Origin of the sequence: Streptomyces sp. NPDC032198 (assembly GCF_040636975.1) — a bacterium.
GTDB lineage: Bacteria > Actinomycetota > Actinomycetes > Streptomycetales > Streptomycetaceae > Streptomyces.
Genome location: NZ_JBEZVL010000009.1, coordinates 227,590 through 283,526, shown reverse-complemented (window position 1 = coordinate 283,526; position 55,937 = coordinate 227,590). Strand labels below are relative to the sequence as shown.

Below are 55,937 nucleotides of genomic sequence, written 5' to 3'. Positions count from 1 at the left end.
ACCCGGTCCTCCAGCGGCTGCTGCCCGACGCGTATGGCGGTCCCGGCAGCGAGAAGGCGGATGAGGACGAACTGCGCGCGTACTCCTCGGAGTTCAGGCGCTTCACAGAGAACGACCTGCGGGCCAAGAAGCGCGACGACGCCCTCGTGGTGATCCGCAGCCTGGACGCCATGACGTCGACGGGCGAGGGCGGCGCCGTCCTCAAGCTGTCCGCCGAAGAGTCGCGGCACTGGCTCGGCGCGCTCAACGACCTCCGCCTCGCGATCGGCGCCCGCCTCGAGGTGACCGACGAGGAGGACACGGACCTCCTCTATCAGCTGCCGGACTCCGACCCGCGCAAGCCGATGGTGATGGCCTATCTCTGGCTCGGTGGTCTGCAGGAGACGCTGGTCGGCACCCTCATCGGTTAGAAGTCACACCAAAACCGGCCGGGCCGCCCGCGAAGTCGTTGTATGTAGCAGCGGTTACCTCCCGTTCGCTCATCGGACGCTCAAATCCGGATAACGATCGTGTCACTCCGATGCCCATTTTTGATGCGGCAAGGGACTTTTGTCCGGTTCTTCTCGTGGTGTGGGCCACACGCCGCCCCTTCGATCACTGTTGCGGCCGTGATAAATCTTCACGACCACTCGGTGACGCCACCCATGTCACCGATGGCGCTCGGGCCGGCAGACCGCCGGTAGCACTCCATCCATATCCGGGGGGATCAGGACCTGATCCGTGGCCATACGCAGACTGCGGGCACGGATCGGCGTGGAGAAAGGCGTCACCATGACCTCAGTGCAGGTCGAAGAGCACCACGACGGCAATGAGGCCGACGGAGCGGGCGGTTCGTCCGGTTCGTCAGGCGAGGGTTATCAGCGCGGGCTCGGTGCCCGGCAGATCCAGATGATCGCGATCGGCGGTGCCATCGGCACCGGCCTGTTCCTCGGCGCGGGCAAGGCCATTCACAAGGCAGGCCCCAGCCTCATCCTGGCGTACGCCATCGCCGGCCTCGTCATCTTCTTCATCATGCGGGCCCTGGGCGAGCTGCTCATGTACCGCGCCGTGTCGGGCTCCTTCTCGGAGTACGCGCGTGAATTCGTCGGCCCGTTCTTCGGGTACGTGACCGGCTGGACGTACTGGCTCTTCTGGGTCGTCACCGGCATCACGGAAGTCACGGCGGCCGCCCAGTACATGCAGTACTGGACACATGACTCCATCCCTCAATGGGGATACGCGCTGATCTTCACGGTCATCCTGTACGGCGCCAACCTGATCTCGGTGAAGCTCTTCGGTGAGCTCGAGTTCTGGTTCTCGATGGTCAAGGTCACCGCGATCATCGGCATGATTCTCATCTGCGCCGGCATCCTCACCATCGGCTTCTCCGACGCCGGTGACACCGCGTCGGTGACCCACCTGTGGGACCAGGGCGGCTTCTTCCCGAACGGCATCGGCTCCACGCTGATGACGCTCCAGATCGTCATGTTCGCCTTCCTCGCCGTCGAGCTCGTCGGCGTCACCGCGGGCGAGTCCAAGGACCCGAAGACCGTCCTGCCCAAGGCCATCAACACCGTGCCGTGGCGCATCGCCGTCTTCTACGTCGGCGCGCTCATCATGATCCTCTCGGTCGTGCCGTGGACGGAGTTCGTGCCGGGCGTCTCGCCGTTCGTCGCCGCCTTCGACAAGATGGGCCTCGGCGTCGGCGCCGCGATCGTCAACTTCGTCGTCCTGACGGCCGCGCTCTCCTCCTGCAACTCCGGTATGTACTCCACCGGCCGCATGCTGCGTGACCTGGCGATCAACGGCCAGGGCCCGAAGTTCTTCACCAAGCTCACGAAGAACGGCCTGCCGCTGGTCGGCACCACCTTCTCCGCCGCACTGATGCTGGTCGGCGTCTGGATCAACTACCAGTGGCCGGGCGAGGCGTTCAACTACGTCGTCTCCTTCGCGACCATCTCCGGCATGTGGGCCTGGATCATGATCCTGGTCTGCCAGATCAAGTACCGCCGCAAGGCCGACCGCGGCGAGCTGCCGCAGTCCACCTTCCGGGCGCCGGGCGCCCCGTACACGAGCTGGTTCGCGCTCGCCTTCATCGCGATGGTCATCGTGATGATGGGCATCGACAAGGACGCGCGGATCTCCCTCTACGCGGCTCCCGTCTGGGCGCTCATCCTGGGCGTCGGCTACCTGATCATGCAGCGCCGGGCCCCGCAGGCGCCCAGCGGTGAGACCGCGCCGCAGGACGCGGTGAAGTAGTGCCGTAAGGCTGCATCCCAGCATGTGGGCCGGTCCGTACCACTCTTCGGTACGGATCGGCCCTTCTGCTTATCCTGGCTGCCATGCTGACCCTCACCCAGGCCCTCCACGACCAGATCGTCGCGCACGCGCGCCAGGACCACCCCGACGAGGCCTGCGGTGTGGTCGCGGGCCCGGAGGGCACCGGCCGCCCCGAGCGCTTCATCCCGATGCTGAACGCGGCCCGCTCGCCCACGTTCTACGAGTTCGACTCGGGCGACCTCCTCAAGCTCTACCGCGAGATGGACGACCGCGACGAGGAGCCGGTGATCGTCTACCACTCGCACACGGCGACCGAGGCCTACCCCTCGCGCACCGACATCACGTACGCCAACGAACCGGGCGCCCACTACGTCCTGGTCTCCACGGCCGACACCGACGACGCGGGCGAGTTCCAGTTCCGCTCCTACCGGATCGTGGACGGCGAGGTCACCGAAGAAGAGGTGAAGGTCGTCCAGGCATACTGAGCTTCACCTTTGAGGCGGCAGGACCCAGGAAGCCGGTGCGAATCCGGCACGGTCCCGCCACTGTGACCCCACCCTTCGCGGGCGGGGCAGTCAGGAACTGACCTGCCGCCTTCTTCTCCCACGACGCAGGGGACGCGGAAATCCCCTGGAGGAGGCAGCTCAGCCATGTCCCGCCCCATACGCCTGCTCGCGGCCGCAGCCCTGCTCGTCCCGCTCACCGCCTGCTCGTCCGCCGCCGACTCCGGCACGGAAACCGAAGCGGGCAAGCCCGCCGCGAAAGCCGCCGGATTCCCGTACACGGTCACCAACTGCGGCGTGAAGACGACGTACGAAGCACCCCCGAAGCGCGCCGTGACGATGAACCAGCACGCGACGGAAGTGATGCTGGAACTGGGCCTGAAGGACCGCATCGCGGGCACCGCCTACCTGGACGACAAGGTCCTGCCGAAGTACGCGAAGGCCTACGCCGACACCCCGGTCCTCGCCAAGGAATACCCCTCCTACGAGAAGCTCCTGGCCGCCGGCCCCGACTTCGTCTACGGCGGCTACGCGAGCGCCTTCCTGGCGGGCGAGGGCCGCAGTCGCGGGGCCCTGGCCAAGTCCGGCATCGAGAGCCGCCTCAACGTCGAGGGCTGCGCGAAGAAGCCCGTGACCATGGACGACGTCTACCGCGAGGTGCGGGAGGTCGGCTCCACCTTCGGGGTGCGGGCGCGGGCCGACACGTGGGTGGGCCAGGCGCGGCGCGACCTGAAGGACGCCGCCAAGGAGACGAAGGGCCGCGAGCCCGTCCCCGTCTTCGTCTACGACAGCGGCGACAAGACCGCGTTCACGGCGGGCGGCCGCGGCATCGGCAACGACATCATCGAGCGGGCGGGCGGCCGCAACGTCTTCGCCGACCTCGACAAGTCCTTCGGCGACGCCTCCTGGGAAACGGTGGTCGACCGCGACCCCGAGGTGATCGTGATCCTCGACTACGGCGGCACGACCGTGGCCCAGAAGAAGAAGCGCCTCCTGGACGACCCGGTCCTCGCGGACGTCCCCGCCATCAAGCACAAGCGCTTCGCGGTACTGCCGCTGTCGGACGCGGTGGTGGGGGTGAGGGCACCGGGGGCGGTGGCGAAGCTGGCGGACCAGCTGTGAAGGGGCTTTCGCGGAGCCGCTCCCAGCCCGTCCGGCGTTCGAGGACGAACTCGGCGGAGCCGGTGATGTACGGCACCGTCGTCGCCGGGCTTCTGCTCGCCCTCTTGGCCGCGACGGTGGCCGGCCTGGCCCTCGGCTCCGTCCGGATCCCCGCGTCAGAGGTCCTGACGATCCTGACCGGCCGCGCGGAACCCTCCCCGTTCCGCACCATCGTCCTGGACGTAAGACTCCCCAGGGTCCTGCTCGGCGCAGCCGTGGGCGCGGGGCTCGCCGTCATCGGCACCGTCCTCCAGGCCCTGGTGCGCAACCCCCTCGCGGACCCCTTCCTCCTCGGCGTCTCCTCCGGTGCCTCGGCCGGAGCGGTGGCCGTCATCGTCCTCGGCAGCGTCTTCGGCCTGGGCGCGGGCCTCGCCACCACCGTCACCCTCCCCGCCGCGGCCTTCGCCGGCGCACTGCTCTCGCTGCTCGTCGTCTACACCCTGGCAAGATCCGGCGGCGGCGGATTCGCCACCGGCCGCCTGATCCTGGCCGGAGTGGCCGTCTCGTACATCCTCTCCGCGCTGACCAGCCTCATCCTGATCACGGCCGACAGCGCCGACCACCTCAAGGAAGTCCTGTACTGGACCCTCGGCGGCCTCGGCAGCGCCCGCTGGGACATGCTCGCCCTGCCCGGCATCGCGCTCATCGCGGGCACGGCCCTGCTCGTCGCCCTCGCCCGCCCCCTGGACCTGCTCCTGGTGGGGGAGGAGGGCGCCACCGTCCTCGGCCTCGACACGGCCCGCTTCCGCGCCGCCGTCTTCGTCCTCGCCTCGCTCCTGACCGGCGTACTCGTCGCGTACAGCGGGGCCATCGGCTTCGTGGGCCTGCTGATGCCGCACGCGGCCCGGATGCTCGTCGGCGCCGCCCACCGGACGCTCCTGCCGGTGGTGGCCCTGATGGGCGCGGTGTTCCTGGTGGCCGCCGACCTCGCCGCCCGCACGGTCGCGGCGCCGCAGGACATCCCGGTGGGCGTGCTCACCGCGCTGACCGGCGGCCCGTTCTTCCTCTGGATGCTGCGCAGGAACCGTACGGAGGCCACCGCATGAGCGACCCGGCAGTCCTGAGCACCGACGCGCTCTCCTACCGCGTGGGCGACAAGACCCTCGTCGACGACGTCACCCTGCACGCCGCCCGAGGCGAGACCATCGGCCTCGTCGGCCCCAACGGCAGCGGCAAGACCACCCTCCTGCGCTGCGTCTACGGCACCCTCACGCCCACCGGCGGCCGCGTGCTCCTGGACGGCGACGACCTCGCCGCCCGCTCGGCCAAGGACCGCGCCCGCCGCATCGCCACCGTCCCGCAGGACGGACACACCGGCTTCGAGCTCACCGTCCGGCAGATCGTCGCCATGGGCCGCTCCCCGCACAAACGCTTCTGGGAGGCGGACACCGCGCACGACGCCGCCCTGGTCGGCGAGGCCCTTGACCGGGTCGGCGCGGCGGACCTCGCGCACCGCGCCTTCGCCGGGCTCTCCGGCGGCGAGCGCCAGCGCGCGCTGGTCGCCAGGGCGCTGGTGCAGCAGCCCGCGGTCCTCGTCCTCGACGAGCCGACCAACCACCTGGACATCCGCTACCAGCTGGAGATCCTCTCCCTGGTCCGTGACCTCGGCACGCTCGGCACGACGAATCTCCTCGCCCTGCACGACCTCAATCTGGCGGCGTACTACTGCGACCGTCTGTACGTCCTCGACGCCGGCCGCCTCGTCGCGTCCGGAGCGCCGAAGGAGGTCCTGACCAGCGAGCTCCTCGCGCAGGTGTACGGCGTGACGGCGGAGGTGGCGGTGCATCCGGCCACGGGCGCTCCGACGGTCACCTACCTGCCCCCAGCTGGGCCGCGTCCCCCGTCATCCACGTGATGGACGCAATCTGTCCACCATGCGAGATCACATTCCAGAACCCGGACCGGGAATCGATACGATGACCGCATGGTTCCCCACGACGTGAGCGACAAGATGCCGGGCATGCTGCTCGTTGCGCGTCTGCACGTCGATTTGTGCAGGCTCTCCAGCGCGATCTGTTCGCGCTGACAGCCGCCGCCGTACGGCCGTGAGCCGCGGCGCCACCTCCGCGTAACGCCTGACGCCTACGCACCCGAACTGACGCATCCGCACCACCGGGCCGCCGCGCGCCCACCCACGTGACTTCCCCCGACAGGAGCCCAAGCCATGGCCATCGAGGTCCGCATCCCGACCATCCTCCGCACCTACACCGACGGCGCCAAGGCCGTCGAGGGCAGCGGGGACAACCTCGCCGAGCTCTTCACCGACCTCGACTCGCGGCATGCGGGCATCGCCGAGCGACTCATCGACCCGGCGAACGGCGACAAGCTGCGCCGCTTCGTGAACGTGTACCTGAACGACGAGGACGTCCGCTTCCTGGACGGCATCTCCACCAAGCTCACGGACGGCGACAGCGTCACGATCCTCCCGGCCGTGGCCGGCGGCATGGTCTGATCCCGGATGCCTCGCTACGACTCCCCGCTGGCGGCCGTGGGCAACACGCCCCTCGTCCGCCTGCCGCGCCTGTCCCCGTCCGAGGACGTCCGCATCTGGGCGAAGCTGGAGGACCGGAACCCCACCGGCTCCATCAAGGACCGCCCGGCGCTGCACATGGTCGAACAGGCGGAGAAGGACGGCCGGTTGACGCCCGGCTGCACCATCCTGGAGCCGACGTCCGGCAACACGGGCATCTCGCTCGCCATGGCGGCCAAGCTCAAGGGCTACCGCATCGTGTGCGTCATGCCGGAGAACACCTCGCAGGAGCGGCGTGAGCTCCTCGCCATGTGGGGCGCGGAGATCATTCCGTCCCCGGCGGCCGGCGGCTCGAACACGGCGGTACGCGTCGCCAAGGAGCTGGCGGCGGAGCACCCGGACTGGGTGATGCTCTACCAGTACGGGAACCCGGACAACGCGGGCGCGCACTACGCGACGACCGGCCCCGAGATCCTCGCGGACCTCCCCTCCATCACCCACTTCGTGGCGGGCCTCGGCACGACGGGCACGCTCATGGGCGTGGGCCGTTTCCTGCGCGAGGAGAAGCCGGACATCAAGATCGTCGCCGCGGAGCCGCGCTACGACGACCTCGTGTACGGCCTGCGGAACCTCGACGAGGGCTTCGTCCCCGAGCTGTACGACGCCTCCGTCCTGACCACCCGCTTCTCGGTCGGCTCGGCGGACGCGGTGACGCGCACCCGGGAGCTCCTCCAGCAGGAGGGCATCTTCGCGGGCGTCTCCACCGGCGCCGCGCTGCACGCCGCGATCGGCGTCGGCAAGAAGGCGCTGGCGGCGGGGGAGTCCGCGGACATCGCGTTCGTGGTGGCCGACGGTGGCTGGAAGTACCTGTCGACCGGCGTCTACACGGCGACGACGACCGAAGCGGCCATCGAGACACTGCAGGGCCAGCTCTGGGCTTAGGCGCCCGGCGGAGCGGGTTCATCACCGGCTCCGCCGCGTTCGTCCTCAAACGCCGGACGGGCTGAGATTCTTCGGCCTGCCCGGCGTTTTCGCGCCCTGCCCCGCCGCGGAGTCGGGCGACGCCCGGTTCGACGGCACCGCATGTCACCTGCCCCGCCGAGTTCGTCCTCCCGCCGACCGGGCTGAAAATCCCCTGCCGGGCGGCCGGAGATCCGCCGCCGGACGGGCTGGAGGTCCGTTCCGCTACCCCGCCAAGTACCTGACCTGATCCCACAGCGCCGGATCCGCGATCCCCGCCTGTCTGCGGAACTCCCACACCGGCACGTCCCGCAGCTCGTCCGTCTCCAGGAAGCTCGCGCGGCCCCGCGCGTCCCCCACGGAACCCGGCGGCAGCGGAATCACCCCGGGGCGCTCGTCGTGGTACTTGCTGGTGATCTTCGCGACGACCGCGCTCCCGCCCCGCACCGACAGCACGAGACAGGGCCGGTCCTTGCCGCCGGGGCCGTCCTCGTACGGCACCCGCGCCCACCAGATCTCCGCCGGTTTCGGCGCGGGCGGACGGCGCCGCGGGCCCCGCGGACGGCTCGGCGGACGGGTGGTCCGGCCGCGCGGACCGCGGTGGCCGCGACCCCAGCCGTCCACCACCGCGGCGACCACGGCGAGCACCACCACGGCCGCCAGCGCGAGCCACCACGACGTATCCATACCGCAGACGGTACCGGCGCGCACCCCGCCCCGCGCGCCCCCCGAACCGGTGACAGAGCAGGTGAGTTCTCCCACAACGGCCCACGACGGAGGAGCGACCGGACCTTTTGCGCCTTACGCTCGACGCACCGCAGAACTCCTCGAAGAGCCTCTCGCAGGCCTTCGCGAGCCCCCGCAAAAGCCCCCGCACAACCCCCGTTTCGCCCCCGGAGGTTTCCGCTCCATGAAGCTCACCGTCGTCGGCTGCTCGGGGTCGTTTCCGTCCGCGGACTCGGCCTGTTCGAGCTACCTCGTAGAGGCCGACGGCTTCCGGCTGCTTCTCGACATGGGCAACGGTGCCCTCGGCGAGCTGCAGCGCCATGTCGGTCTGTACGACCTGGACGCGATCTTCCTCAGCCATCTCCACGCCGACCACTGCATCGACATGTGCGCCTATTTCGTGGCGCGCTACTACCGGCACGAAGGCGGCCGCTGCGCCCCCATCCCGGTCTACGGACCCGAGGGCACCGAACAGCGCCTCACCACCGCGTACGCCGACACCCCCTCCGCCTCCTCGATGAGCGAGGTCTTCGACTTCCACACCGTGAAGCCCGCCTCCTTCGACATCGGCCCCTTCTCGGTCCGTACGGAGAAGGTGCACCACCCCGTCGAGGCGTACGGCATCCGCGTCGAGCATGGGGGCAGGTCCCTCACGTACTCGGGAGACACGGGTGTCTGCGGCGTGCTCGACGAACTGGCCGCCGACACCGACCTGTTCCTCTGCGAGGCGGCCTTCACGCACGGCAAGGAGAACATCCCCGACCTGCACCTCAACGGCCGTGAGGCGGGGGAGTCCGCCCGGCGCGCGAACGCCTCGCGCCTCGTCCTCACCCACATCCCGCCGTGGACGGACCCCCAGGTGAACCTGGCGGACGCGCGCGCGGTCTACGACGGACCGGTCGAGCTCGCGGCCCCCGGCCGCAGCTACGAGATCTAGCGAGCCGCCGACCTGGGGACCCCCTGACCTAGCGCCTGCTCCCGCGGCCGCCCAGCGCCATCCTGTTCCAGGTGTGGCGGCGGCCGCGGACCGCGACCGAGTACGCGTACATGACCTCCGGATCGCACATGCCCGGCAGGTAGGAGTCCCCGAAGTGGTGGGCGTCGACGCCCACTTCCTTCGCGTTCAGGGCGAGCTGCGGCACGACGTTCGCGTGGCTGCCCTCCTGGCTGGTTCCGATCGCCCCCATCACCACCGCCCCCGCGTCCTGCACCGCGGCCACCGCCTCGGCGGCCAGCTCCTTGGTGACACCGGGCAGCGTCCCCGGCAGCGGCATCACGACACCGTCGGCGCCCGCGTCCACGAGCGAGGTGAGCCGCGCCGCCGTGACCCGCTCCGGATGCCCGGCGTGATGCATCTTGCCGCTCCACAGCGCGACGTCGTCCCCGAGGCCCCGCCTCAGCTCCTCGGTCACCCGCGCGAGCCCCTCGTACGAACCGCCCGTCCCCGGATTCGCCGTCAGGCACAGCATCGCCGCACCCATGTCGATCAGCCGTCTGGCGTACTCGGGCTTGGCACGGCGGATCTCGGGGACGTCACCGGGCTCCAGATTGATGCCGACGGGCCGCCCGATGAAGGCGGCGAGCCCGGCGATGGAGTCGAACGTGCCGAGCCCCGGCAGGTCGAGCCGCTCGCCGTCCCAGGCCCGCTCGATCAGATTCAGCACGACGATGTCGGCGCCGAAGGCCGCGACGAGCTCGGCGTTGTGCACACCGGGCATGCCGGGCACGGGAACGAGGGCGGCCCGGTCGGCGAACACCTCGCCGACCATGGTGCGGCCCTCGGCGGCGGCCACGGACGCGGTGAGGGCGCGACCGCGCAGGGCGGAGAGCTGGTCGCGGTCGAGGTCGAGGATGCGGGGGGTGCTCATACCTCGACCGTAAGCCGCAGACCATGACAAAGCCCCGCACCGTTGGTCGCAACGGTGCGGGGCTTACGTCCCGAAGTGGGGCGGGAGGCTACTTGGCCTCGGCCTTCTGGAGCTCGGCGAGCTCCTCGTCGGACTCGCGGCCCGGCGTCGGGATGTTCCACTTGAGGATCGCGAAGCGGAAGATCGCGTAGTAGACCACCGCGAAGCAGAGGCCGACCAGGACGAGCATCCAGGGCTTGGTCGCGATGCCCAGGTTGAGGAAGAAGTCGATCGCACCGGCCGAGAAGCCGAAGCCGTCCTTCATGCCGAGCGCCCAGGTCAGGGCCATGGAGACACCGGTAAGGACCGCGTGGATCGCGTACAGCACCGGGGCGATGAACATGAACGTGAACTCGATCGGCTCGGTCACGCCGGTGACGAACGCGGTGAGCGCGAGGGAGAACATCATGCCGCCGACGACCTTGCGGCGCTCGGGGCGTGCGCAGTGGACGATCGCGAGGCAGGCCGCCGGGAGGGCGAACATCATGATCGGGAAGAAGCCGGTCATGAACTGTCCCGCGGACGGGTCGCCCTGGAGGAAGCGGGCGATGTCGCCGCTCTTGCCCTCGTACGAACCGGCCTGGAACCACGGGAAGGAGTTCAGCAGGTGGTGCATGCCGACGGGGATCAGCGCACGGTTGACGACACCGAAGATGCCCGCGCCGACGGCGCCCGACCCGACGAGCCACTCACCGAAGTTGTGCAGACCCGTGCCGAGGACCGGCCAGATGTAGCCGAAGATGATGCCGATGAACAGACCCGCGAAGGCGGAGAGGATCGGGACCAGACGGCGGCCACCGAAGAAGCCCGCCCAGTCGGGCAGCTTCGTCCGGTAGAACTTCTGGTACAGCAGGGCCACGACTATGCCCATGACCACACCGCCGAGGACCTTGGCGTCCACGGGGGCGTCCACCATGACGACCTTGCCGTCGACGGCGGTGGCGACCTTCGGCAGGTTCTTGTCCGTGAAGGTGCCGAGCACCTTCTGGAAGACCAGGTAGCCGGTGACGGCCGCGAGAGCGGTCGAGCCGTCCGACTTCTTGGCGAAGCCGATCGCGATGCCGACGGCGAACAGCAGCGCCATGTTGTCGATGATCGCGCTGCCGCCGGCCGCCATGAACGTGGCGATCTTGGTGATGAACGCGGGGAAGGACTCGCGGCCGAGCATGTCGGGCTGGCCGAGGCGGATGAGCAGGGCGCCTGCGGGCAGCACGGCGACCGGCAGCATGAGGCTGCGGCCGATGCGCTGCATGACAGCCATCGCGCCTGCGCCCTTCTTCTTGTCGGCCGCGGGGGCGGCACTGGCCGTGGACACAACTTCCTCCAGTGGGCAAGGCGCCGCCTAGGACATGGAAGATGGGGACGGCGGCGTCTCCGGGGGCCGCGGCGGACGGCCGCGTGGTCTACACCAATTAGTGGTGTAGACCTGTTGTAGCACGGTGAAGGTGACGTAAGGAACCCACGAGATTTGTGGGGTCCGCCATAACGTGAAATTAACGTCGAAAGACCCCTGGACCACAGGGTCCAAGGGTCTTCCGGCTGTGACCTGCGCGAGCCCGCGACGCGAGCCCTGCCAGCGGCTAAGCCTTCGTCTGCTCCGCGTCCAGCGCTTCCGCTTCCTCCTCGGGCTCACGCCCCGGCGTAGGCAGGTTGAACTTGCGGATCACGAAGCTGAACAAGACGTAATACACCACCGCGAACGCGAGCCCGATGGGAATGATCAGCCAGGGTTTGGTCGCCAGACTCCAGTTGATGACGTAGTCGATCAAGCCCGCCGAGAAGCTGAAGCCGTCCTTCACCCCCAGCGCCCACGTCACCGCCATCGAGACACCGGTGAGCACCGCGTGGATCGCGTACAGCAGCGGCGCGATGAAGAGGAACGAGTACTCGATCGGCTCCGTGATGCCCGTGACGAACGACGTCAGACCGACCGAGAGCATCATCCCGCCGACCACCTTGCGACGCTCCGGGCGGGCCGCGTGCGTGATCGCCAGGGCCGCCGCGGGCAGCGCGAACATCATGATCGGGAAGAAGCCCGAAGTGAACTGACCGGCCGTCGGGTCGCCCGCCAGGAACCGGTTGATGTCACCGTGCACGATCGTGCCGTCCGGCTTCGTGAAGTCGCCGAACTGGAACCAGACGAACGTGTTCAGGAACTGATGCAGACCGATCGTCAGCAGCGCACGGTTGGCCACGCCGAAGATTCCGGAGCCCAACCACCCAAGGTCCACCAGCCACTTGGAGAAGCTGGTCAGACCGTCACCGATCGGCGGCCAGATCCACACGCAGACACCCGCGAAGACCAGACCGACGAAGGCCATGATGATCGGCACGAGACGGCGGCCGTTGAAGAAGCCCAGCCAGTCGACCAGCTTCACGCGGTGGTAGCGCTGCCAGAACCACGCGGCCAGCAGACCCATCACGATGCCGCCGAAGACCCCCGGATTCTGGTACGGGGCCTGCGCGACCGTCCCGTCCTCCGCCACGCAGACGCCGCCCCACATCCCCGCGCCGCCGAAGGTGGTGTCGGCGGGGCAGTCGTCGGGGAACGCGCGAAGCACCGCGTAGTAGACGAGGAAACCCGCGACCGCGGCGAGCGCCGTGGAGCCGTCCGACTTCTTGGCCATGCCGATCGCGACACCGATGCAGAACAGCAGCGGCAGACCGAGGGTGGAGTCCAGGAGGGAACCGCCCGCCGCCGCGAAGACCTTGGCGACGTTGTCCCAGCCGAGGCCGTCGGCACCGAAGACGTCCGGCTGGCCGAGGCGGTTGAGGATGCCCGCCGCGGGAAGCACGGCGATGGGCAGCTGGAGGCTGCGGCCCATCTTCTGCAGGCCCTGGAACAGGCCGTTCCACCACTTCTTCTGCGGTACCGCCGCTGCGTTGGAACTCATGGGCGTCCCCTCCGGAACAAGCCAGGTTTGGCGGTCGTTGAAAACTGGTGTAGACCAGTTGCGGAACGAGTGCGGTGCCGTCCCCGCAGGAGTGGCACCTTGATCGTCATCATTGGGTACGACTGCCGTAACCGCCCGCGAAGATGCTCCAACCGTGCGTTACCGTGACAAAGCGGACCTACGGTGTGGTGAGGCCGCGTCCTTTAAGAACAGGGAGAAACACCATGGCCACCAAGGCTGAGAAGATCGTCGCCGGGCTCGGCGGCATCGACAACATCGAAGAGGTCGAGGGCTGCATCACCCGCCTCCGCACCGAGGTCAAGGACCCGAGCCTCGTCGACGACGCCGCACTCAAGGCCGCCGGCGCCCACGGCGTCGTCAAGATGGGCACCGCGATCCAGGTCGTCATCGGCACCGACGCCGACCCCATCGCCGCCGACATCGAAGACCTGATGTAAGCAGCAACATCAGCAGCACCAGCAGCTTCAGCGGCTGAACGCACCACAGAGGCCCCGCCCAGAACCTGGACGGGGCCTCACGCGTGCCAGAGAGATGAGGCCAGGACGGAGCCCAGGGCCCGCACCCCCCACACCCGCCCGAACGCTAGGCTCCACGCATGTCCTCACAGCCCCGCATCGACGGCCGCACCCCCGAACAACTCCGCCCCATCACCATCGAGCGCGGCTGGAGCAAGCACGCCGAAGGCTCCGTCCTCATCTCCTTCGGCGACACCAAAGTCTTCTGCACCGCCTCCGTCACCGAAGGCGTCCCCCGCTGGCGCAAAGGCAGCGGCGAAGGCTGGGTCACCGCCGAATACTCCATGCTCCCCCGCTCCACCAACACCCGCGGCGACCGCGAATCCGTACGCGGCAAGATCGGCGGCCGCACCCACGAGATCAGCCGCCTCATCGGCCGCTCCCTGCGCGCCGTCATCGACTACAAGGCACTCGGCGAGAACACCATCGTCCTCGACTGCGACGTCCTCCAGGCCGACGGCGGCACCCGCACCGCAGCCATCACCGGCGCCTACGTCGCACTCGCCGACGCCGTCGCCTGGGCCCAGGGCAAGAAGCTCATCAAGGCCGGCCGCAAGCCCCTCACCGACACCGTCTCCGCCGTCTCCGTCGGCATCGTCGGCGGCGTCCCCCTCCTCGACCTCCGCTACGAGGAAGACGTCAAGGCCGACACCGACATGAACGTCGTCTGCACCGGCGACGGCCGCTTCGTCGAGGTCCAGGGCACCGCCGAGGCCGAGCCCTTCGACCGCAAGGAACTGAACGCCCTCCTCGACCTCGCCGTCGGCGGCTGCGAAGACCTCGCCGCATTCCAGCGCAAGGCACTCGAAGCAACCAACTAGACCGCCCCACAAGCAACCATCGGGCCCTCCACGGGCGTTCTTACGAATACGGGCGCACGGGCAAAGCCGCGCGCCCGTAACAGCACTCGGGGAGGGACCCACGCATGGCCGCGCGCCACCGCCGTATCGCCACCGCCATCACCTCAGTTCTGATCGCCGTGCCGGCGGGCATCGGCCTCGTCGGCTGCGACGCCGTCAACAAGGCGCTCGACTGCGTCCAGACCGCCGACGCCATAGCCGACAGCGTCACCGACCTCCAACAAGCCGTCGAAAAAGCCGGCGACGACCCCACACAGGCCGACAAGGCACTCGACGACATCGACAAGAACATCGACGAAATCGGCGACAAGACCGACGACGCCGACGTCAACAAAGCCGTCGACCACCTCGACAAGGCCGTCGGAAACGTCCGCACCTCCATCGACAACGGAGACGCGACACCCGACCTCAGCCCCATCGTCGACGCCGCAGGCGAACTCACCAAGGTCTGCACGCCGTAACGGGCCCCAGGCTTGGATACTGGTGGGCATGACCCGCCTCATCCTCGCCACCCGCAACAACGGCAAGATCACGGAACTCAAGGCGATCCTCGCCGACGCAGGCCTCACCCACGAGCTCGTCGGCGCGGACGCCTACCCCGAGATCCCCGACGTCAGGGAAACCGGCGTCACCTTCGCCGAGAACGCCCTCCTCAAGGCCCACGCCCTCGCCCAGGCCACCGGCCTCCCCGCGGTCGCCGACGACTCCGGCCTCTGCGTCGACGTCCTCGGCGGCGCCCCCGGCATCTTCTCCGCCCGCTGGGCAGGCCGCCACGGAGACGACGCCGCGAACCTCGCCCTCCTCCTGGCCCAACTCGGCGACATCGACGCCGACACCCACCGAGGCGCCCACTTCGCCTGCGCCGCGGCCCTCGCCCTCCCGAACGGCAGGGAGAGGGTGGTCGAAGGCCAGCTACGGGGCGTACTCCGCCACACCCCGTCCGGCTCGGGCGGCTTCGGCTACGACCCGATCCTCCAGCCGGAGGGCGAGACGCGCACGTGCGCGGAACTGACCGCGGCCGAGAAGAACGCGATCAGCCACCGGGGGAAGGCGTTCCGGGCGCTTGTGCCGGCGGTTCGGGAGTTGTTGGGCTGAGGGTGCGGACGACGAAGGCCCGGCTCGCGGGGTACGCGAGCCGGGCCTTCTGTGGCGGTGCGCCCGGTCGGATTCGAACCGACAACAGCTGGTTCCTAGGACCAGTCTCTCTGCCAATTGGAGTACAGGCGCGCGCTCCACTTCCCACTTTACTGGGCGAAGCAGCCTCCTGGTGAGGAGGCTGGCACTATGCGGGCCGGGGCCGGCCGCCTCGGCACCAGGTACTGGTGATCGCATGGCAGTTGGGGCACAGCAACCGCAGGTTCTCGCGCCGGTCATCACTCCAGTCGCCGTTGATGTGGTCGATCTCCAGCGTCATCGGTCGGCCGCCCCATTCGGGTCCGACTCCACACCTGGTGCACACCTCGGGCACACCGATGGCGCGTAGCGCGCGGCGTAGCCGTGGGGTCTTTGTCCGTTGCTTGCCATCGTGCTGAACCAGTACGCTCTCGGGCCGCATCGCATTCCAACTTGGTTTTTCCCGCTGGTGTGCCTGCCCGAGGAAGTGTGTGATCGAGAGACGATCTTCGACGATCCATTGCCGCAGGTTTGCTCGCTGGTTGCCATTGCTCGGGCGATTCAACCGGCGTAGCACTTCTGCGAGGCTAATCGAGTCGGCGACCGCGATACGCAACTCGTCCGTCGAGGGCCGGGCGAGCCTGCCGTAAGGGCGGAAGTGCGAGATGTCGATGCCGAAGTGTACGAATCGCTTCCCGAGGTACCGACGGAGTTGTGCGTACGGCCGGGTGCCGAAGAAGGCGATCACCTCGTCCATGTCCGAGCACATTTCGGCGGCCTCGGCCAGCCGCTCGCTGGTGTAGTTGGCTCGCTCGCTCATACGGAGCCGCCCCTGTCGTACCTTCGGCTGCGACCTCGGTAATTGTCGGTTGCGGAATGGCAGTTCGGACAGAGCAGCCGCAGATTCTCCTGCCGGTTGTTACGCCAGTTACCGTCGATGTGGTCCACTTCGAGTGGTAGCGGCTCGCCGAGCCATACCGCTTCGTTTCCGCAGAGGGCGCACTTCTCGGCGACACCGATTTCGCGCATTGCCCGCTTTAGCCGACTGCTGGGGGTGCGCGTGGGGTGTGGCGATGTGTTTTCGACAAGGATCCCTGCGGCGGTCTTGCGGCGTTGATTGTTCCTCTGCCGCTCCGTACGGGCCACCGGTGTGAAGTGCGAGGTGTCGATGCCGTAAGCCCGGATACGCCGACTGATATTGGTGTGGTGGCCGCCCACCACAGCGAGCCCGAGGTGACGTAGGACTCCGTTGACGCTTGTCGACGCGGCGACCGCCGGTTCAAGGGCCTCCCTTGTCCACTTGGCTCCCTCGCGCTCGAAGTGGGACGTATCCACTCCCAGCTTCTTCATTCGCCCAAGCGCGTATGGGCGAGCCCAACCCTTCGGATCCACCCCCAACTTCCCCAGCGCCTCGGACAGCGTCCGTGACGACCTCGCCGCCTCCTCCAGACGCTCCTTGCTGAACTGACTCACCGGCATGATTCCCCTCCGCCCGGCCGCCCGTTGCAGCCTCGTACGGGCTAACGAACCGACAATCGGACCGTTACGTCCGGAATGCGGAACGGCCCGCCTCACTTAAAGCGGGGCGGGCCGTTCCGTACGGAGAGGGTCAGAGCTTCAGAAGCGCGGGGTCGGGGCCGCTGCCTCCACCATTTCTGCTGCTTCTCGCTTCGTCTCCACCGACGGAGGTGAACCCTCCAGCGGCTTCTGGGCGGTTTCCTTCATGCAGGCCACCGCGATGACACCCACCAGCGCCGCCGCCATCGAGTAGTACGCCGGGACCATGTCCGTCCCCGTGACGCTGATGAGGGACGTGATGACCAAGGGGGCCGTGCCGCCGAAGAGTGACGCGGAGATGTTGTAGCCCACCGAGAGGGAGCCGTAGCGGACCGAGGTGGGGAACAGGGCCGGGAGCGTCGCCGACATCGTGCCGAGGAGGCAGACCAGGGAGAGGCCCAGGAGGAGCATGCCGCCGGAGACGGCGATCAGGCTGCCCTGCTTGATGAGCAGGAACGCCGGGATCGAGACGACGAGGAAGCCGACCATGCCCGCCATCAGGAGCGGCTTGCGGCCGAATCGGTCGGAGAGCTTGCCGATCTGGGTGATGATCAGCATCAGGACGATCATGGTGCCGATGAGGATCAGCAGGCCGTGCGAGTCGTCGTAGCCGAGCTCGTCCGAGAGGTACGTCGGCATGTACGACAGGAGCATGTAGTCGGTGATGTTGTACGCGCCGACGAGGGCGATGCAGAGGATCAGCGTGGCCCAGTGGTTGCGGAAGATCTTCGCGAGGTCGCCCTTGGCGGTGGTCTCGACGGTGGAGGCGCCCTCGGACGCCGAGTGGAAGGTGGCGTCCTCCATCTTCTGGAACGCGGGCGTCTCGTCGAGCTTGAGCCGCAGGTAGAGGCCGACCAGGCCGAGCGGTCCCGCGACGAGGAACGGGAGGCGCCAGCCCCACGATTCCATGGCGTCCGAGCCGAGGGCGCTGTTGAGGATGAGGACGAGGCCCGCGGCGCCGGTGTAGCCGGCGAGGGTGCCCATCTCCAGGAAGCTGCCGAAGTAGCCGCGGCGCTTGTCGGGGGCGTACTCGGCGATGAAGGTGGACGCGCCGCCGTATTCGCCGCCGGTGGAGAAGCCCTGTACGAGGCGGAAGAAGATCAGCAGGACCGGGGCCCAGAAGCCGATGGTGGCGTAGGACGGGATGAGGCCGATGGCGAGGGTGCCGATGGCCATCATGATCATCGTCAGTGCGAGGACCTTCTTGCGGCCGATCTTGTCGCCCATGGGGCCGAACACCATGCCGCCGATGGGGCGGACGAGGAAGGAGACGGCGAAGGTGGCGAACGAGGAGATCAGCTGGACTGTCTCGTTCCCGGAAGGGAAGAAGACGTGGCCGATGGTGACGGCGAGGTAGCTGTAGATGCCGAAGTCGAACCATTCCATGGCGTTGCCGAGCGAGGCGGCCTTGACCGCTCGTTTGACCGCCGCCTCGTCCGTGACCGTGATGTCGGTGCGGCGCAGTGGGGGGTCCTTGCGGCGTTTGACGGCGCGGAAGAGGGTGCGGTGTCGCCGCACAGCATCAAGATCGGCCTCTGCCTCGTCGTGGGCCGCCATGGGTAGTCCTTCCGTTCTGCGAACAATCCTCCTGGGATCATTTGCTCGATCCGCGCCGACGCAAACGAAAGCCCCCTTCGAGGGGGCTTTCGTCACAGTTGGGGAAGGGGCGGGGGTCCCGCCGGGCGGTCAGATGCCGAGATCCTTGATGATCTTGGCTACGTGGCCGGTCGCCTTGACGTTGTAGAACGCGTGCTCGACCTTGCCGTCCTCGTCGACGACGATCGTGGAGCGGATGACGCCGGTCACGGTCTTGCCGTACAGCTTCTTCTCGCCGAAGGCGCCGTACGCCTCCAGGGTCTCCTTGGAGGGGTCGCCGACCAGCGTGACCTTGAGGTTCTCCTGCTCGCGGAACTTCGCCAGCTTCTCCGGCTTGTCGGGGGACACGCCGATGACGTCGTAGCCCGCGGTCGCGAGCACGTCGAGGTTGTCCGTGAAGTCGCAGGCCTGCTTGGTGCAGCCGGGGGTCAGGGCGGCCGGGTAGAAGTAGACGATGACCTTGCGGCCCTTGTGGGCGGCCAGGGAGACCTCGTTGCCGTCCGCGTCCGGCAGGGTGAAGGCCGGGGCCGTGTCGCCGGGGGTGAGTCGCTCGCTCATCTTTCGGTCTCCTCGCACAGGATTGCTCGTCAGCAGGATGCTCGTCATCAGCAGGATGCTCGTAAAACGTGTGGTGACGGAGTCGAGCGTAATAGGGGTGCCGTGGGGTGCGGTGGGCGTGGAGCTGACAGACTGTCGGCGAGACGTACAGAAGGAACAGACAGCCGGACACGACCACGGAGGCAGCGCGGTGTCGGACACGTCGGATATCAGGACCCCGGCGCAGATCGAGGCGGACATCAAGCGCCGTCGCGTGACGCTCGCCGAGACGCTCGACGAGATCGGGGTGCGGGTGCACCCGAAGACGATCGTCGGTGACGCGAAGGCCAAGGTCGTCGCCGGCGTGGACAACTCCCTCGGGCGGGCGTACGTCGGTGCGAACCGCATCGTGTCCGATGTGCGGGCCCAGCTGGTGCACGAGGACGGTGCGCCGCGTCTGGAGCGCATCGTGCCGGTGGCGCTGGTGGTCGTGGGTCTCGTGGGGATGCTCGCGGTGGGTTCGCGGCGCCGCAAGGACTGACCGCCGCGAGGCTGGGACTGACCCGGCATCGTCCGGGCGGGCCGTCGGCAGGTAGGTTCGGGGCGTGAGCGCCAAAAGCCAGGGACACAGCACCCATGACGACAAGCTGCCGATCCGGATGCTGCACGACCGTGTGCTCGTGCGGCAGGACTCCGCCGAGGGCGAGCGCAGGTCGGGCGGCGGCATTCTGATCCCCGCGACCGCGACCGCGGCCGTCGGCAGGCGTCTGGCCTGGGCCGAGGTCGTCGCCGTCGGGCAGAACGTGCGGGCGGTGGAGCCGGGTGACCGGGTGCTGTACGACCCGGAGGACCGGGCCGAGGTCGAGGTGCGGGGTGTGGCGTACGTGCTCATGCGTGAGCGCGATCTGCATGCCGTGGCCGCCGACCGGTTCGAGGGTTCCGAGGATTCGACGGGGCTGTATCTGTAGGGATCTGCAGGCATCTGTAGGGTGCGCAGGCATCACGAAGGGGGCTGGTGACCATCGTCACCAGCCCCCTTTGCGCGTTCTTTGCTACCTTTCTAGGACCCCGACGAGACGCGCCGTACCGGGTTTCCGCAAAGACGACGCACCCCCATTGAAGTGACGCGATCTTGCGTTTCTACGTGTCGGAGGTGCCGTCGTGGCCTGGGTTCTGTTGATCGTCGCCGGTCTGCTCGAAGTGGGCTGGTCGATCGGGATGAAGTTCACCGAGGGGTTCACCCGGCTGTGGCCGAGCGTGTTCACCGGCCTCGGGATCGTCGCGAGCATGATGCTGCTCTCGCATGCCGCCAAGACGCTGCCGATCGGTACGGCGTACGGCGTGTGGGTCGGTATCGGTGCTGCCGGTGCGGCGGTGGTCGGGATGATGGTGCTCGGTGAGCCCGCCACCGCCGCCCGGATCTTCTTCGTCGTCCTGCTGCTGGTCGCCGTCGTGGGCCTGAAGGCGACCTCGGGGCACTAGGGCCCTAGTAGTACGACGCCGGGTTGCCCTCGCCCTTCCTTCTGGCCGCCGAGCCTTCCGTGAGGCCGCCCAGGGCTCCTGGGTCCTCGGTCGTGCCGCCGTCGGCGGTGGAGCCGTCGGTCTGGCCGCCCTGGGTGGCGCCCGGGTCGGCGGTGGTGCCTCCGTCGGCCGTTGTTCCGCCGTCGGCGGTGGCACCGCCGTCCGTGGTCGGGCCCTGCGTCTGCCCTTGGTCCTGCCCCTGCGTCTGGCCCTGGTCCTGGCCCTGGGTCTGTCCGGCGTCCTGGCCCTGCGTCTGGCCCTGGTCCTGCCCCTCGGTCTGCCCGGCGTCCTGGCCCTGGGTGTCGTCGCCGCCGGTGACCGCGCCGCCGGTGGCCGGGTCCTGCTCGGTACCCGAGGGGTCCGGGGCCTGGGGTACGTCGGCGCCGTCCTCCAGCTCCAGGTCGAAGTCCCGTACGGGCTCGCCCTGGAGGGCGTCCTTGGTGAACTGGGCCCAGATCTGCGCGGGGTAGGCGCCGCCGTTGATGCGGGGCTGGCCGAGCGCCCCGTACAGCGGGGTGTGTGCGCCGGTGTCCGGGTTCTGGCCCATCACGGAGACCACGGTGGCGAGTTCGGGGGTGTAGCCCGCGAACCAGGCCGCCTTGTCCTCCTCCGCGGTGCCGGTCTTGCCGGCCGCGGGGCGGCCCGCGGCCTGGGCGGCCGTGCCGGTGCCGCCGTCGACGACGCTCTGCAGGATGGACGTGGTGGTGTCGGCGGCCTCGCGGCTGACGGCCTGCGCGGTCTTCTGCTCCGGCAGTTCGACCTCCTGGCCGTCCTTGGTGACCTTCTCGACCATCGTGTACGTGGGGTGCTTGCCGTGGTTGGCGAGCGTCGCGTACGCCTCCGTCATGTCCAGGACGGAGGCCGTGGACGGGCCGAGCGCGATGGACGGGGACGCGGTCAGGTCGGGGGTGTTCGCGGGGACTCCGAGGGCGACCGCCGTGTCCTTGACCTTGTCGGAGCCGACGTCGACGGCCATCTGCGCGTAGACCGAGTTGACGGACTTGTCGGTGGCGGTGCTGACGGTGATGTTGCCGTAGTCGACGTCGTCCTCGTTCTCGGGGGCGTACGTCCCGCCGTCCCAGCCTTGCACCGGGCGCTTGTTGGTGCCGTCGTAGATGGTGTTCGGGGTGATGGTGCGGCCGTCCTGGGTGACCGAGCCGTTCTCCACGGCCGAGGTGAAGACGAACGGCTTGAAGGTGGAGCCGACTTGGTAGTCGCGGCGCGTGGCGTTGTTGACGTACTGCTTGGTGTAGTCGATGCCGCCGTACATGGCGACGACCTTGCCGCTCTCCGGGTCGATCGAGGCGCCGCCCGCGCGCACGTTGCGGTCGACCTTGCGGGCGCCCTTGTCGATCTTGGACATCACCTGGTCGTCGACCGCTGTCTTGAAGGCGTCCTGGCGGTCCTTCTGGAGGGTGGTGGTGATGCGGTAGCCGCCCTTGTCCAGGGTGTCCTCGTCGACGATGTCGTTGGCCGTCAGATAGTCCTCGACGGCGTCGACGAGGTATCCGCGCTGCCCGGAGAGGCTGGATGCGCCCTTGGCCTCCTTCGGCTTGGGGAACTTGGTCTTCGCGCGGTCGGCGGGGCTGAGCCAGCCCTCCTTGACCATGCCGTCCAGGACGTAGCTCCAGCGGCCCATGGCGCGCTGCTTGTTCTCCGGGTGGGTCGCCACGTCGTACGCGTTGGGGGAGTTCAGGAGCGTCGCCAGGTACGCACCCTCGGCGGTGTCCAGTTTCTTGACGTCCTTGCCGAAGTACGCCTGGGCGGCGGCCTGTACGCCGTATGCGTTGCGCCCGAAGTAGCTGGTGTTCAGGTACCCGGCGAGGATGTCGTCCTTGCTCACCTCGCGGTCCAGCTTGATGGAGATGAAGAACTCCTTGGCCTTGCGGGTGACCGTCTGCTCCTGGCCCAGGTAGTAGTTCTTCACGAACTGCTGGGTGATCGTCGATCCGGACTGCTTGCCCTTGCCGGTGACGGTGTTCCAGGCGGCGCGGATCATCGCCTTCGGGTCGACGGCGGACTCGCTGTAGAAGTCGCGGTCCTCGGCGGCGAGCGCGGCGTGCTGGACGTCCTTGGGGATCTGGCTCAGCGGCACGCTCTCGCGGTTGACCTCGCCGTCGCGGGCCAGCTGGCTGCCGTCGGCGTAGAGGTAGACGTTGCTCTGGGCGATGGCGCCCGCGTTGGCGGGCGGGATGTCGACGATCATGTAGCCCGCGGCGAAGCCGCCGACGCAGAGCAGGATCAGCAGGATGAAGCCGCCGAGGACCATGCGCCAGGTGGGGAAGATCCGCCGCCAGCCCTTGCGCTTGGGGCGCTTCTTCTTGCCCTTCTTGCCGCTGCCGCTGCCGCTGCCGTCGGCGTCCGGGGTGGCCGCCGCGCCTTCGGGGGGATCGGCTGCTGTGCCGGCGTTGGCCGCCGGGGTTTCGGCCGGGGGGTCGGCCGGGGGGTCCACGGGTTCGCGGGGCGCCCAGCCCTTGGGTCCTTCGGCGCCCTGCTGCTGCGGCTCGTCGCTGCTCATGTCTCGTGGAACTCCCGGTTCGCGTCGCACGTCACGTACGCCTCGTACGACCCATTGCACACTGTCGCTTCCTGCGTTCCCTGCCAGGCACGCGCCGTGCGCCGAAAATGCCTGGCACGAGCGATGACGTCCGCACTAGGCTCCGTGCCTTTGGCCCGGACCGGACAAGGATTCCGTCAAAGCTCTCGTTAAAGGGGATGCGTGTGCGCACAGGACGGTTCCGCTTGTACGCGGCCGTCGGCCGCAGCGGCTTCAGGCGGTACGCGACCTACCGGACGGCGACCCTGGCGGGGGTGTTCACCAACACCGTCTTCGGACTGATCCTCGCCTACACCTACATCGCGCTCTGGGACGAGCGTCCCGGGCTCGGCGGCTACGACCAGGCGCAGGCGCTGACGTTCGTCTGGCTGGGCCAGGCGCTGCTCACGGTGATGGCGCTGATGGGCGGCGGCTTCGAGGGCGAGCTGATCGAGCGGATCCGCACCGGGGACATCGCCGTCGACCTGTACCGGCCCGCCGACCTGCAGATCTGGTGGCTGGCGACCGACCTGGGCCGGGCCCTGTTCCAGCTGCTCGGGCGCGGTGTCGTACCCATGGTGGTCGGCGCCCTCGTCTTCGACCTCGCCCTGCCCACCGATCCGCTGCGCTGGTTCGCCTTCCTGCTCGCGGTGTTCCTCGGCGCGCTGGTCAGCTTCTCGATCCGCTTCCTGGTGGCGCTCTCCGCGTTCTGGCTGATGGACGGCGCGGGCACCGCCCAGGTGGCGATGCTCGCGGGCACCTTCTTCTCCGGGATGCTGCTCCCGCTGAACGTCTTCCCGGGCGCGCTCGGCGAGTTCGCCCGCGCGCTGCCCTGGTCGGCGCTGCTCCAGGTGCCCGCCGATGTGTTCCTCGGCAAGCACACGGGCGTGGACCTGCTGGGGACGTACGCTTTCCAGATCGGCTGGGCCGCGGCGCTGCTCACGGCCGGGCGGCTGCTGCAGGCCGTGGCCACGCGACGGGTGGTGGTCCAGGGTGGCTGACCTGACGCGGGCGCGGGGCGCTCTGACGCAGGTGCGGGACGGGCTTCGCGCCTACCGGCTGATCTCCGCGATGTGGATCCGCTCCCTGATGGCCTACCGGCTGTCCTTCGTGATGACCGCGTTCGGCAACTTCGCGGTGACCGCCTTCGACTTCGCGGCGATCCTGCTGATGTTCTCCCAGGTGGACCGGCTCGGCGGCTACTCGCTGTCCGAGATCGCCTTCCTGTACGGGGCGACCTGTACGTCGTTCGGGCTCGCCGACCTCTCCCTGGGGTCCATGGACCGGCTGGGCAAGCGGGTGCGTGACGGCACGCTCGACACGCTCCTGGTGCGGCCCGCGCCGGTGATCGCGCAGGTCGCCGCCGACCGCTTCGGCCTGCACCGGGTCGGGCGGCTCCTCCAGGGCGGGTTCGTCCTCGGGTACGCGCTGGTGGTCCTGGGCATCGACTGGACCCCCCTGAAGGTGCTCATGGTGCCGCTGATGCTGCTCTGCGGGGCGGGGATCTTCGCGGCGGTGTTCGTGGGGGGCGCCGCCTTCCAGTTCGTGGCGCAGGACGCGGCCGAGGTGCAGAACGCCTTCACGTACGGCGGGACCACGCTGCTCCAGTTCCCGCCGACGGTCTTCGCCAAGGACCTGGTGCGCGGTGTCACCTTCATCCTGCCGCTGGCCTTCGTGAACTGGCTGCCCGCGCTGTACGTCCTGGGGCGGCCCTATCCGCTGGACCTGCCGACGTGGGTGGCGTTCACGCCGCCGCTCGTGGCCGCCCTCCTTCTCGCGCTCGCGGGCCTCGCCTGGCGCACGGGCCTTCGTTCGTACCGCAGCACAGGGAGCTGAACTGCCGTGGAAACAGACCTCATTGAGCTGGACGGCGTCGAGAAGGTCTTCGACGTACGCAAGAAGACCGGCTTCCTGCGGCGCGAGAAGCACGAGGTGCGGGCCGTCGACGGCATCACCTTCACCGTGCCGCGCGGCGAGATGGTCGGCTACATCGGTCCGAACGGCGCGGGCAAGTCGACGACGATCAAGATGCTGACGGGGATCCTCACCCCCAGCGGCGGGCGGCTGCGCGTGGCGGGCATCGACCCTTCGCGTGAGCGCACGCGCCTGGCGCGCCGTATCGGTGTCGTCTTCGGCCAGCGGACGACGCTGTGGTGGGACCTGCCGCTGATCGACTCGTACCGCCTGATGCACCGCATGTACCGGATCCCGGACGCCCGCTTCAAGGAGAACCTGGACCGCTGCGTGGAACTCCTGGAGCTGGGCGCCCTGTTGGACGTGCCCGTGCGCCAGCTCTCGCTCGGCCAGCGGATGCGCGGTGACATCGCGGCGGCGCTGCTGCACGACCCGGAGGTGCTGTACCTGGACGAGCCGACGATCGGCCTCGACGTGATCAGCAAGGCCAAGGTCCGTGGTTTCCTGCGGGACTTGAACGCGGAGGCCGGTACGACGGTCCTGCTCACCACGCACGACCTGACCGACATCGAGCAGCTCTGCAAGCGGGTGATGGTCATCGACCACGGCCGTCTGATGTACGACGGTGCGCTTGCCGGGCTGCACGAGGTGGGGGAGAGCGAGCGCACCCTGGTCGTCGACCTGGAGCGCGAACTTCCGCCCATCGAGGTCGAGTCGGCGCGCGTGGTGAAGGTGGAGGGCCCGCGGCAGTGGCTCGCCTTCCCCGCGGCGGAGTCGGCGGCTCCGCTCGTCGCCCGGGTCGCGGCCCGCTATCCGATGGTCGACCTCTCGGTCAGGGAACCCGACATCGAAGCGGTCATCGCCAAGATGTACGCGGAGAAGGCGACCTCGTAGGCTGCTCGTATGACCGACGAGCAGCCTCATCTCCCGGACCTCCGGGCCGCCGACGCCGACCGTGAGCGCGTCGCCGAACGACTCCGTGACGCCGTGGCCGAGGGGCGCCTCGACATGGAGGAGTTCGAGGAGCGCCTTGAGGCCACGTACAAGGCGCGTACGTACGGCGAGCTGGAGCCGATCACGCGGGATCTGCCCGCGGTGGGCGCCAAGATCTCCATGGTGAAGCCGTCCGCGGCCGCGGAGGGCGAGATCGACTGGCCGTCCCGCATCGGCGGCGAGGCCACTTCCACGGGTGCCTTCGCGTTCTGGAGCGGCTTCAACCGCAAGGGCGGCTGGACGGTGGGCTCGCGGTTCACCGCGTTCGCGATGTGGGGCGGCGGCGAGATCGACCTGCGCGAGGCGCGGTTCGCGGACCGTGACGTCGAGATCCGCTGTTTCACGATCATGGGCGGCCTGCAGGTCACCGTGCCGCCCGAGCTGAACGTCCAGGTCAAGGGCTTCGGCATCATGGGCGGCTTCGACGACAAGGCCACCGGCGAGGGCACGCCTGGCTCCCCGCGGGTGGTCGTCAAGGGCCTCGCCCTGATGGGCGGGGTCGGCGTGGAGCGCAAGCTGCCGCGGGCGGAGCGCCTGCGGATGAAGGAGGAGCGCCGCCGGGAGAAGCTGGAGCGGCGCGAGGAGCGGCGTGCGGCGCACTTCCAGCGGGCCGAGGAGCACCGGCTGCGGCACGAGGAGCGGCACGAGCTGCACCTGCGCAGGCGCGAGGAGCGGGACTGAGTTTCCGAGGAGCGGACTGAGTTTGCGAGGGCGCCCGCCGGGCGCCCTCGGTCACTTCGGGTGACTACAGCTCGGCGGCTGCCGAGCCCCGCAGGTTCGTCACGTTGAACGTCTCCGCCATCTTGCGGTAGCCCAGGTCGCTCGGGTGGAGGTGGTCGCCCGAGTCGTACGCGCCGCGCAGCTTGCGGGGGTCGTACGGGTCGCGCAGGGCGCGGTCGAAGTCGACGAACTCGTCGAAGACCTTGCCGTCGCGGATCTGCTCGTTGACCGCCTGGCGCACGTTCTCCAGCGACGGCTCGTATCCCCGGTGGCCGCCGAACGGCATCAGGGTCGCCCCGACGACCCGCAGGCCGCGGGTGTGCGCCTGGCGCGTCAGCTCGCGCAGGCCCTCCACGATGCGGTCGGGGTTGTTCTGGTGCGGGTTGCGCAGGATGTCGTTCACGCCGAGCGCGATGACGACGGCCTTGACGCCACTGCGGTCAAGGACGTCGCGGTCGAAGCGCGTGAGGCCGCTCGGGTTGTCGGCGGGGGCGCCGTTGCCGTCCGAGAGGATGCGGTTGCCGCTGATCCCCTCGTTCACGACGCCGTAGCGCGGGGCGCCCGACTCGGTGCGCAGGCGCGTGGCGAGACCGTCGGTCCAGCGGGCGTTGGCGCCCATCGTGGAGGAGATGCCGTCGGTGAGCGAGTCACCGAAGACGACGACGGTGCCGTTCGACTCGTTGCTCAGGACGTCCACGGCCGACAGGTAGCGCCAGGAGGTGCTCTGCTGGGTGTACGCGGCGCCGTTCAGGTCCTCCGTGCGGTCGCCCTGGGCGACGTAGCTGACCTGGCGGGCGTGCGGGTGGAAGGTGACCGGGCCGGACGGGGTCGGCGAGTACGTCGTGACCAGGAGGTCGGTGTCGTGCGGTACGCGCAGCCGGACGGCGTCGCTCATCACCTGCTGGCCCGCGGGGATCACCACGGACGTGTTGCCGTTGAAGTTCAGGCGGCGCAGGGTGCCCGGCGTGGCAGCCGGGTTGTTCGAGCCCGCCGCGACCGCGATGGAGGCGTGCGTGATGCTCAGCGGCTGCTGCCCGTACAGGTTCGACAGCGTGATGCGGGTGGCGTCACCGCCGACGCTGGTGTGCACGACATTGCGGATGGAGCGGCCCGCGAAGCCGTTGCGGTGCGTGTTTGGCTCCGCCGCGGCGGGGGATGCGGCCCAGGAGCCGACCCAGGTGCCGGCCGAGGCGGGCGCCGCGGAGTTGTGCGGGCTGCGGGGCCCCGCGCTGATGGTGTCCTGAGATCCGTCGTCGGTGGATACACCGAGGTATATGGCGGCGGAAATCACCACTATTACCGCGAGGACCGCGGCAAGCAGGGCATAACCGTGACGCTTGGTCATGCGGGCTGTGTCTCCTCGAGCAGGGGGAGCCTGATCGAGGCTCCGATGTGATCACCCCATGATGCGTCATGGGCCGTGAGGCGGCCGACACTGCCCCCCTCCGACCATTCAGACGCCGGGAACTTGTGGTCCGTTCCAGGAGTCGGTCAGGAAGGGACGCATTGAGACGGGGACAATACGTATGAGGACGCCGCGAACCACGCGAACGGGCCAGGTGGAGTGAGTGGAACGTACGAATCAATCAATTCCGGGGGACGTGGGGGACGCGGCGGGCTCCTCCGGCCCGCCAGGCGCTCCCGCGGGCCCTCTCGCGGGCGGTGGCGGCTTCACGTACAGCCCCGCCGACGAGGAGAAGCGGCGCGGCGTCCGCCGTATGAAGATCACCGCGACGGGCCTCCTCCTCTTCGTCGCCGTCGTCTACGTGCTCGCCAAGTGGGCACAGAACTCCGGCGCGGGCGCCTGGGCGGGCTATGTCGCGGCGGCGGCCGAGGCGGGCATGGTCGGCGCGCTCGCCGACTGGTTCGCGGTGACGGCCCTCTTCCGCCACCCGCTGGGCCTGCCCATCCCGCACACGGCGATCATCCCGAACAAGAAGGACCAACTGGGTGCCTCTCTCGGCGACTTCGTGGGTGAGAACTTTCTCTCCTCCGACGTCGTACGGGGCCGGCTGCGCGCGGTGGGCATCGGCAGCCGCCTCGGCACGTGGCTGGCGGACCCCGAGCACGCCGACCGGGTGACGGCCGAGCTCGCCACGGCGCTGCGCGGCGCCCTGACGGTCCTGCGCGACTCCGACGTCCAGGCGGTCGTCGGCGAGGCCATCACGCGCCGCGCCGACGCCCAGGAGATCGCGCCCGGCATCGGCAAGATGCTGGAGAAGGTCGTCGCGGACGGCGGCCACCGGAGGGTCGTCGACCTGGTCTGCGTACGCGCCCACGACTGGCTGGTCGAGCACGACGAGTCGGTCATGGACGCCGTGCAGGGCGGCGCCCCCGGCTGGACCCCGCGGTTCGTCGACAAGAAGGTCGGCGAGCGCGTCTACAAGGAGCTCCTGCGCTTCCTCGCCGAGATGCGGGACATGCCCCAGCACCCGGCGCGCGGTGCCGTCGACCGTTTCCTCGCCGACTTCGCCGCCGACCTCCAGTCCGACTCCGACACCCGCGAGCGCGTGGAGCGCCTCAAGCGCGAGGTGCTCGGCCGCGGCGAGGTGCAGGACCTGATCGCCTCCGCCTGGTCGGCCGTGCGCCAGATGATCGTGGCCGCCGCCGAGGACGAGCGCAGCGAGCTGCGCCTGCGGGTGCGGGCCGCGCTGCTCTCGCTGGGTTCGCGGATGGCGACGGACGGACGGCTGCAGCAGAAGGTGGACGGCTGGGTCGAGGGCGCGGCGGTGTACGTGGTGACGACGTACCGCGACGAGATCACCTCCCTCATCACCGACACGGTCGCGGGCTGGGACGCCGAGCACACGTCGAAGAAGATCGAGGCGCACATCGGCCGCGACCTGCAGTTCATCCGGATCAACGGCACGGTGGTGGGTGCGCTGGCGGGGCTTGCGATCTATGCGGTGTCGCATGCGGTGGGGGCGTAGGTGAGGTTCCGGTGCCGGTCGGCTGATGCCTGGCGGCGGCTCCGGCGCGCGTGAGTGGCCCTTTGCTGGGCACTCTGGAGTAGCTCTCTCGACCTGGAGAGGGCCGTCGCCCGAGCCGCGGGAGCAGCACCAGGGCCGGCAGGTCAGCGGGCCGGCGACGTGGGAGCAGCGGAAGGAGCCGCCCGCCATGACCGCGTCGTCCACGCCCGCCCCGCCGCCCCCGGACCGGGGGCACACCCCCTCCGAAGCCCCCTCCGAGGCCACGGTCACCACGGCCGTGCCCGCCCGGCTCGACCGGCTGCCCTGGTCCCGCTGGCACTGGATGATCGTCATCGGCCTCGGCACGGTCTGGATCCTGGACGGCCTGGAAGTCACCACCGTCGGCAACATCGCGAGCCGCCTCTCCGAGGAGGGCAGCGGCCTCGCCATCAGCTCCGCCCAGGTGACCGGCACCGCGGCGGCCCTCTATGTGGCGGGGGCCTGCGCGGGCGCCCTGTTCTTCGGCCGCCTCACCGACAAATTCGGCCGAAAAAAGCTCTTCATGGTCACCCTCGCGGTGTACCTGGCCGCCACCGCGCTGACCGCGCTCTCCTTCGACGCGTGGTGGTTCTTCCTCTTCCGGTTCCTCACCGGCTTCGGTATCGGCGGCGAGTACGCGGCCATCAACTCGGCCATCGACGAACTCATCCCGTCCAAGTACCGCGGGCGCGTGGACCTGATCATCAACGGCAGCTACTGGCTGGGCGCGATCGGCGGCTCGCTGCTCTCGGTCGTCATGCTGAACACCAGCATCTTCCCGAAGGACCTCGGCTGGCGGCTCACCTTCGCCCTCGGCGTCGTACTCGGCCTGGTGATCCTCCTGGTGCGCCGCCATGTGCCGGAGAGCCCGCGCTGGCAGTTCATCCACGGCCGCGGCGAGGAGGCGGACGCCCTCGTCACGTCGGTGGAGCGGGAGATCGAGGAGGAGAAGGGCGAGCCCCTGCCGCGCCCCGACCGCGAGATCACCATCCACCAGCGCAAGAGCATCGGCTTCGGCCTCATCGCCAGGACCGTCTTCCGCGACTATCCCAAGCGGGCGGTGCTCGGCCTGTCCCTCTTCGTCGGCCAGGCGTTCCTCTACAACGCGATCACCTTCGGCTTCGGCGCGATCCTCACCAAGTTCTTCGACGTCCCCTCGGGCAGCACGGGGTACTACTTCGCCGTCATCGCGGCGGGCAACTTCCTCGGTCCGCTCTTCCTCGGCAAGCTCTTCGACACGGTGGGCCGCCGGGTCATGATCTCGTCGACGTACATCCTGTCGGGCGTCCTGCTCTTCGGCACGGCCTGGCTCTTCGACCGGGGTTCGCTGAGCGCGACGACCCTCACGGCCTGCTGGTGCGTGGTCCTCTTCTTCGCGTCGGCGGGCGCGAGCAGCGCGTACCTCACGGTCTCCGAGATCTTCCCGATGGAGACCCGCGCCATGGCGATCGCCTTCTTCTACGCCATCGGTACGGCGGCCGGCGGCATCAGCGGCCCGCTGATCTTCGCCAAGCTGACGGAGACGGGCGTGGTCGGCGACACGGTCCTCGCCTTCCAGATCGGCGCGGGCCTGATGTGCGCGGCGGGTCTTGTCGCGGCGGTGTTCGCGGTGAACGCGGAGCAGCGGTCGCTGGAGGATGTGGCCCGGCCGCTGTCGGAGGCGTAGGCGGAGGCATAGATGGAGGCGGAGGCGGGGTGATGGTCCGGGGCGCGGCCCCGGCCGGGTGGGAAGATCAGGGGATGAACGGAGAGGGCGTACGAGGAGAGGGCGTACGAGGAGAGGGCGTACGAGGAGAGGGCGTACGAGGAGAGCGGCCCCACCGGGTGGCGGTCCTCGTCAGGGACGGGGTCCTGCCCATGGAGCTGGGCCTGGTCCACCAGCTGTTCGGCAACGCACGCTCGCCGGCGGGCGGACGCCTCTACGAGCTGACGACCTGCGCCCTCACCCCCGGCATGATCCGCACGGACGCGGACTTCCCCGTCCACGCCGAGCACGGCCCCGAGGCGGTGGCCGCCGCGGACACGGTGATCATCCCGGCGTCGCACGAGGAGGACGAGTCGCTGGGCCCGGGGGCGCTGCCTCCCGCCCTCGCGGACGTGCTGAGGTCCGCTGCCGGGGCCCGTATCGCCTCCATCTGCACCGGCGCCTTCGCCCTCGCGGCAGCAGGCCTCCTGGACGGCCGCAGGGCGACCACGCACTGGCTGTCGGCGGACCTCTTCGCCCGCACGTTCCCTGCCGTGACGGTGGACCCGGACGTCCTCTACGTGGACGAGGGCGCCGTCCTCACCTCCGCGGGCGAGGCGGCGGGCATCGACCTCTGCCTGCACATGATCCGCCGCGACCACGGGGCGGCGGTGGCGGCGGACGTGGCCCGCCGCAACGTCGTACCCCCGCACCGCGAGGGCGGCCAGGCCCAGTACATCCGGCGGCCGGTGGCGGAGCCACGCCTGACGTCTACGGGCCGGGCCAGGGAGTGGGCCCGGACGCGCCTGGCGGAACCCCTGACGCTGGCGGAGATGGCCGGGCGGGAGTCGATGAGCGTGCGCACGTTCAGCCGCCGCTTCCGCGAGGAGACGGGCCTGACGCCGATGCAATGGCTGACCCAGCGGCGCGTGGACCGGGCCCGCGAGCTCCTGGAGGAGACGGACCACACGGTCGACCGCATCGCGGCGGAGGCGGGCTTCGGCACGGGCGCGTCGCTGAGGCAGCACTTCCAGGCGGGGGTTGGGGTGTCGCCGGGGGCGTATCGGATGACGTTCAGGGGGACGAGGGGCGGATCGGGCTGAGCGGGGCCGGGTCTGGGGGCGGGTTTGGGCTGGGTCGGGTCTGGGGGCGGGTCTGGGCTGGGTCGGGCCCTTGCGTCGGGGCCTTGCGTCGGGCTCGGACTGAGTACGCGTACTCTGTCGCGCCTCTGGCGGAGTCGGCAGGCTCGTGCGCATGACGGCAAAGTCGATGATCATGAGCCCGCGCCACATGAGTGCGCGGATGAGCCCGCGTCGCATGGGTGCGCGGATGAGCCCGCGCCACATGAGTGTGCGGATGAGCCCGCGCCACGAACTGAGCCCCATGAACCCGCGGAACCTGCTGACGCCCCTGCCCGAGACCCCGCCCCTGCGGCGCTGGCTGACGCGGCTGATAGGCGTGGGCCTGGCGGTGGCGACGTACCTCCTCTGCCTGCCCTGGGACCTGCGCAACCGCCCCGAGACGCCCGGCGCGATCAACGAGACGACGCCGGTGACGGCGCTCGGCATCACCGCCCTGGCCGTCTCGATGCTGTCCCTGGCGGCCTACTTCGGCTTCCGTGACCGCCTGATCTGGGCGCTCCTGATGGTGGCGGGCCCGCCGGCGACGCTGATGTACGTCTCCTTCGACAGCCACCCGGAGCCGGACGCGGCGGTGTGGCCGCTGGCGTGGGGGTTCTTCGTCCTGGTGATGGGGACGGGGGTGCTCGCGGTGGCGGGCTTCGCGCGGCTGTTCAGGGACAGCGAGGCGTGAGGGGCGGGCGCTGATCGCTGGTTCGTGAGGGGCGCGCAGGCTTCTGTACCTCAGGCCCGGCGGTCGGCGTATCTCAGGCCCGGCGGTCGGCGAGGTCCGGCGGGGCCGGGAGGAGGAGCTGACCGTGTCTCAGCTCAGGCCCGGCGGTCGGCGAGCACCCACGACGCGAGCCCCACCCCACCCGCGACCCCGAAGACGGCGGGCCAGGCCCCGACCTTCTTGGCGAGCGGATGAGATCCGGCGAAGGCGGCGACGTACGTGGCGCTGAGCGCGGCGGCGGTCTTCGGGCCCGCACTCTGCCGCCACTGCCGCGCGGCAGCGGCTCCCGCGGCGGCGAGGACGACCCCGCCGAGTGGCCGCTTCTTCGTCCACCGGGCGACGGCGAACCCGCCGACGAGCCCACTGGCGGCCACTACTGCTGCCGGTACCTTCGCCATGCCTGCCTCGCTTCCACGGCTGTCGGCCGATGTTGTCGGTCGCTGCGGTTGGCCGGTGCGGTCTGCCGCTGCTTGTGGCCGATACGTCCTCAATGCATCACTGCATCCTCAATGCGTGCGTGGCCCGAGGCTAACGCGCCAGGAAAGCCTTGCGGCGAGGGGGTCTGCGCCGCGTAGGTTGGTGAGGGTGTGCGCTGCGCCTCCGCGGCGCGCTCGAAGGCGCAGTCGACGGGGGGCCGATAGTGACGAGGGACCGATAGTAAAGATGACCGCGCGAACCACTGCTGACCGCCGCACCCGAACAGCCCTGGTCGTCGGGGGTGGTGTCGCAGGCCCGGTGGCGGCGATGGCCCTGCACAAGGCGGGCATCGAGGCGACGGTGTACGAGGCCTGCGACGACTCCGCGTCGAGGCCGCCGAAGGAGCATGGCTCCCGTCGCGGCGCGGCGATGACGATCGCCCCGAACGGTCTGCAGGCGCTGGAAGCGATCGACGCGGCGGAGATGGTGCGCGCGATCGGCACCCCGGTGACGTCCCTGTGCCTGCGCAGCTGGACGGGCCGACACCTGGCCCAGCTCACGCCGCCCGCGGACCTCCCCACCACGCGCTTCGTCTGGCGCACGGAGCTGGACGAGGCGATCGCGAGGGAGGCGGAACGCCGCGACATCCCCGTACACAAGGGCAAGCGCCTGCTGGACGCGACCGACACGGGCACGGGCGTGACGGCACGTTTCTCGGACGGTTCACTGGAGAGGGCGGACATCCTGATCGGCGCGGACGGCTTGCGCTCGACAGTGCGCTCGCTGATCGACCCCTCCACGCCGAAGCCGCACTACGCCGGGACGCTCACCTTCACGGCGCGCGTCCCCAAGACGGAACTCCCTTCCACGGAGGGGGTGTTGTACATGTGCTACGGAAAGCGGGCGTACTTCGCGTATCAGATCTTCGACGACGCGTCGGCGGCCTGGTCCGTGAACCTGCCGCACCGGGAGCCGATGACGGCGACGGAGGCGCAGGCGGTGGGCGCGAAGGAGTGGCTGCGGCGGCTGGGCGAGGCGTTCGCGGACGACCGCACCTCGGCGCCGGACCTCCTGACGGACACACCCGCGGAGAACGTGCTGATCACGGGCCCCACAGAAACGATGCCTCCGGTCGCTTCGTGGAGCAGGGGCAGAATGATCCTGATCGGGGACGCGGCCCACGCGACGTCCCCCACCTCGGGCCAGGGCGCATCGCTGGCGGCGGAGAGCGCGGTGGAACTGGCCCGCTGCCTACGGGACTTGCCCCCGGGCCAGGCCTTCAAGGCGTACGAGTCCCTGCGCCGCCCCCGGGTGGACCGCATCCTGAAACACACCACGGCAACGGCGACGGCCACCTCGGCGGCAGCCCGAACAGCCACCCCAAGGCCGGCGGGCCCCCTGAGCCGAGTACTCCGGGACGCACTGCTGCCGGTGGCGACGAGGGTGGGCGGGGCCGGGGGAGCGGTGTGGGGTGCGTGGCAGTTCGACCACAGGATCGACTGGAACGAGCGAGCCGGGTAGTCCAGGTATCCCAGGTATCCCAGGTATCCCAGTTGGTCCAGTTGGTCCAGGCATGCCGGGTAGCCCGGGTGGCCCACAGGTGGTCCAGCTAGTCCAGGCAGGCCGGGCTGTACGGGTGAATTGCGGCGGGGCAGGTCTGTGTGGTCCGGGAAGAGGGGACCCCTGGACCAACACCAAGATCGTCACGTACCTGAAAGGGATCCCATGCGTATTCGTACCGCCCTGGCCGTCACCGCCCTCACCGCCGCGGCCGTGTTGGGCGCCAGCGGCACCGCCCTCGCCCACGGCGACTACGACCAGGGCAGCGTCGCCTTCGAGAACGTCGGCGGCCCGGCCGGCATCACCGAGGGTGCGGGCCACTTCGCAGGCGGCCACGACGAGGACGGCCACGGCGATGGCTGGAAGGCCGGCTTCGCCTTCGAGAACCTCGGCGGCCCGGCGGGCATCACCAAGGGCGCGGGCTACGGCGCGGGCTTCGACGGCCAGCACCACGACTAACCCCTGAGCACGACCCCGAAGGGGGCCCGCCATGGCGGGCCCTTTTCGTTTTTCCGCATCCGCCGGAGCGCCCACCGTCTACGACCGCCGTCCGCTACTGAGCGCGGTTGCTTCCACTGGGCGCGAGCGGCGGGTGCGCTGCCCGGCGGGCAGGGCTCACGGCAGCGGACCGCCTCACAAGGCCATCTCAGCCAGATGACGGAGCTCTCCGTTCGGGACAGCCAACTCCGGCTAGAACTGATGGTCTTCGCAGCCATTGGCGGCAAACTCGTGACGGGTCGCTCGTCGACAGAGCTGGTGTCCATTCCCGCTACTTCACCGCCCATGACGACCAACGTCGCAGATCTGGCACGCAGGTTGCCTGAGCGCGCGCGCCTCCTGCCGCAAACACTCAGGCTGGCGTGGCGTATTGCTGAAGCAGTGTCGCTGCGACGCATGCGGCGCGGATGATAGGCATATGCACGGCGTGTGTTATGGCGCACTCGCAGTGACGTTGTCGGGCGGGTCGGGATGGCCCTCACAAGAACATGGTGTCGGTGAGGCGGAGAAGTGAGTGTGACTGGAGGGCCGCAAGACTCGGCATACGACCAATGGCAGGCCGTGCTGGAGCGAGAGTTCCACGGGCCGCGCATGTCCGGTCATGCGGTGGTCTTCTACGTCGATGAGCTGATGCAGAGCCAGCTCATGCAGGACAACGATCTGTCGGTGGAACTGGCAGATGCGGTCAGCGCTGAGCTCCACTGGGACCGGCCGACGAGCATGTTCGGCTGGCTGGAGATGCGGTGCCGACACTGGAAGGCGGGCAGCCGGGTCGATGCTCCGCCGGTCCTCCCCCTCCTTGCTGTGAGTGTGCTCGCGGCATCCAAGATGGCAACAGAGGGCGACACTTCATCCTCCAACTACTACAAGCGTCTCGCTGAGGTCTTCCGTGTTGACACGTTGGCGCGTGACAACTTGCGTTCCTACTCGAAGCCGGTCGCTGACATGTGGGAAACGCTGGATGAGTGGATGACGTCGCGAGGCGGTGAGCGAGGATACAGCACCATTTCAGGGGACAGTCACCTGACCCGCATTGGCTACCCCATGTCCCAGGCCCTCCTGCGCGAACAGGACAGGCGTGTTCTTACAGCTTTCTTCGCCGCTGTGGGTATCAAGCCCGGCGCTCCCCAGGAGTTCCCGGGGGAGGAGATTATCCGGCGTCTGCGCCTGTGGACGGCATCGAACCAACGGAGGCTGTCCCGACCTCTACTCAAGACCTTGAGTGGGTCCGTGCCGGGAGCGGCGTCGGCCGACAAGCGCCTGGTCTTAGCGGACTTGCTGGAACGCCTGGTCGAGCATTGGGACGGCACGCTGTATGAGGGCAGTTCCGGAGGGCGCCGTGCGACCGCTCTGAGGCTGGCATTGAGTCGGCGGTCCCGTCAGCTGCGCTGGGTGCCAGAGGCGGTATCTGGGGTATCGGCGGCGACGGTGAGGGACCCGGATTCGGGCGCGCAGTACAAGCTGGACGATCCCTACGGAGGGTATTACGCCGGGCTTGAGGAACTTGAGGTCACTGCGAGCCAGTTGGCACACGGCATGGTTCTTGAGGGGGCCGACCTCTACTTGGTGTGGACAGCACAGCCGTTGATCTTCTTCACGGAAGACGAGTACAGCGGTGACTTCGTCAGTACCGGCGCGTTCCGGCCCGGAGAGAAGCACATGCTCATGACTTCGAACGATGAACTCCAGGGTGTCCAGACGGTACTTGCGGAAATTGCGGAAGACGGGTGGTGCGTTGACCGTAAGAGGCCACTCGACGGATGGACGTTGTTCAAGAAAGTCGACCTGAAGGCCGCGATTACACCGGCCGCCCTCCTTCGTGGGGACATGCCGCAGGCTTCTCACTTCGTGCCAACTACGCGTCGGGGTTTCGCCTTCGAAGGTGGACTCCGCATCGGCAGGGACCTTGGGCGCCATCATTATCTTCGGGGTGGTGTCCCGGACTGGCTGTTGCCGCGTGATGTGGCGCAGGGTGACACCGCGGTACGGATAACGCTGAGCAGCGTTGATGGCACCGACTCGCATGTCCTGCCGGTCTACGACCTGCTGAGGCCTTTCCCAGCGCGGAGTCTGTCCCTGGCTGACGGTACCTATGTGGTGAGTGCATCTGGCACGGACAAGGTCACCTTCACTGTCAGTTCGGAGCTGTGCGGGCAGCAGAACTCCGAAGCGGGAAGCATCGGACATCGCTGTGACGCACGGGCGGGGACCGAGGGGGAGGACCTTGACCGGGAAGCCAAGGCGATCCGGGGTGCAGAGGCGCCTGAGAAGTTGACGCTGCCGAGGACTCTGATGGTCCCCTCCGGAGTGAAGGAACTTGTGCTCGTGGGGGCGAATGGCGAGCTACACCCGCTGGACCTGCCCGATCCTCCGGACTGGGCTGGGGAACGACTGGCGGACGAGTCACACGGCTGCAGGGAAGTCTCAGTGGATGCGGGCTGCGTCTGGGCAATCCAGCACTGGCGGCAAGGGACCACCACGGTGAGACCCCTGGCAGAGAGTGGAAAAGAACCTGCCCCTAATCCCTCGTCCCGCGACACCAAGTGGGCGGAGACTGTGCTCGCTGCGGCTTCGGCAGGTTACGGGACCGCCTGGGGGGCGTACGTCGCGGCAGCGCGGGAGGTGGGGAAGTGACCACGACTGAGACTGACGTCGGTGGGTTGCTGTTGAACTGGGCCAGTGAGCTCGGAGCCGGGCATATTACCGACCTGAAGCGGGGCATCAGTTGGCTGGCCCGCAGTGAGAACTTCCCCATCTCTTACGGTGCCGCGGGAAGATGGGTAAGAGACTGTCAGTCACTCGGCCACCTCGATGTGGACTGGCGCACCGGACGCTGGAGCGTCGCCCCTGGTGTATTGACCAGGCTGCCCTGGGTCGGCGGACTCGCCGCGCTGGTGGGCAGCCGGACGGCGCGGTTCGAGGCGCGGGTGGCCTTGGCGGAGTCCGAAGGCGTGACACGGGTGAGAGTTCCCAGCTCGCTGCCTGATACCGACATTCCGGTGCCAGCCACTTGGCTCATTCGGTACGACGACTCCGCCGAGCTGCCAAAAACCGCTAGCCATTTGGGTGTTGCGTACACCTCGTGTTTCGCCATCCAGGCTGCCGCTTGGCTCCCCTCGCTCTCCCCCGGCCCGTTGGCGGCTCCTCCGGCCGTCGGTACAGCGGTGGAGAAGTATGACCTTAACCAAGAGAAGCCGGGCTTCCTCCCGGTCGCGCGTTGGGAGGGGAATGGGCTTTACCGCTTCCGACGGGCCGATCACCGAGTCGTGTGCCAGATCCTTCGAGACAGTTCTTGGCGTTCGGTCTCCCAGGAACGCGGTGTCTACCTGGAACTCGACAGGCTCGGAGTCGAGCCGCGAAAGAATCTTCGCTGGTTCCAGGAAGAGGGAAAGGGGCGTGAGCGTTTCGGTCGGCTAATTGTGGACTGGGGGAAGCCTCTGCCGGACCTTCAGCGACGCATCGCCGTCATGTGCACAGGCCTGCCTCCTGAATTCGGAGAAAAGTGCCACACGATCGCTTATCGCAATGTTCCCCGTGCTGTGGCCGAGCGTATTGCGATGTCACTCCGGCAAGAGCTTGGCGACAGGAACGACTGACGATGGGATAGGCGCATGTCTGCAGAAGTTTACCCCCTGGGTATTGAAGAGGCTTTCAAGCAACTGCGAGACGCATTATTTCGCTACTATGACACTCCCTTCGGTCTGGCTAATCAGCAGCTTATGCGGGAGCGGCGGGGACTTCTTGATGTGGACGGCGGTGCCTGGCGCAGGCCGTTGATTGAGATCAGGCCGCAGTACAAGTCCTGCGGCCTGGGTATCGCAGGATCGGTGGCGGAGGCAGGGGCTCCCGCAGAGCTGGCCGAACTGATCAGTGCGGGGCTGATGGAAGGCATCGAGAAGATGCACTCGCACCAGCATCACTCCCTAGTCGCGGCAGTTCGCGACGGCAAGGATGTCGTCATCACTGCCGGAACCGGTTCTGGGAAAACCGAAGCGTTCATGGCACCTGTACTCGCTGAGCTCGTACGGGAATCCACGGGCTGGGCGCGTGGAGTGCCGGCCAGTCCCCAAGCGTGGTGGTCTGGCCAGGACAGTTCTTACGTTCCCCAGCGTCGCGGCGAATCAGGGCACAAGGCGGCAGTGCGCGCTCTTGTCCTCTACCCCATGAACGCACTGGTCGACGACCAGATGATGCGTCTGCGTAAGGCGCTCGACAGCGACGGAGCGAGGCAGTGGGCTGACAAGTACCGCAATGGGCATCGTTTCTACTTCGGCCGGTACACGGGCGCCACGCCGGTCACGGGGGCGCGAAGCAACAGCCAGGCGGTCAAGAAGCTCCAGGCCCTGCTGAAGGAAACGGAGAAGCGGTCGGAGCGGGCGAGGGAAACGGCGGGAGGCGGTGACGAGCAGTACTTCGTCCCTCGCGTCGACGGTGCCGAGATGCGGTCGCGGTGGGACATGATCGATGCGCCGCCGGACATCATGATCACCAACTACTCAATGCTGAACATCATGCTCCAGCGGCCCGATGAGGACTCGATCTTCGAGCAGACCCGGCAGTGGCTGCAGGATGATCCTTCAGCCAAGTTCACACTGATCATCGACGAGCTGCACATGTATCGCGGCACGGCCGGCACTGAAGTGGCTTACCTGTTGCGTAACTTGCGCAGTCGGCTGGGCCTGGATCAGCGGCCCGAACAGTTCAGAATTCTTGCTGCGTCCGCCTCTCTCGACCCGCAGCGGGATGCCGACTTCCTGGAGGAGTTCTTCGGCGTTCCACAGGAGCGATTCCGGCTGTTGGGCGGTGAGCTCGACCTCCCCATGGCGGAGACCGCCGACATCTCGCGGTACGCGGACAGGCTGCGCGGGGTCACTGAGGCGTCGTCTGCTGCCGAGGCCGCGGAGGTACTCCAGGAAACAGGTGCGCACCGAGCTCTCTCGAGGGCCCTCTACGACGGGACAAACCTCGTCGCGCGGCTGGACAAGGACGCGGCCGAGCTCCTCTTCCCTGGTGTGGGTGAAGAGTCGAGGACTGCGGCATTCAACGGGCTGCTCACGGCCCTGCGAACAGCAGACGAAGAGCTGGCAGGCCCGCTTCCCAAGCTCCGCGGCCACCTCTTCTTCCGGAACATTCCTGGAATCTGGGCCTGTTCGGATCCAGGATGCTCCGGTGTTGAGCGGGCTGAGGGTGACGACGACCGGACGGTGGGCCGCCTCTTCGCGCGGCCGACCTCTCGGTGTAGCAGCTGCACGTCGCGTGTTCTCGAACTCCTCTACTGTCAGAACTGCGGTGATGTGATGCTCGGCGGCTACGCCCCGGTCAAAGCGATCACCGCGAAGAGTTTTGATGGAGGTCTGCTGCACGACCTGCCCGACCTCGAATCGCAGGCGGAAGGCGCATCGCCTGGGGCGACTGCGGCGAACTACATCGTGTACTGGCCGCGCACGCAGGACCCGGTGATCGACGCCACTGACTTCACCTGGAGCCGGTCGACGACAGCCAGGGGTGTGCAGAGTGCCGAATTCAAGTTCAAACGAAGTAAGTTGAGTCCGCGGACGGGTCACCTGACCAACACCCGTGACCGCAACGAGGCGACAGGATGGTCGTTCCATACGAAGGTCCCTCAGTCGCGGAACAGGAAACAGACCCTCACCCTGGAGCAGCTGCCCGCTGCCCCCACCCGGTGTCCGAACTGTGGCGACGACTGGGAAACTCCCCGGATCAAGTCCGGGGTCCTCAGCTTGTCCGACCGGCGGCGCATGAGGACGCCTGTCCGGACCATGCGGACTGGTTTCGAGAAGATCAATCAGGTACTCACGACCAGTGTGCTGTCCACACTGGACCAGAAGAAGGCAGTCGTCTTCTCCGACAGCCGCCAGGACGCCGCCAAGATTGCCGCTGGTCTAGGACTCCGCCACTACCAGGACCTTCTCCGGCTGCTGCTTGCCGAGCTCGTCGGTGAGCAGGGGAACCCCACAGACGACGTGGAACTCGTGCGCAGGTACTTCACGCATGAAGGGTCGGTCGACGCGCAGATCGCCAAGCATGCGCTCGCCCGCATGCGCTCACGCGACAAGGACGCCGTGACGGCGCTCAGAGAGATCTGGAAAGCCGACCCGATCGACGGGCCTCCCGATCCGGTCCGTGAGGCAGAACTCCTTGCGCATCTCGGAAGATTTCCGAGCTTGAAGTCTCACTCCGTGCAGATGGAGGAGAAGCTTCTGGCCCTGGGCGTGAACCCCGGCGGCCCCAAGGAGAGCTTGGAGCGCGTGGAGTGGCAGAAGGGCTCTCCGGACCTGTCATGGGCGTCTCTCTACGACTGGACTAGGCTGCCGGTTGAGCCCCAGCACGGAAACGAGGAGCGCCAGGAAGACCTCCTGAAGCGCATTCAGGAGTCGCTGCGTGCGGAGATGCTGGGGGGCCTCTTCGGTAGTGCTGGAAGGGACTTCGAATCGCTGGGGCTCGGCTGGCTGAGCCTCGCGACCGACACTTCGCCCATCGACGCTGACCCCGGATCCGACACCGGTCTCGTACGAGCCAGTCTGCGGGTGCTCGGCCACTTGCGACGCTTCCATGAGCTGCGTGACGGACAGGCTGAACCGCCCGCCCCACTGCGTATCTTCTGGGAGTCGGTGGCGGCGCACACGGGCGAGCACCTAGACGATGTACGCAGCCGGGCCGAGCGCGGCTGGGGAGATGCAGTACGTGACTTCTGTATTAACCCCGAGAAGGTCAGCCTCAGGCCAGCGGGACCTCATATGTGGGTCTGCGGTAAGTGCAAGCGCAAACATCTGCACCGGGGCGCTGGTGTCTGTACCAAGGCCAAGTGCGGGCAACTGCTTCCGGCCGACGCCAAGGCGGTGACCAAGGCAGAGGATGACTACTACGCATGGCAGGCCGCAGGGGGCAAGGGAAAGTTCCGCCTCAACTGCGCCGAACTTACGGGACAGACGGACAGGCTTGCCGCACAGTCGCGGCAGGCCCGATTCCAGAACATCTTCCTTGAGGGCACCGAAATCGAGGGACCTGACAGCGTTGATGTCCTCTCGGTCACCACGACCATGGAAGCTGGCGTAGACATCGGTTCGCTGGCTGTCGTGCTCATGGCCAACATGCCGCCCACTCGGTTCAACTATCAGCAACGAGTGGGCCGGGCTGGGCGTCGTAGCGCGCCGGTAGCGCTCGCGCTGACTGTGTGCAGGGGCCGCAGCCACGACGAGTACTACTTCCAGGCTCCGGAGCGGATCACTAACGACGAGACGCCCAAGCCGTATCTCTCGACAGATATGCCTGACATCTACCAGCGTGTTCTTGCCGCTGAAGTGCTCCGTCGCGCCTTCGTGGATGTGGGCGGTGCCGCAACGGACGGGGAGGAGCTGGATGCGACGCGCAATGTCCATGGTCAGTATGGAACGGTCGCTGACTGGCCACGTGTGCGGCAGTCCATCAGCCATTGGGTCGATCGTCATCACGAGGACATCGCGGAAATCGCCGCCGCTCTCGCGGCTCATACAAGAGACCCCGGCCAGGCGCAGCACGCGGTTCGATGGGTCCAGGGCAGCCTCATCGGCGACATCAATCGCATTACGGAGGCTGAACACGGCCACGGGGACCTGAGCCAAAGGCTGGCCGAGGAGGGGCTGCTGCCGATGTTCGGCTTCCCCACCAGCGTTCGGTACCTCTACACGCGCAAGCCCAACAGGGCATACCCGTGGCCTCCTGGCGGCGTAGTCGACCGCGGGCTTCCCATTGCTGTCTCACAGTTCGCTCCCGGTGCGGAGACGGTGAAGGACGGAGCGGTTTACACCGCTGTCGGCGTTGCGAACTACCGCCCGGCGGGATTTCAGGCCCAGGCTGTCCGTGATCCTCTGGGGCCAGCTCGGCACATCGGAATCTGCCGTGCGTGCTCCCACGTGGAGGAGGGAGTCTCGCCAGCCGACGGCGCTGACGAGCCGTTGTCCTGCCCCGCCTGCACCTCGGGTGACGGGATGTACGCACACATTGAGCTCCGGGAACCCGAAGGCTTCTTCGCGCCGCCCAAGCCTCCCTTCAAGCGTGATTTCGACGGCAACTTCTCCTGGCGGGCCCGCTCGCTCGCACCCAGGACGGGGACGAACCTGGAGACCGAAGCACGGGAGCGAGAGGTCGGGCCGTCGACGCTTGCCATCCACGCCGGCAAGGGGCGCCGGTACGCGGTGAACGACAACGGCGGCAGCCTCTTCAGATTCGCTCCTGTCCAGGCCACCAATCTGTGGTCCGGGGCCTACGCCGAGATGGGTGCCATCGAGGGGACTCCGCTGATCAAGGTGTATGAGGACCAGGTGGTGAATGTGGCCCTTGGAGCCACTCAGCGGACAGACCTCTTCTTGTTCGGTCCGACTGAGCCGATCGTCCGTGAGCACGGATACCGGTTCGACCTGTCGCCAGTGCCACAGCTAACGGGGTTCCCGGATGACCGCACGGGCCGCAAGGCTGCCTGGTATTCCCTGGCAGCGCTCCTGCGGAAGTCCGCCGGAGCGCTGCTCGATATCCAGCCGACTGAGATTGCCGCCGGTATCCACGGAGCGGTGACCAAGGACGTGGGAGCCAGGGTCTTCGCTTTCCTCTCCGACACCCTCGACAACGGCGCGGGGTACTGCACGCACCTGGCGGAGCCTGAAACTTTCGCTCATCTGATGGCGGCCACTGAGGCCATGCTGGCGAAGTTCACCGAGGGCGCCCACGGGGAGGAGTGCCGGGGTTCTTGCTACGAGTGCCTGCGTGACTACACGAACATGGCCTACCATCCGCTGCTCGACTGGAGGCTTGCGGGCGATCTGCTAAGCGCCATGCAGGGCCGAAAGTTGGATGTGGACCGCGACAACGCGCGCGTTCTGCTGGAGAACTGGAGCGCCGACACGGCGGAGGCCACGGCCGTGGTTGAGCTGGACAGCCATCCAGTAGTGATCTTCGACGACACGGTCGCTGTCGCAGTGAAGAGCCCCTTCGAGATGGTGGGGGAGGACCTGGAGAGTGAGCGGATCACGAGGGTCGGTGACGATATCGCTCAGCAGGAATGGGATGTGGCGGTCGTCTTCGTTGACGACTTCCTGCTGGAACGAGTGCCGTCCCGGGTGACCGTTCAACTAGGAGATTTCCTGGACCAGTAGGGCGAACCAGGACATGTGCCCTGTTGCAACTTCTGTTGCAACAGGGCACACTCACCCACCGCTAGCTGAGCTGCCCGTCCCGTACAGCGCCGACGAATCCGGACCAGACCGCGGAATGCACTAGGACGTGGTGCCCCTGCGGCCACTTGCTGTCACGTATTGCTGTGCTGTTCCCGACGAAGGCCGCCTCCACGCACTCGGTTTCGTTGCCGCCGCTGTACGACGACTTGAACCAGGCGGGGCCAGGAACCTCAGTACTCGCTCTCGGCATTCTTCAAGTCCTCCTTGGCGCGGCTGATCAGCTTCCTTGATGCTTCGATGTCCAACGCTTGTGCGCGCAGGTATTCGAACGCAAGCCGGTAGCGATCCAGTTCCGCCTCCTTCTCCATGAAGACGGAGCCGACGTGAAGGTCGACGTACACCACGTCCAGAGAGGGCTCAGCGCCTCCCAGGATGACGAAGCTGCCGAGGGCCGCACAGTGGGCGCCACGCGCGAAGGGCAGGACTTGGAGGGTGATGTTCCCCGACTCGCTGGAGCTGAGCAGGTGGCTTAGCTGCTCACTCATGATCTCGGATGAACCCATCACCCGCCGGATAACGGATTCATCGAGGATGGCCCAGAGATGCGGAGCCTTGGGGCGAGTGAGGATCTCCTGACGTCGCATGCGGATGTCCACGAGGCGCTCGATTTCCTCGGGTGAGCGGCGCATCTCGTTCGCCTGCTGGAGGGCAGCGGTATAGCTCCGGGTCTGGAGCAGACCCGGCACGTACACGCAGGAGAAGTGGTCCTCGCGTACAGCCTCGTCTTCCAGGGTGAGCATCAGGTTCATCGTTTCGGGGATGTGATCGGCGAACGAACTCCACCACCCCTGCTGCCTCGAGTCCTTGGCTAGAGCGACCATGGCCTTACGTTCGGCATCGCTCGCCCCGTACTCCCGGCAAAGAGCGTCGACGACCAGCCATTTGACTGGCCCCTCGGTCGTCTCGTACCGGCTCACCGTGGCTTTGGACACGCCGACGAGCCCGCCGGCTTCCTCCAGTGTCATCCCCTGGCGGGCGCGCAACTTGCGCATCGTCGCGCCGAGGTGGCGTCGACGGGTCGTGGCCCTCGCTGACATGAGGATTCCTTCCGGTAACGCGGGGGATAGTGTCCCGCGGCCCCAACGAGGCTAGTTCGGCGGCAAGTTGGCGTAGTGCCAGATTCACTCGATAGGTTCTCGTGAGAAGTTACACAGTGGGAACTCTCGATGCGATACTTGTATCGAGCGCTACGCAGTGCAGTCGTATGGATACGGCAGGTGCGGCACTGGCGTGGCCATGGAGGGAGTACGGCATGACCGGTCGTGAGAGCACTCGGACTCCGTACCGATATGTGACGCCGTTCAAGGCGTCCCCCGAAGTTCTGTGCGGTCTGCGGCGAGCAGTGAGGGCTGAGCTGGGCCTTTGGGGTCTGTCTGACCTGGCAGACGAAGCCGAGCTTGCGGTCACCGAACTCGCAACGAACGTGTACGCACATGTGGGCGCGGGAAGCGCGGCAACCCTTGTCCTCGAACTTCTTGGTGACGGGGTCCGTGTGGAGGTCCACGACACGGACCGCGAGGTCCCGGCCGTTGGTGCACTGGAGTGTGCGGCAGAGTGCGGCCGCGGTCTCCATCTGCTGGCTGCTATGGCACGTGACTGGGGTACTCATGTGACGGGCTCAGGCAAGGCTGTCTGGTGCGAGCTGGCGTTCGTGCCCGACAGAGTGTGCCCCCGCGTTCAGAGAGCGCATGAGGTCCTCGGCGTGTACCGGGAACTGGCTGAACCGATGGCAGCGCCGTTGCTCAGGCACTGGTCTGCTCGGGAGGACGCGGCAGCTGGCCTGATCGTGGACCTGCTCTATTGGCTCGCCGCTCAAGACTGTGACCCCGATGACGTCCTTGACCGCGCGCAACGCAGCTACGAAGCAGAACTGGGCGCTGCGTGACCTCGCAGGTGGCGGCTACCTCATGGCCTTGGCTGTGGCCAGGCGGAACGGCATGGGCAATATCGTATGAGCGTTCGTGGTTGCGGGAGGGGCGGTCTGGTAGCTGTGCAACATGCGCCACACTGGGATGAGACCGCGTTGTCAGTGGGGCCTGTCACCCTCTGTAGTGACTGGCAGCAATTGGTGCCAGTCGGGCACGTCTGTAAGGAGGGTGCATGACTAGCGCCAAGCGGGAGCTGACTTCTGTTGAGATCTGCGCGGGAGCGGGCGGCCAGGCCCTCGGCCTGCACAATGCGCGGTTCAGACATTTGGCGCTAATCGAGATTGACCCGAATGCGGTCGCCACTCTCCGGGCGAATGTGGAAGGGAACGCCGAGTGGGTGGGCTGTGAGGTCATGCAGGAAGATCTCACGAAGCTGAAGCCGGAGGCGCTTAGGGAGAGGTTGCAGCTGAACCCTGGCGACCTGGATCTGCTGGCCGGCGGGGTGCCTTGCCCTCCGTTCTCCGTCGCGGGCAAGCAGCTCGGCCGAGACGATGAGAGGGACCTGTTCCCCAACATGCTCGAGCTGGTTGATGAGCTGGAACCCAAGGCTGTGATGATCGAGAACGTCCGGGGCCTGCTGGAACCGAGGGAGAAGTTCCAGGGGTACCGCGAGGAGATCCTTGAGGAGCTCGCTCGCATGGGATACGAAAAGTGCTACTGGGATGTCCTGGAGGCTAAGGACTACGGGGTCCCGCAGCTCCGCCCGCGAGCCATCCTGGTGGCGATGAAGAAGGCGTACATCCCGTTCTTCGCTCAGACGAAGCCCAAGAAGCAGCCGCTCTGCACGGTACGGAAGGCACTGGAGGAATCCATGCGCGACCGTTACAGCCAGGTTGACGACCCTCGAGTGGATCAGGCGCTTGAGAGGTGGCTGAAAATGGCATCACGAGGGGTGGCCCCCACTCTCGTAGGCGGCTCGAAGAAGCACGGGGGCGCCGATCTCGGCCCGACACGGGCAAAGAAGGCGTGGGGACTGCTGGGTGTCTGTGGACTCGGTGTCGCGAATACTCAAGCGGAAATGAAGCGCCTTGAGAGTGAAGACCGGGACCTCTTCGCTGAAGCAGGTCCCAAGCTCACTGTCGCCCAGGCGGCGTTGATCCAGGGGTTCCCGGAAGACTGGGTCTTCACCGGGAAGAAGACAGCGGCGTACCGTCAGGTCGGGAACGCCTTCCCGCCGCCAGTCGCGGAAGCTGTGGGCAAGCAGATCAAGTCTGCGCTAGTAGCAGCCCGCAAAGCCGGGGTTAAGGCGCCAGTACGGGAGGAACGGGTGCCCGCCGCAGCAGATGAGAGCGAGACGCTGTTCAAGATGACACCCGTCTCAGTCCGGTCGATTCCGAAGGCGGCTGACCGCAGCGGCGATTGTGAGGGCGCAGTCGTCGGGTGACTCATGTTCCCAGAACCGGAGCACGGTCCATCCTGCTTCGCGGAGACGCTCATCGGTGTCCCGGTCACGGGTCACGTTTCGCGTGACCTTGTCGGACCAGTAGCCGGAATTGGTCTTCGGCGGAACGTAGTGCTGGGGGCAGCCGTGCCAGTAGCAGCCATCGACGAACACGGCCAGCTTCGCCGGACGGAAGACAATGTCTGCCGTCCGGCGAAGCCCGGGCAGAGGTTTGGCTGCTACTCGGTACCTCAGCCCCTGGGAGTGAAGGAGCCGTCGGATGAGCCGCTCCGGCTTGGTGTCTCGGCTCCGGATCGCCTGCATGTTCCGGCGTCTGGCTGCAGATGAAGCCCAGGATCCCTCTGGCGGTTCCCAGTTGTCGTCGCTACCCATCCTCAGGAATTCCTGCGTCCCTCAAAATTTGCTTTCTCTGATCAGCGCGGAGCGACTTGGTCTGACGGATCTTGTTTCTGACCATGGCTGGTATCAGGTCGAAGTCCAGGTCGAGAGAGCGGAGTTCATAAGTATTGATGCCCTCCCGGGTGCTCCAGTCGACGTCGAGTCCAAGTTCGCGCAGTTCGCGTGCTCTCCTCTCGGTGTGCACGTCATCGCCGGTCACAATGCGCAGCATAGCTGAGTGAACCGGCGTGGCCAGGTTCTCCTGAAGCAGGGAAAAGAGTCGTTCGTGGGTCTTGCTGCCGTAGGGAACGGTCAGGAGCCTTTCTGGAACCACGTCCCTGTATCGGGCGTGCATCTGCTGCTCGATCTTCGTACGCAGAGTCCTGAACTGCTCGTTCTCTCCGGGAAGGTACGCCAGCATTCTGGACTGTATGGCGCGGGCACTTATTTCCTTGGCGTACGTGTAAGCCTCGAAAAGCGATTGAGGGTCGTCCTTATGGGCTGAAATCTCTGTGAGGAGATTATTCAGGGCATGCTCGGCAGCTGGCCTGAGCTGCTGCCATTCGTCCTTGAGGGGGTGCTGGCCAGTCATGGGGCGACTCCATGATGCTAGGGACGGGTCCGGTGCTCGCTACTCGCGGTCCAGCTGCTCGAAGTCCAACTGCCGGGCTGCGAGTTGCTGAAGGATCTGCCTGTCGTGGCGGGACGCGCGATTGACTGCCTGGGCGAACCAGGGTGCGATCCACGATGAGCTGCGGTAAGGCCACTCGCCCAGATGGAGCCGACGCCCTGGAAGCCATTCCGGATTCGGCGGGACGTCGGAGCGAGTTGCCGGAGCGACGGAAACGTCTGGTTCGTCGTCGAGGAGTGAGCGGCGGTCCAGCTGCACAGTGACGCCGATCAGCCACCAAGTGAACAGAAGCCGGGACGAGGTATCGCTGATGCTGTCCAGTATGGATTCGTCTAGGCCCGCCGCGTCGAATGCGGCCGAAATGAGCCCGGGCCAAGGCTGAGCATGAACGGCTTCCGTATCTGTAATGGATACCGCTGTGACATTCGAGGCCGCACGATCGATCTCAGCGTAGGTCGCCTCGGCGATTTCCGCATTCAGAAATCGGTTGACACCCCGGTAGAATTCTCCCGGCGTTTCGATCCGGATCTCGGCGCCGGTACGTGCCCTCAACTCGCTCGCCAGGGCAGGCCAAGGTCGGGAACTGCGACCGTTACCGGCGGGCTGGTACCAGTCATCCTTCGTGTCATTGGAAACGAACAGCAGCTGTGAGCGTTCGGCTGAACCGGCCATGTACTCGATCGTCTCTTCCCAGAGCAAAAAGTCCCCGGATGCCGACAGGGGTGTTCCTTTACCTGCGTCCGCGAACCCAGGCGGGATTTCATTAGGAAACCTGTATGTCGATGCTTCATCGACGCGCCGCTTAATCTTTTCTGCGCCAGGCGGCTCGGCGATTTTGTCACCGAACAATTCGGCTACCTGGGCAAGGACAGGATCGCCTTTATCTACTGATGAGATGGCGAGATCGTAATTTTTTAGCTGTTGAACATGATTGACGAGTGTCTGGCTCCAGTCGGCAAGGAGATCTTTAACAGCCTTCTCTGATATTTCCGATTCCAGAGCCTGCTTGGTGCTGGCGTCCTGCGCGTACTTGATCAGAAGTCCCTGAACGAGTTTCCGAGCGTCCACGAGTGCTATGCGCGCCTCTCCAAGCTTCTTCTGGAGCGCTTTGGAGGCTTCCTCTAGGGCTTTCTTTCTGCCGATGATGATGCGATGCCGGTTCTGGACGAACTCAAGCCCGACCTGATGCGGGAGCCACAGGCGTTGTTGCACGCTGTTGAGGGCGCTCAAGACCTGACTACGGGCATCGGGCGTGTACTCGTAGAGGCTGAGCAGAACGTTTGTGTCGAGTACGACGGTCGCCTGCGTGAAGAACTGCGCTCGCTCAGGTCCGTCCTCGGAGTGTCCGTTCTGAATCCAGTCCCGGTACTGCCGGATCAGTGGGTAGTCATCCTCCGGGCCAGTCACTGATCGACACCTCCTTCTCGGAAAGCCTGCTGCAAAAGATGAGATCGCCTACGGTATGACGGCCGTCTGGTCTGGTGCGGTCCGTTAGGGGAATCTCAGACCCCCTGAGGCGGGATCCAGACAGATTCGATCTCGGTCCGCGGCTCAAGGCCGGATGCTTTGGTCCGGCTCTCCTGGGCCTCCGGGAGCCGTGGCGCCACGTCCCATGGTTCGCCGGGCCGGGCCACCACCCAGAACTCGCCGTCGATCAACGCACGTGGCCGATCACCGTGCTCGGGCCGGGCCCGTGCGACGCGATGGGCGACGAACTCTCCCTCCCCCGGTGCTGGGCCGCCAAGGGCGCGTGCTACCGCCTGATGCGACTGATAGTCGCCGAGGATGATGATGCCCTCCTGGCGAAGGGCCGGACGTGCGCGTCCTTTGTCTCCTTCACGCACTCGTGCCATGTAGTCGAGCTGCTGGGCGGCAGTCCGCACCACACCGCGTCCGATCCGCTTTCCGTGCACGGATCGGAACAGCTCGCGTACTCGTGCCTGCCCCTTGTTCTTGCCAGGTATCAGGATGCGTGCCCGCGTGGCTTCATCGAGGTGGAGCAGGATGTTCTCTGGAAGGGCAGCGTCCTTCCAGAGCCAGGTGATCTTGTCGCGATGCTTGGCCTTGACCGTGTACTTCATGTCCCTGTTGGTGCCGACGTTGAGCCACTCGCGCTCTATACGCAGCAGCCCGGCGCTCCAAAGACTGGCGCGGTCGTCAGCCCATACGAGAAGACACAAGTGTCCTTCCGCCTCAGGCGGGATCATCCAAGATCCAAACTGCTGGGAGTACTTGCAGTCGACGTCGATGCCCTCTATGCGGTAGTCCATGTCGATGCCGTCGGCGAACTCGAACTCCCGCTGCAGGTTGATCTCAACGAGAGTTCCGGCGTGAGTTTTCTCGGTCTTGTAGAGAGAACTCCAGTTGTACCTGCCTGTGGCCTCGCCGTTGAGTAGCTGGTCGATAGTGCGCCGGAGCACCGCAGCGAAGCGTTGCCCAGCGGGGTCGGACCGGCGCAGATACGCATGGACCGCGGCAAGCTCAGGATCACGGCGTAAGGCTTCATCGGCTGCCACGTTGGTCGCAGCCGTGAAATCCAGAGGAAGCAAGTGCTCTTCCTATTCGGTGAGTCGGCCTGCTTATGGCGCGGCCGACGAGTCGGAGTAAGCGGAAGGTTCTTGTGTAGCTTGTTCCGCCACCGCTCGGCATTTGATTTTCAGGTCGACCGCATGCGGTCTGAGTAGTCCGCTGCCGCTAGGACTCCCCGTGGCACTCCCCATAGACCCGCCCCGACCCGCACCAACAAACCGCCCCCGCCTCCGGCGGCCACCCCGCTGCCCGCCCCCGTGCTGCCAGCGTCGTCGCGTACTGGGGTAGTAGGGATACGTCCGTGGGGTCCGTGCCCTCTGAGGCTGCGAAGGCTTCGTAGGACGGGACCGTGCCTGTGACGATTCCCAGGTTGGGGGTGCCGGACGCTGACAGCTCGCGCAATGACTCCTCTATGGTCGCCAAGTGCGCCTCGTGCGAGGGGTATTCGGATTCCAGTGACGGGTACGCCGTCAGGAGTTCTTCCAGTTCCGTGGACGGCCAGTGCAGCACCGCCACCGGGAACGGGCGGGACAGTGCCTCCCTGTAGGAGCCCAACTCAGCCTGGATGCGGGAGATTTCGGCGCGGAGTTCCGCGGGGTTGTCCGAGCCCAGGGACCAGATGCGCTTCGGGTCGTGCAGTTCGTCCAGGGGGACGGGGGACGACGAGATCTCGTCTGCGAGTGCGTCCCACGCGTCGTGCTCCGCGCCCAGCAGGCGGCGCACCCTGTGGCGGCCGAACAGCAGCGGGCGCTGGTCGTAGGTCGGGGTGCCCCCGGCGCCGGGCGGCAGCATGAGTTCCAGGGCCTGCGTGAAGGTTTCCTGCGCTTGGGCCAGCTCGTCGTGGGCCTCCAGCGACTCCGCCACGATCACCCATGGTGCCGGGTCGCGCGGCGCCGCCGCCCGTACGCCGTCGATGATCGCCCTTGCCTCCGCCTCGTGGCCGTACTCCCAGAGGTTCGAGGCCTTCAGGGCGCGGATGAGGGTCGGGGCCGACGCCGGGTGCGGGGCGTCCGGGGCCAGCAGGCGGTCGTAGAGCGTGGTCGCGCGGTCGCGTTCGCCCGCCAGTTCCAGGTGGGCCGCGGCCTGGAGCAGCAGGTGCTCGGTGTCCTCGGGATACAAGCCGGCGGTCCGCTCCAGGCGCTCGGCTTCGGCGATGTGGTCGGCAGGCGTGTCGGGGCGCATACGGGACACCGTACTGCCGAGTGGGGGCGTTGCAGCAGGGTTGCCGTGCAGATCAGGGTCGAGCAGGGCCGCCGCGCTTTTGTGGCCCCGGCGTGCGGGCGCCATGGCTAGTTCGCGGGCTTGGGCTTAACCTGCCGCCCTCTCGGGAGGGGAGGTACCGGCGTGCGGGAGCGGGTGGAGCGGGTTCCTGTTGTTGTGCAGGGGCGGCGGGGGCAGCGGGGGCGTGCTGCCCGTCTGGTGTGGGGCGGCGCCGAGATTGCCGTCACCTGCGGGCTCGTCCTGCTGCTGCTCGTCGTCCATCAGCTCTGGTGGACCAACCGCCAGGCCCGCGAAGGCGCCGAGCGCCAGGTTCAGGCCCTTGAGCGGGAGTGGGGGAGCCCATCGGATTCCGCTCCTGCCGATGCCGATGCCGATGCCGATGCCGATGCCGATGCCGGCGCCGAGTCTGGCGCCGACCCCGCCGCCGAAGCCCCGTCTCGTGCCTCCGGCTCCGGCTCCCAGAAGTCCGCCCGGCGTCCGCACACCGTCACCGCCCCCGCCCCCGACTGGGACCAGGCCTACGCCGTCCTCCGCATTCCGCGCATCGGGATCCGCGTGCCCGTCGCCGAGGGGGTCAGCAAGAGTGCCGTACTCAACAAGGGGTACGTCGGGCACTATCCGCGCACCGCCCAGCCCGGTCAGGGCGGGAACTTCGCGCTCGCCGGGCACCGCAACACCCACGGAGAGCCCTTCCGGCGCATCAATCGGCTGGGCGACGGGGACGAGTTGTTCGTCGAGACCAAGAGCGCCGTCTATACCTACGTCGTCGACAAGACGCTGGCCCAGACCTCCGCCCGCGACAGCGGCGTCATCCGCTCCGTGCCCCGCAGCGACGTCAAGGCCGGGCACGGGTACAGCTCCCCCGGGTACTACATCACCCTCACCACCTGCACCCCCGAGTACACCTCCAAGTACCGGCTCATCGTCTGGGGGAAGCTGCGGTCCATGCGGCCCAGGTGAGCGCTCCGGGTCAGCGGTCACGCCCCCGCAACGCCAGCACCACCCCCGCCCCCGCCACCCCGAGCCCCGCCGACACCACCAGCGCCACCTGCGTCCCACGCGCCAGTGAGCCCCCGGATGTCGATACCGCGATCATCAGCGCCACCCCCGCCGCCGAACCGATGTACCGCGCCGTGTTGTTGGCGCCCGAGCCCATCGCCGCCCGGTCGGCAGGGACCGAGGTGACGGCCAGCAGGGGGAGCGCCGCGTTCAGGAAGCCGCTGCCCGCGCCCGAGATCACGAGGCCGGGGAGGAGCAGCGGCCACGGGCCCGCGTCGACCGTGGCCAGCATCGTCAGGACGGCCGCCGCGTGCAGGGCGAAGCCCAGGGCCAGTTGGTGGCGCGGTGAGACCTTGCCCGCCAGGCGGCGTGCCTGGAGGGCCACCAGGAATGAGGTGCCCGACCAGATCGTGAGCAGCAGCGCCGTGGCCATCGCCGACATGGGGAGGGTCTGTTGCAGGAGCGTGGGGAGGTAGCTGAACAGGGATATCACCGCGAAGCCCGTGAAGAAGCCGCCCGCCGACGAGGCGAGGAACGGGGCCTGGCGCAGCAGGGTCAGGTCCAGCATGGGGGCCGCGGACCGGTGCTCCACCGCCACGAACGCGGCGATCAGGAGCGCCGCCGTCACGAGCAGAGCCGCCACCGGCGTACGCAGCCAGCCGTCCCTGCCCAGGGTCAGCGCCGCCACCAGGGCCACCAGCGCGAGGCCCAGCGTCAGCGCCCCCGCCAGGTCCGGGCGGCCACGGCGCGCGGCCCGTGATTCCGTCAGGGTGCTCGGGGCGAAGGCGGCCACCATGAGCGCCGCCGCGCCCAGTGCCACGTAGGACCAGCGCCAGTTGGCCTGTGTCGTCAGGCCGCCCGCGAGCACCGGGCCCACCGCTATGCCGCCGCTCACGAACGCTCCCCAGATGCCGGTCGCCCTGATCCGGCCGGGGCCCGCCGGGAACGCGTGCGCCAGCAGGCCGAGGCTGGCCGCCAGGATCGCCGCGCTCGCCGCGCCCTGGGCGACCCGGGCCAGGGTGAACAGCCAGGTCGACGTGGCGAGCGCGCCCAGCGCCGTGGTGAGGCCGAGCGCGAGGGTCCCGGCGAGGAAGATCCGGCGCCTGCCGTAGTCGTCGGCGAGGCTGCCCGCCACCAGGAGCAGCGCCGCGAGGCCCAGCGGGGTGCCGTTGAGCAGCCAGGCCTGGGCGGAGAGCGGGGTGTGCAGGGAGGCCGCGGTGGCCGGGAGCGTGACCATCGGTGCCGTGTACGTCATCAGGGCCACGGCGGTGGCCGCGCTGGTGACGGCGAGGGTGGCCGCCGGTCGCGGCGGCCCGGCGGCCACCGAAGGCTCGGTGGGCCTGGGAGCCGGCCCAGTGGGCTCAGAGGTGATGGAGACCGCCGTGCGTTCCAGCCGTTGCGGCATGGCCTGCTCCTCCAGAGGCATCGGAGTCCGAGAAAGCGGAAAGTAGGAGGCAGTGATTAGGTTCAGTCATTGAATCTGTCAAGTAGGTTCGGTCATTGAACCTGGCCGCCTGCTGCTGACCGTAGCAGGTCAGGTTCAGTCATTGAACCTAGAAGTCGGAAAGTCGCTAAGGTGGACCCATGGCTCTCGGCAAGGACTACGCGGCGCAGGAATGCTCCATCGCCCGCGCGCTGGAGGTCGTCGGGGAGCGCTGGACGCTGCTCGTCGTCCGCGACGCGCTCTACGGGGTGCGGCGCTACAACGACTTCCTCGTCCACCTCGGCATCCCCCGCGCGGTCCTCGCCGCGCGCCTCCAGTCGCTCACCGCGGCCGGTGTCCTGGAGAAGCGCCCGTGCGCGGGCGCGCCCTCCCGGCACGAGTACGTCGTGACGGAGCGCGGACGCGGCCTCTGGCCGGCCCTGCGCGCACTCGGCGCCTGGGGGCGCGACAACTT

53 protein-coding genes, 1 tRNA gene and 2 riboswitches (2 of these 56 only partly in view) are annotated in these 55,937 nt (G+C 67.8%); of the genes, 34 read left to right on the top strand and 20 right to left on the bottom strand.

Annotated elements, in window-relative coordinates; all coding sequences use genetic code 11:
- From AB0E78_RS25150 to AB0E78_RS25110, 9 genes are all read left to right on the top strand, one after another.
- Positions 1-410, top strand: partial view of a DUF2017 domain-containing protein gene (locus tag AB0E78_RS25150; protein ID WP_361836500.1) — the 3' portion only. Its footprint begins 187 nt before the window's first position; only the last 410 of its 597 coding nucleotides appear in the window; its start codon lies off the left edge, out of view; its stop codon occupies positions 408-410.
- A gap of 361 nt (positions 411-771) precedes the next feature.
- Complete coding sequence (locus AB0E78_RS25145) at positions 772-2,238, top strand: amino acid permease (protein ID WP_361836498.1); 1,467 nt, start codon at positions 772-774, stop codon at positions 2,236-2,238.
- An 83-nt stretch (positions 2,239-2,321) separates the two neighbouring features.
- Positions 2,322-2,744, top strand: a complete 423-nt coding sequence (locus AB0E78_RS25140) for a M67 family metallopeptidase (protein ID WP_361836495.1) — start codon at positions 2,322-2,324, stop codon at positions 2,742-2,744.
- Positions 2,708-2,865: riboswitch (cobalamin riboswitch) on the top strand. It overlaps the preceding gene by 37 nt.
- Positions 2,866-2,909: 44 nt before the next feature.
- Positions 2,910-3,884 (top strand): ABC transporter substrate-binding protein, encoded by a 975-nt coding sequence (locus AB0E78_RS25135; RefSeq protein ID WP_361836493.1) that lies wholly within the window; start codon positions 2,910-2,912, stop codon positions 3,882-3,884.
- A gap of 65 nt (positions 3,885-3,949) precedes the next feature.
- The gene (locus tag AB0E78_RS25130) at positions 3,950-4,969 is read left to right on the top strand and encodes an iron ABC transporter permease (protein ID WP_361836491.1); all 1,020 of its coding nucleotides are present in this window, start codon (positions 3,950-3,952) and stop codon (positions 4,967-4,969) included.
- A complete protein-coding gene (locus AB0E78_RS25125) occupies positions 4,966-5,778 on the top strand; it encodes an ABC transporter ATP-binding protein (RefSeq protein ID WP_361836489.1) in 813 nt (270 codons plus the stop codon). The genes AB0E78_RS25130 and AB0E78_RS25125 overlap by 4 nt, the downstream gene beginning before the upstream one ends.
- A gap of 69 nt (positions 5,779-5,847) precedes the next feature.
- A complete protein-coding gene (locus AB0E78_RS25120) occupies positions 5,848-5,949 on the top strand; it encodes a putative leader peptide (RefSeq protein WP_336605789.1) in 102 nt (33 codons plus the stop codon).
- A gap of 138 nt (positions 5,950-6,087) precedes the next feature.
- Positions 6,088-6,375, top strand: coding sequence for a MoaD/ThiS family protein (locus AB0E78_RS25115; protein WP_361836486.1), 288 nt, complete (start codon positions 6,088-6,090; stop codon positions 6,373-6,375).
- A 6-nt stretch (positions 6,376-6,381) separates the two neighbouring features.
- Positions 6,382-7,335, top strand: coding sequence for a cysteine synthase (locus AB0E78_RS25110; RefSeq protein WP_361836484.1), 954 nt, complete (start codon positions 6,382-6,384; stop codon positions 7,333-7,335).
- Positions 7,336-7,578: 243 nt separating this feature from the next.
- Here AB0E78_RS25110 and AB0E78_RS25105 read toward each other — a convergent pair whose 3' ends face one another.
- Positions 7,579-8,040, bottom strand: coding sequence for a type II toxin-antitoxin system PemK/MazF family toxin (locus AB0E78_RS25105; RefSeq protein ID WP_361836481.1), 462 nt, complete (start codon positions 8,038-8,040; stop codon positions 7,579-7,581).
- 223 nt (positions 8,041-8,263) lie between these two features.
- On the opposite strand from AB0E78_RS25105, the gene AB0E78_RS25100 reads away from it, so the two are divergent.
- Positions 8,264-9,016: an MBL fold metallo-hydrolase gene (locus AB0E78_RS25100; RefSeq protein ID WP_361836480.1), complete on the top strand. Its 753-nt coding sequence runs from the start codon at positions 8,264-8,266 to the stop codon at positions 9,014-9,016.
- Between the two features lie 28 nt (positions 9,017-9,044).
- On the opposite strand, the gene AB0E78_RS25095 is transcribed toward AB0E78_RS25100, so the two are convergent.
- The 3 genes from AB0E78_RS25095 to AB0E78_RS25085 all read right to left on the bottom strand — a co-directional run bounded on the left by AB0E78_RS25095 (position 9,045) and on the right by AB0E78_RS25085 (position 12,880).
- On the bottom strand, positions 9,045-9,947 hold the full coding sequence (locus AB0E78_RS25095; RefSeq protein ID WP_361836477.1) for a hypothetical protein: 903 nt from the start codon (positions 9,945-9,947) through the stop codon (positions 9,045-9,047).
- An 88-nt stretch (positions 9,948-10,035) separates the two neighbouring features.
- Positions 10,036-11,301: a PTS transporter subunit EIIC gene (locus AB0E78_RS25090; protein ID WP_361836474.1), complete on the bottom strand. Its 1,266-nt coding sequence runs from the start codon at positions 11,299-11,301 to the stop codon at positions 10,036-10,038.
- Positions 11,302-11,566: 265 nt separating this feature from the next.
- On the bottom strand, positions 11,567-12,880 hold the full coding sequence (locus AB0E78_RS25085; protein WP_361836472.1) for a PTS transporter subunit EIIC: 1,314 nt from the start codon (positions 12,878-12,880) through the stop codon (positions 11,567-11,569).
- 224 nt (positions 12,881-13,104) lie between these two features.
- Between AB0E78_RS25085 and AB0E78_RS25080 the strand changes: the two genes are divergently transcribed.
- From AB0E78_RS25080 to rdgB, 4 genes are all read left to right on the top strand, one after another.
- On the top strand, positions 13,105-13,338 hold the full coding sequence (locus tag AB0E78_RS25080; RefSeq protein ID WP_361836470.1) for a PTS glucose/sucrose transporter subunit IIB: 234 nt from the start codon (positions 13,105-13,107) through the stop codon (positions 13,336-13,338).
- A 158-nt stretch (positions 13,339-13,496) separates the two neighbouring features.
- Positions 13,497-14,237 carry a ribonuclease PH gene (gene rph / locus AB0E78_RS25075; protein ID WP_361836468.1) on the top strand — a complete coding sequence of 247 codons (741 nt, stop codon included), beginning with the start codon at positions 13,497-13,499 and terminating at the stop codon, positions 14,235-14,237.
- A 104-nt stretch (positions 14,238-14,341) separates the two neighbouring features.
- Positions 14,342-14,737, top strand: coding sequence for a hypothetical protein (locus AB0E78_RS25070; RefSeq protein ID WP_361836465.1), 396 nt, complete (start codon positions 14,342-14,344; stop codon positions 14,735-14,737).
- Positions 14,738-14,765: 28 nt separating this feature from the next.
- Positions 14,766-15,371 carry an RdgB/HAM1 family non-canonical purine NTP pyrophosphatase gene (gene rdgB, locus AB0E78_RS25065; protein ID WP_361836462.1) on the top strand — a complete coding sequence of 202 codons (606 nt, stop codon included), beginning with the start codon at positions 14,766-14,768 and terminating at the stop codon, positions 15,369-15,371.
- 58 nt (positions 15,372-15,429) lie between these two features.
- Here rdgB and AB0E78_RS25060 read toward each other — a convergent pair.
- The 5 genes from AB0E78_RS25060 to bcp form a co-directional block, all read right to left on the bottom strand.
- Positions 15,430-15,503 (bottom strand) — tRNA-Leu (locus AB0E78_RS25060).
- 55 nt (positions 15,504-15,558) lie between these two features.
- Positions 15,559-16,209 carry an HNH endonuclease signature motif containing protein gene (locus AB0E78_RS25055; protein ID WP_361836459.1) on the bottom strand — a complete coding sequence of 217 codons (651 nt, stop codon included), beginning with the start codon at positions 16,207-16,209 and terminating at the stop codon, positions 15,559-15,561.
- A complete protein-coding gene (locus AB0E78_RS25050; RefSeq protein ID WP_361836457.1) occupies positions 16,206-16,868 on the bottom strand; it encodes an HNH endonuclease signature motif containing protein in 663 nt (220 codons plus the stop codon). Before AB0E78_RS25050 ends, AB0E78_RS25055 begins: the two co-directional genes overlap by 4 nt.
- A 138-nt stretch (positions 16,869-17,006) precedes the next feature.
- Complete coding sequence (gene proP / locus AB0E78_RS25045; protein WP_361836454.1) at positions 17,007-18,503, bottom strand: glycine betaine/L-proline transporter ProP; 1,497 nt, start codon at positions 18,501-18,503, stop codon at positions 17,007-17,009.
- Positions 18,504-18,632: 129 nt separating this feature from the next.
- Entirely contained in the window at positions 18,633-19,100 is a 468-nt protein-coding gene (bcp, locus tag AB0E78_RS25040) for a thioredoxin-dependent thiol peroxidase (protein ID WP_361836452.1), read from the bottom strand.
- A gap of 190 nt (positions 19,101-19,290) precedes the next feature.
- Between bcp and AB0E78_RS25035 the strand changes: the two genes are divergently transcribed.
- From AB0E78_RS25035 to AB0E78_RS25025, 3 genes are all read left to right on the top strand, one after another.
- On the top strand, positions 19,291-19,620 hold the full coding sequence (locus AB0E78_RS25035; RefSeq protein WP_361836449.1) for a DUF3618 domain-containing protein: 330 nt from the start codon (positions 19,291-19,293) through the stop codon (positions 19,618-19,620).
- A 118-nt stretch (positions 19,621-19,738) separates the two neighbouring features.
- Positions 19,739-20,047 carry a co-chaperone GroES gene (locus AB0E78_RS25030; protein WP_361836798.1) on the top strand — a complete coding sequence of 103 codons (309 nt, stop codon included), beginning with the start codon at positions 19,739-19,741 and terminating at the stop codon, positions 20,045-20,047.
- Positions 20,048-20,121: 74 nt separating this feature from the next.
- A riboswitch (guanidine-III (ykkC-III) riboswitch) is annotated at positions 20,122-20,191 on the top strand.
- 49 nt (positions 20,192-20,240) lie between these two features.
- Positions 20,241-20,561 (top strand): SMR family transporter, encoded by a 321-nt coding sequence (locus AB0E78_RS25025; protein WP_160505255.1) that lies wholly within the window; start codon positions 20,241-20,243, stop codon positions 20,559-20,561.
- A 4-nt stretch (positions 20,562-20,565) separates the two neighbouring features.
- Here AB0E78_RS25025 and AB0E78_RS25020 read toward each other — a convergent pair whose 3' ends face one another.
- Positions 20,566-22,869 (bottom strand): transglycosylase domain-containing protein, encoded by a 2,304-nt coding sequence (locus AB0E78_RS25020; RefSeq protein ID WP_361836795.1) that lies wholly within the window; start codon positions 22,867-22,869, stop codon positions 20,566-20,568.
- A gap of 446 nt (positions 22,870-23,315) precedes the next feature.
- Between AB0E78_RS25020 and AB0E78_RS25015 the strand changes: the two genes are divergently transcribed.
- Genes AB0E78_RS25015 through AB0E78_RS25000 form a run of 4 tightly spaced genes read left to right on the top strand, consistent with a single transcriptional unit; the run spans position 23,316 to position 26,724 of the window.
- A complete protein-coding gene (locus tag AB0E78_RS25015; RefSeq protein ID WP_361836446.1) occupies positions 23,316-24,137 on the top strand; it encodes an ABC-2 family transporter protein in 822 nt (273 codons plus the stop codon).
- Entirely contained in the window at positions 24,130-24,972 is an 843-nt protein-coding gene (locus AB0E78_RS25010) for an ABC transporter permease (protein WP_361836444.1), read from the top strand. Before AB0E78_RS25015 ends, AB0E78_RS25010 begins: the two co-directional genes overlap by 8 nt.
- 6 nt (positions 24,973-24,978) lie before the next feature.
- Positions 24,979-25,944 (top strand): ABC transporter ATP-binding protein, encoded by a 966-nt coding sequence (locus AB0E78_RS25005; RefSeq protein WP_361836441.1) that lies wholly within the window; start codon positions 24,979-24,981, stop codon positions 25,942-25,944.
- A 9-nt stretch (positions 25,945-25,953) separates the two neighbouring features.
- Positions 25,954-26,724 carry a DUF1707 domain-containing protein gene (locus AB0E78_RS25000; protein WP_361836439.1) on the top strand — a complete coding sequence of 257 codons (771 nt, stop codon included), beginning with the start codon at positions 25,954-25,956 and terminating at the stop codon, positions 26,722-26,724.
- Positions 26,725-26,788: 64 nt separating this feature from the next.
- Here the strand turns inward: AB0E78_RS25000 and AB0E78_RS24995 are convergent, their stop codons facing one another.
- Positions 26,789-28,108: an SGNH/GDSL hydrolase family protein gene (locus tag AB0E78_RS24995; RefSeq protein WP_361836436.1), complete on the bottom strand. Its 1,320-nt coding sequence runs from the start codon at positions 28,106-28,108 to the stop codon at positions 26,789-26,791.
- A 373-nt stretch (positions 28,109-28,481) separates the two neighbouring features.
- On the opposite strand from AB0E78_RS24995, the gene AB0E78_RS24990 reads away from it, so the two are divergent.
- From AB0E78_RS24990 to AB0E78_RS24975, 4 genes are all read left to right on the top strand, one after another.
- Positions 28,482-29,693 carry a DUF445 domain-containing protein gene (locus tag AB0E78_RS24990; RefSeq protein ID WP_361836792.1) on the top strand — a complete coding sequence of 404 codons (1,212 nt, stop codon included), beginning with the start codon at positions 28,482-28,484 and terminating at the stop codon, positions 29,691-29,693.
- Positions 29,694-29,880: 187 nt separating this feature from the next.
- Positions 29,881-31,377: an MFS transporter gene (locus AB0E78_RS24985; RefSeq protein ID WP_361836433.1), complete on the top strand. Its 1,497-nt coding sequence runs from the start codon at positions 29,881-29,883 to the stop codon at positions 31,375-31,377.
- A 74-nt stretch (positions 31,378-31,451) separates the two neighbouring features.
- Positions 31,452-32,498: a helix-turn-helix domain-containing protein gene (locus tag AB0E78_RS24980; RefSeq protein ID WP_361836431.1), complete on the top strand. Its 1,047-nt coding sequence runs from the start codon at positions 31,452-31,454 to the stop codon at positions 32,496-32,498.
- A gap of 151 nt (positions 32,499-32,649) precedes the next feature.
- Complete coding sequence (locus AB0E78_RS24975; RefSeq protein WP_361836429.1) at positions 32,650-33,207, top strand: hypothetical protein; 558 nt, start codon at positions 32,650-32,652, stop codon at positions 33,205-33,207.
- 134 nt (positions 33,208-33,341) lie between these two features.
- Here AB0E78_RS24975 and AB0E78_RS24970 read toward each other — a convergent pair whose 3' ends face one another.
- Positions 33,342-33,644 (bottom strand): hypothetical protein, encoded by a 303-nt coding sequence (locus tag AB0E78_RS24970; RefSeq protein ID WP_361836426.1) that lies wholly within the window; start codon positions 33,642-33,644, stop codon positions 33,342-33,344.
- Positions 33,645-33,909: 265 nt separating this feature from the next.
- Here AB0E78_RS24970 and AB0E78_RS24965 point away from each other — a divergent pair, with 265 nt between their 5' ends.
- From AB0E78_RS24965 to AB0E78_RS24945, 5 genes are all read left to right on the top strand, one after another.
- Positions 33,910-35,184, top strand: a complete 1,275-nt coding sequence (locus AB0E78_RS24965) for an NAD(P)/FAD-dependent oxidoreductase (protein WP_361836424.1) — start codon at positions 33,910-33,912, stop codon at positions 35,182-35,184.
- 204 nt (positions 35,185-35,388) lie between these two features.
- Positions 35,389-35,682, top strand: a complete 294-nt coding sequence (locus AB0E78_RS24960) for a hypothetical protein (protein WP_361836421.1) — start codon at positions 35,389-35,391, stop codon at positions 35,680-35,682.
- Positions 35,683-36,327: 645 nt separating this feature from the next.
- A complete protein-coding gene (locus AB0E78_RS24955; protein ID WP_361836420.1) occupies positions 36,328-38,355 on the top strand; it encodes a hypothetical protein in 2,028 nt (675 codons plus the stop codon).
- The gene (locus AB0E78_RS24950; RefSeq protein ID WP_361836417.1) at positions 38,352-39,317 is read left to right on the top strand and encodes a hypothetical protein; all 966 of its coding nucleotides are present in this window, start codon (positions 38,352-38,354) and stop codon (positions 39,315-39,317) included. The genes AB0E78_RS24955 and AB0E78_RS24950 overlap by 4 nt, the downstream gene beginning before the upstream one ends.
- Positions 39,318-39,332: 15 nt before the next feature.
- Positions 39,333-44,870 carry a DEAD/DEAH box helicase gene (locus AB0E78_RS24945; RefSeq protein WP_361836414.1) on the top strand — a complete coding sequence of 1,846 codons (5,538 nt, stop codon included), beginning with the start codon at positions 39,333-39,335 and terminating at the stop codon, positions 44,868-44,870.
- A 61-nt stretch (positions 44,871-44,931) separates the two neighbouring features.
- Here AB0E78_RS24945 and AB0E78_RS24940 read toward each other — a convergent pair whose 3' ends face one another.
- Both AB0E78_RS24940 and AB0E78_RS24935 read right to left on the bottom strand, forming a co-directional pair.
- Positions 44,932-45,141: a DUF397 domain-containing protein gene (locus AB0E78_RS24940; protein WP_361836412.1), complete on the bottom strand. Its 210-nt coding sequence runs from the start codon at positions 45,139-45,141 to the stop codon at positions 44,932-44,934.
- Complete coding sequence (locus AB0E78_RS24935) at positions 45,122-45,988, bottom strand: helix-turn-helix transcriptional regulator (protein WP_361836409.1); 867 nt, start codon at positions 45,986-45,988, stop codon at positions 45,122-45,124. The genes AB0E78_RS24940 and AB0E78_RS24935 overlap by 20 nt, the downstream gene beginning before the upstream one ends.
- A gap of 215 nt (positions 45,989-46,203) precedes the next feature.
- On the opposite strand from AB0E78_RS24935, the gene AB0E78_RS24930 reads away from it, so the two are divergent.
- On the top strand, positions 46,204-46,836 hold the full coding sequence (locus tag AB0E78_RS24930; protein WP_361836407.1) for an ATP-binding protein: 633 nt from the start codon (positions 46,204-46,206) through the stop codon (positions 46,834-46,836).
- A gap of 215 nt (positions 46,837-47,051) precedes the next feature.
- The gene (locus AB0E78_RS24925) at positions 47,052-48,263 is read left to right on the top strand and encodes a DNA cytosine methyltransferase (protein ID WP_361836404.1); all 1,212 of its coding nucleotides are present in this window, start codon (positions 47,052-47,054) and stop codon (positions 48,261-48,263) included.
- Here the strand turns inward: AB0E78_RS24925 and AB0E78_RS24920 are convergent.
- The 5 genes from AB0E78_RS24920 to AB0E78_RS24900 form a co-directional block, all read right to left on the bottom strand.
- Positions 48,198-48,653, bottom strand: a complete 456-nt coding sequence (locus AB0E78_RS24920; RefSeq protein ID WP_361836401.1) for a very short patch repair endonuclease — start codon at positions 48,651-48,653, stop codon at positions 48,198-48,200. The genes AB0E78_RS24925 and AB0E78_RS24920 overlap by 66 nt on opposite strands.
- Positions 48,646-49,251: a hypothetical protein gene (locus tag AB0E78_RS24915; RefSeq protein WP_361836398.1), complete on the bottom strand. Its 606-nt coding sequence runs from the start codon at positions 49,249-49,251 to the stop codon at positions 48,646-48,648. The genes AB0E78_RS24920 and AB0E78_RS24915 overlap by 8 nt, the downstream gene beginning before the upstream one ends.
- 39 nt (positions 49,252-49,290) lie before the next feature.
- Entirely contained in the window at positions 49,291-50,697 is a 1,407-nt protein-coding gene (locus AB0E78_RS24910) for a PIN-like domain-containing protein (protein WP_361836395.1), read from the bottom strand.
- A 95-nt stretch (positions 50,698-50,792) separates the two neighbouring features.
- A complete protein-coding gene (locus tag AB0E78_RS24905; protein WP_361836392.1) occupies positions 50,793-51,839 on the bottom strand; it encodes a NaeI family type II restriction endonuclease in 1,047 nt (348 codons plus the stop codon).
- Between the two features lie 145 nt (positions 51,840-51,984).
- A complete protein-coding gene (locus AB0E78_RS24900) occupies positions 51,985-53,001 on the bottom strand; it encodes an SEC-C domain-containing protein (protein ID WP_361836390.1) in 1,017 nt (338 codons plus the stop codon).
- A gap of 195 nt (positions 53,002-53,196) precedes the next feature.
- Here AB0E78_RS24900 and AB0E78_RS24895 point away from each other — a divergent pair, with 195 nt between their 5' ends.
- On the top strand, positions 53,197-54,000 hold the full coding sequence (locus AB0E78_RS24895; RefSeq protein ID WP_361836790.1) for a class E sortase: 804 nt from the start codon (positions 53,197-53,199) through the stop codon (positions 53,998-54,000).
- 10 nt (positions 54,001-54,010) lie between these two features.
- On the opposite strand, the gene AB0E78_RS24890 is transcribed toward AB0E78_RS24895, so the two are convergent.
- Positions 54,011-55,444, bottom strand: a complete 1,434-nt coding sequence (locus tag AB0E78_RS24890; protein ID WP_361836388.1) for an MFS transporter — start codon at positions 55,442-55,444, stop codon at positions 54,011-54,013.
- A gap of 179 nt (positions 55,445-55,623) precedes the next feature.
- Between AB0E78_RS24890 and AB0E78_RS24885 the strand changes: the two genes are divergently transcribed.
- On the top strand, positions 55,624-55,937 hold the 5' portion of the coding sequence (locus AB0E78_RS24885) for a helix-turn-helix domain-containing protein (protein WP_361836385.1). 217 nt of this gene lie beyond the right edge of the window; 314 of the gene's 531 nt are visible here — the first part of the coding sequence; the start codon lies at positions 55,624-55,626; its stop codon lies beyond the right edge, outside the window.

Bases quoted from the DNA above. Each gene is read 5' to 3' on its own strand.
- AB0E78_RS24915 (WP_361836398.1), bottom strand. From the start codon at position 49,251: ATGACTGGCCAGCACCCCCTCAAGGACGAATGGCAGCAGCTCAGGCCA.
- AB0E78_RS25120 (WP_336605789.1), top strand. From the start codon at position 5,848: ATGGTTCCCCACGACGTGAGCGACAAGATGCCGGGCATGCTGCTCGTT.
- AB0E78_RS24925 (WP_361836404.1), top strand. From the start codon at position 47,052: ATGACTAGCGCCAAGCGGGAGCTGACTTCTGTTGAGATCTGCGCGGGA.
- AB0E78_RS24900 (WP_361836390.1), bottom strand. From the start codon at position 53,001: ATGCGCCCCGACACGCCTGCCGACCACATCGCCGAAGCCGAGCGCCTG.
- AB0E78_RS24965 (WP_361836424.1), top strand. From the start codon at position 33,910: ATGACCGCGCGAACCACTGCTGACCGCCGCACCCGAACAGCCCTGGTC.
- AB0E78_RS24890 (WP_361836388.1), bottom strand. From the start codon at position 55,444: ATGCCGCAACGGCTGGAACGCACGGCGGTCTCCATCACCTCTGAGCCC.
- AB0E78_RS25130 (WP_361836491.1), top strand. From the start codon at position 3,950: ATGTACGGCACCGTCGTCGCCGGGCTTCTGCTCGCCCTCTTGGCCGCG.
- AB0E78_RS25095 (WP_361836477.1), bottom strand. From the start codon at position 9,947: ATGAGCACCCCCCGCATCCTCGACCTCGACCGCGACCAGCTCTCCGCC.
- AB0E78_RS24935 (WP_361836409.1), bottom strand. From the start codon at position 45,988: ATGTCAGCGAGGGCCACGACCCGTCGACGCCACCTCGGCGCGACGATG.
- AB0E78_RS25000 (WP_361836439.1), top strand. From the start codon at position 25,954: ATGACCGACGAGCAGCCTCATCTCCCGGACCTCCGGGCCGCCGACGCC.
- AB0E78_RS24960 (WP_361836421.1), top strand. From the start codon at position 35,389: ATGCGTATTCGTACCGCCCTGGCCGTCACCGCCCTCACCGCCGCGGCC.
- bcp (WP_361836452.1), bottom strand. From the start codon at position 19,100: ATGAGCGAGCGACTCACCCCCGGCGACACGGCCCCGGCCTTCACCCTG.
- proP (WP_361836454.1), bottom strand. From the start codon at position 18,503: ATGGCGGCCCACGACGAGGCAGAGGCCGATCTTGATGCTGTGCGGCGA.
- AB0E78_RS25100 (WP_361836480.1), top strand. From the start codon at position 8,264: ATGAAGCTCACCGTCGTCGGCTGCTCGGGGTCGTTTCCGTCCGCGGAC.
- AB0E78_RS24980 (WP_361836431.1), top strand. From the start codon at position 31,452: ATGAACGGAGAGGGCGTACGAGGAGAGGGCGTACGAGGAGAGGGCGTA.
- AB0E78_RS25020 (WP_361836795.1), bottom strand. From the start codon at position 22,869: ATGGTCCTCGGCGGCTTCATCCTGCTGATCCTGCTCTGCGTCGGCGGC.
- AB0E78_RS25140 (WP_361836495.1), top strand. From the start codon at position 2,322: ATGCTGACCCTCACCCAGGCCCTCCACGACCAGATCGTCGCGCACGCG.
- AB0E78_RS25105 (WP_361836481.1), bottom strand. From the start codon at position 8,040: ATGGATACGTCGTGGTGGCTCGCGCTGGCGGCCGTGGTGGTGCTCGCC.
- AB0E78_RS24995 (WP_361836436.1), bottom strand. From the start codon at position 28,108: ATGACCAAGCGTCACGGTTATGCCCTGCTTGCCGCGGTCCTCGCGGTA.
- AB0E78_RS25080 (WP_361836470.1), top strand. From the start codon at position 13,105: ATGGCCACCAAGGCTGAGAAGATCGTCGCCGGGCTCGGCGGCATCGAC.
- AB0E78_RS25115 (WP_361836486.1), top strand. From the start codon at position 6,088: ATGGCCATCGAGGTCCGCATCCCGACCATCCTCCGCACCTACACCGAC.
- AB0E78_RS24920 (WP_361836401.1), bottom strand. From the start codon at position 48,653: ATGGGTAGCGACGACAACTGGGAACCGCCAGAGGGATCCTGGGCTTCA.
- AB0E78_RS25145 (WP_361836498.1), top strand. From the start codon at position 772: ATGACCTCAGTGCAGGTCGAAGAGCACCACGACGGCAATGAGGCCGAC.
- AB0E78_RS24970 (WP_361836426.1), bottom strand. From the start codon at position 33,644: ATGGCGAAGGTACCGGCAGCAGTAGTGGCCGCCAGTGGGCTCGTCGGC.
- AB0E78_RS24975 (WP_361836429.1), top strand. From the start codon at position 32,650: ATGACGGCAAAGTCGATGATCATGAGCCCGCGCCACATGAGTGCGCGG.
- AB0E78_RS25085 (WP_361836472.1), bottom strand. From the start codon at position 12,880: ATGAGTTCCAACGCAGCGGCGGTACCGCAGAAGAAGTGGTGGAACGGC.
- AB0E78_RS24985 (WP_361836433.1), top strand. From the start codon at position 29,881: ATGACCGCGTCGTCCACGCCCGCCCCGCCGCCCCCGGACCGGGGGCAC.
- AB0E78_RS25135 (WP_361836493.1), top strand. From the start codon at position 2,910: ATGTCCCGCCCCATACGCCTGCTCGCGGCCGCAGCCCTGCTCGTCCCG.
- AB0E78_RS24945 (WP_361836414.1), top strand. From the start codon at position 39,333: ATGTCTGCAGAAGTTTACCCCCTGGGTATTGAAGAGGCTTTCAAGCAA.
- AB0E78_RS25055 (WP_361836459.1), bottom strand. From the start codon at position 16,209: ATGAGCGAGCGAGCCAACTACACCAGCGAGCGGCTGGCCGAGGCCGCC.
- AB0E78_RS24990 (WP_361836792.1), top strand. From the start codon at position 28,482: ATGAAGATCACCGCGACGGGCCTCCTCCTCTTCGTCGCCGTCGTCTAC.
- AB0E78_RS25015 (WP_361836446.1), top strand. From the start codon at position 23,316: ATGCGTGTGCGCACAGGACGGTTCCGCTTGTACGCGGCCGTCGGCCGC.
- AB0E78_RS24930 (WP_361836407.1), top strand. From the start codon at position 46,204: ATGACCGGTCGTGAGAGCACTCGGACTCCGTACCGATATGTGACGCCG.
- AB0E78_RS25050 (WP_361836457.1), bottom strand. From the start codon at position 16,868: ATGCCGGTGAGTCAGTTCAGCAAGGAGCGTCTGGAGGAGGCGGCGAGG.
- AB0E78_RS25110 (WP_361836484.1), top strand. From the start codon at position 6,382: ATGCCTCGCTACGACTCCCCGCTGGCGGCCGTGGGCAACACGCCCCTC.
- rph (WP_361836468.1), top strand. From the start codon at position 13,497: ATGTCCTCACAGCCCCGCATCGACGGCCGCACCCCCGAACAACTCCGC.
- AB0E78_RS24940 (WP_361836412.1), bottom strand. From the start codon at position 45,141: ATGCCGAGAGCGAGTACTGAGGTTCCTGGCCCCGCCTGGTTCAAGTCG.
- AB0E78_RS25070 (WP_361836465.1), top strand. From the start codon at position 14,342: ATGGCCGCGCGCCACCGCCGTATCGCCACCGCCATCACCTCAGTTCTG.
- rdgB (WP_361836462.1), top strand. From the start codon at position 14,766: ATGACCCGCCTCATCCTCGCCACCCGCAACAACGGCAAGATCACGGAA.
- AB0E78_RS25030 (WP_361836798.1), top strand. From the start codon at position 19,739: ATGCTGCACGACCGTGTGCTCGTGCGGCAGGACTCCGCCGAGGGCGAG.
- AB0E78_RS25125 (WP_361836489.1), top strand. From the start codon at position 4,966: ATGAGCGACCCGGCAGTCCTGAGCACCGACGCGCTCTCCTACCGCGTG.